Raw genomic sequence first — 57,671 nt, 5'->3', positions numbered from 1 at the left:
GCAAAAAGAATTTCTTTGTTCCATCTCATCGTAAATACCTCTTGATAACTTTTCAAAGGATCATTGTCTACCGATTTATACAAGCCATACCCTGCTGCTTCAGCTTGATCTATTGCTTCTTTGGCTGCCAAAGCGGCGATATTCCATTTATTTGCATCTGCTTGAGGGAATAATGACACACCATCTTGATCTTTAAAATTTACCAAATCAGGATTTCCATTCCACAATGGGCTAGCCGAATAGATGAGCATTCTAGACTTCAACGCTGCTGCTGAAGAGCGTGTCGGTCTACCTAGCTTGGTTAAGTCTTGCGTGGCACCAGCAATATAAGATGGGGGTAATAAGTTAATGGCACGATCGCAGTCCGCTACAATAAAATCTACCACTTCTTGATACGGCTTCCTTTTGATCTCGCCAAAATTGTCTGAAAGGACAATTGAACGATCCATAATAGGAATAGGACCATGTAACCGGACTTGAAAGAAATGAAAAAAAGCACGTAAAAAGTAAGCTTCCCCTTTCCAAATATTTTTATCCGACTCACTCATCGGCGTCTTATCTATATTTTCAAGGAACAAATTTATTTTGCGCATTCCCTCCCAATCAAATCGCCAAATATTCTCTTCAATGTTTTGTGGGCTCCATGCACCCGAAGTCATTACATGTGCAAATGGATATGTCCATGTGATTTCCATTTCATCAGATGCGCCTACAAACGGATTTCTTCCCCACCAATCATTAAATGAAATTTCCTCATGTAATGTAAAGTATGCAGATGTCAAAAATCGTTCGGCATATTGTCTTTGCGCAAAAACATCTTCTAGTGTCAAATCTTCATCAGGAACTTTATCTAAATAATCCTTACAGCTAAAAACAGATCCTAGTAAAAAGGCAAAACAGATATATTGAATAAAACGTATCATAACTTTTCTATTTAAAATTTACTTGCAAACCAAAATTTAATGTCCTTTGTAGTGGATAGAAGTTGGTACCACTATCTGATTCTGGATCCATTATCTTCACTTTATCCCAAGTATGAAGATTCACTGCATTGGCAAAAAGCCGTAAACTGTTCATACCGATACGGCTTAATTTTCCTTGTTCAAACGTATAAGCAAATTCCGCATTTTTTAATCGCAAATATGAGCCATCAACCTGCCACAATGTTGAAGCACGATTGTTGTTCGGATTGGCTACCGTAATTGCAGCTGGATATTTTCCATTAAGATTTTCGGTAGTCCATCTATTGTCATAGTACTCGGTTTGTACATTGAATGTCCCTACCCCATCTTGGAATGGGTACATCGTCGCTCCATACAAATAAATACTAGTTTGAGCAGCTCCCGTAAAGAATAAACTTAAATCAAACCCTTTGTAGGCGACAGTACCACCAAATCCATACACCACGCGTGGTGTACGCGGTAGACCTATTGCCATTCGATCATTATCATCGATGATATTATCATCATTAAGATCACGATATTTAATATCTCCAGGTTGTACAGGTCTTCCTAGTCTTTGCTCTGGACTATTATTTATTTCTTCTTGATCCTTAAAGATTCCTTCTGCTACCCACCCAAAAGGTTGATCAATTGGTTGTCCTTTCGCAGACAGCCAAGGGTATCTCTGGTTTGGTTCATCATTTTCTATGATGATGTTTTTAGCATAGGTCATGTTTACACGTCCTGAGTAATAGAAACCAGATGCTGTTCTGTTTTTAACTTCCAACATACCATCTATTCCCTTATTATTAACTTTTCCTAAGTTAGCATAAGGTATAACCCATGGATAGATACCTGTGACGAAAGGAATTTGTTGACGTTGCAAAAGAATCTCATTACGATCTTCCCAAAATGCATCTACCTGCATCACGACTTTACTATTGAACATCTCTAGATCCAGACCTAAGTTGCTCTTTTGAGATACTTCCCAACTTACATCAGGATTACCTGTCTGAGCCTCATCAATACCAGCCATCAATTGCATATTATCACCAAATCGATAAGACTGTGCATTTTGTGCATTCATATAGGTAAGATACAAGAAACGCCTTCCACCAATTTCATCGTTACCGACCTTACCATATGAACCTCTTAATTTCAAATGATTAATAGCATTATCGGTTCCCCAAAACTTTTCATTAGACAACACCCACCCTGCAGAGACAGAAGGGAAAAAACCAAATCTTTTTCCTTTCGGAAAATTCTCTGAGCCATTATATCCCGCATTGAACTCTAGTAAATATCTATTCAGGTAAGCATATGTTAAACGTGAAGCAATACCTTGTCTTCTGAAAGGTAAATTGTTGATAGATGTCCCTGCTGTGAGATCAGTATAATCACGTTGATTATACATCATCATACCTGAGACATCATGAGAACCAAAACTTCTGCTATAATTTAAAATAAATTCACTGTAATACGCTCTATTGGCACCATTTCCACTTGTATAGCCTAGTGGTGTAGCTTCTCTTAAGATTGCACTGTACATATCTTCGTTGGTAACCGGATCTTTACCAAGGTATTGTTTTACCTCAAAGTTCTTTTGGCGTCTTACATCTGATGAATAATTGTGATCATACGCAAATCGACCGTTTAAGCTTAATCCTTGCAACACTACCTCAGAAAGATCCCATTTAGTTGCAAAAGTACCTTGGACACTGTTGCGAGCTTGCACTAAATACCCTGATTGAGTAACCATACCCCAAGGATTAGAACCTAAAAACTGTGTCACACCGGCAGGTGTTCCATCTGGATTGGTTACAGGAAAAGCAATAGGCGGTGTTTTTCGTAATGCATCAAAGATGTCCACAGCTGATCTTGCTGGGTAATTACCTTGCTGGATGACACCGCCCAATCCAAATTCAAACAATAAATTTTTAGTAACATTCACATCAATATTAGAACGCAAATTGTAACGTTTCATGTTAATGTTTGTATTATATGGGTTTTCTGAGTCAGATTTCCACAAACCACTTTGCTCCGTGTATCCCACGTTCGCATAATAGCGGATAATATCCGTACCGCCGTTCATGCTCAGATTGTTGATTGTTTGATATGTATCTTTCTTCATGATAGTGGACGTCCAATCAACATTTGGATATAAGTAAGGGTCGCCTGTCTTGTACTTTTCAATCTCTTCTTGACCAAAAAACTCATCTTGCCCCATATTTCTATATGCCTCATCCCATAAGTTTAGATAATCTATTCCATCAATATATTCGGGGACACGCAAAGCTGACAACATCGCAGTTTCGGACCGAAGCATAACTTTTGGCTTTCCTTGCGTACCTTTTTTAGTGGTTATTAAAATAACCCCATTTGCTCCTCTTACACCATAAACTGCCGTTGCTGAAGCATCCTTTAACACTGAAAAACTTTCAATTTCTTGTGCATTGATATTATTCATATTCCGCTCCACACCGTCAACCAACACCAGTGGTGCTCGACTTCCCCAAGTCCCTAAACCTCTGATAAACACTTGTGCTTGATCATAGCCTGGCTCACCGCTTGTTTGCCTAGTAATAATACCAGGCATGCGTCCTGCTAGTGCATTAGACAACGATGGTGCAGATGATTGCTCTAGCGCTTTTACGGAAACAGAAGTCATTGATCCGGTGACAGTCACTTTCTTTTGTGTTCCGAAACCGACCACTACAACTTCATCTAGTTTCGAAGCGGCTTCATCGAACTCAAGCTGAAAAACCCTATCTCTTTCTTGGCCAACCTCGATTTCAAGAGTATGATAGCCTTGATGAGATATAAAAATAATGGCTTTCGAATTGGATACTTCAAGCAAGAATTTACCATTCAAATCAGTTGTAGTTCCTCCTGATGAACCTTTAATTTGAATACTTGCGCTTGGTAAAGGCAGGTTATTTAGTCCTAAGACTTGTCCTCTTAACACATGTTGTGCTACTACTTCTAATGGTAACATGGCTAATAACACCATGAGTGACGATAAGACTAAAATTCTCTTTATCATACTACATTCTGATAGAAAAAGAAGTTTTTGATAATCGTAAAAAACTGTTTTCATATGCATAATTCAAAGTTTGTCTGTAAATAGGTTTTTTAATTAATAAAATCGATTGTAACACCTGTTAATTAAATGCTATTGAAACTTAAAAAATTTGGTAGACCTGGTTTATAATGATTAATCCAAAAATCATTATTTCTTTTCACAAAGAATTTCCATATTGTTTCATAAAATCATTAATTTGTTTCATTATCTAACCTATGTAAACCAATGATATTAAAATGGATAACCTTGATAACGGTGTATTTCGGCACGTCGATGGCTATTTTAGCTCAGCCATATTACTTCAATCATTATAAAGTAGAAGATGGGCTCTCCAATAATGCAATAACTTGCAGTGCACAAGATAAAGATGGTTTCTTATGGTTCGGAACGAAAGATGGGTTAAATAGGTTTGATGGATATAGATTTAAGCATTACTCCTTAGTATCGAATAGCACGAACAGCATGGTAAGCAATTTTGTTCATTGTCTGATGATCCGATCAAATAAAGAAGTGTGGATTGGGACAGATCAAGGTATTTATATATATAATACATACGAAGAAAAATTCACCGCGCTTGAAAATTTTGAAAAAGGAGAAATTCTGAATATAAAAGAAGATAAAAATGGGAATGTGTGGTTTGTATCAAACAATAGGTTATATCAATACGAAGTACAAAGCAAAAAAATTATCAACAAGACGCCACATATTTTAGTTCACTCTTTTTGTATTGACAAATTGAATTCAATTTGGGTAGGTACAGCCAATCAAATAATTAATTTAATGAATTCTATAGAATATAATCTGCCAAACAACAACATACCTAATAGAATTGAAAGATTATATGCAGATTTTGATAATAATATATGGATAGGAACATCAAAAAGCGGTTTATTTAGATGGGATAGAAATTTGAAATCCATTGAAAATTTAATATATAGTGTTAAGATTAATGTTCCACTCTATGTTAGAGATATCATACAGATAAAATCTGCTGAATTCTGGATTGCCACAGAAAATGGTTTGATTATTTATGACTACCACACAAAGACTCACCAACTTATGCAACATGAAATAGATAATCCGTGGAGCATATCAGACAATGCTTTATACACAATATCTAAAGATCACCAAGGTGGAATATGGGTTGGTTCATTTTTTGGTGGCGTAAATTATTATCATCCCAACAACAATAATTTTGAAAAATTTTTTCCAAAATTCTCAAAAAATTCATTGCAGGGTCATGCAGTACGTGAAATAGTTGAAGACAATTATAAAAATTTATGGATTGGAACCGAAGATAATGGTTTATCATACTGGAATCCCACTAACAACAAGTTTATTCATTTTGACTTGAAGTCAAAATTATCACACACGAATATTCACGGCCTCTCGATTATTGGAGACAGCTTATTAGTAGGAACATTCGACCATGGCATGGATATCATTGATGTCAAAACTAAAAAAGTTATAAAGCACTTTGATTCTCAAAACACAAATAAAACCTTAACAGACAATTTTATATTCTACATTTACAAAACTTCGAAAAAAAGAATTTTACTTGCCACTTCCAGGGGGTTATTTGAGTTTTTTCCAGGTAAAGACAGTTTTAAACTCGTGATGGATGCGCCTTCTCATATCTTCTACACCTCAATATTCGAAGATAGAGATCAAAACATTTGGTTGTCAACTTGGAGAGATGGATTACTCAAGCTATCAGATAACAATCTTACTACATATAGGCATAACTCCAATGACCCTTCATCCATTAGTAGCAATCGTGTCAACAGAGTTTTTCAAGATTCAAATAATAGTATTTGGATAGCTACTGAAAATGGACTTTCCAAATGGATAAAAGAAACAAACTCTTTCCAATCTATTACAAGAATGCATGGTTTACCGAGTAATCTTATCCTGGCCATTCAAGAAGATGATAAAAAAAATCTATGGATTTCGTCTACGAATGGACTTATTCGCTTGAATACACAAAATCTTAAAATTAAAATCTACAATCAAGACCTAGGTATTCTTACCCCACAATTTAATTACAACTCAACTCTAAAAGACTCCAACGGACTTTTGTATTTTGGTTCATCCCGAGGATTTATACGATTCAATCCGGACAATATAAAAGATGAATCTTTATCTAATAATAAATCACCTATATATATTACCGGCATTCAAACGCATCAAAAAGAGCTATTAATTAGCGATGGACAAAACTCTTTAGATAAATCTATAATTTATACAGATCACATTGAACTAGATTATGACGAATCTACCGTATCCCTTGACTTTGCTGCATTAAATTATATCTCCGCAAAATCAACTTCTTATCAATATAGGCTACTTGGATTAGACACTACATGGACATTTTTACGAAATTTCAGCAAAGCTACTTTCACAAAAATCCCATCAGGAAAATATACTTTTCAAGTAAAAGCTGTTGACGCTAATGGAGAAGCAATTTCAGAAACCAAGTCTCTTCAAATAACAATAAGGCATCCATTTTGGGCTAGTGTTCCAGCAAAGATTTTCTATTTACTATCTACCCTTTCGATTATTGCTTACATTGTGATTGCTTATGACGCTAGAGTGAAGGAAAAAAACAGAAAAAGAATAGATATAATAAAAGCTCATAAAGAACAAGAGATTTATAAGGCCAAAATGGATTTTTTCATGAGCATAACCCATGAAATCAAGACTCCGTTAACTTTAATTAGAGCACCTATAGAACGTTTATTAAACACTGAAATTGAAATTGAGAAGCGTAAAAACTTAATTGGTATAATATATCAGAATACAGAGAAGTTGTTGAAGCTAACAGATAAACTGTTAGACTTCAGAAAAACAGAAAGCAGTCAATTTAGTCTACAACTGGAGAAAAAATCTATCCATAAATTACTAACATTGTGTTTAGCGGAATTCCAACCGCTAATAGAAGAAAAAAACTTAGTATTATCATTTCACTCATCACATAATAATATAGAGGCAAGTATAGATGTCGAAGCTGTATATAAAATTTTTGAAAATCTACTTTCTAATGCGATTAAATATTCAGATAAAGAAATTAAAATTGAATTGCGTAAACTACACCTCACTACTCCATCTTTGGAATTAGAAATTAAAAATGACGGAATTTTACTTTCAGAAAATGAGGTAAAGAATATATTTAAGCCATTTCACCGCTCAAGTGAACACTATCAGATAGAAGGTTCAGGACTTGGATTAGCGTTGGCACATTCTTTTGCCTCGCTACATGGAGGCTCTTTGTTTTTTAAAGAAAATTCAGAAAAAATGAATATATTCGTTTTACAATTACCTTTATGATAGCCAATTTTATGTCTTTATTCTCGCACCAAAAATCTACGGTATTACTTGCGGACGATAACCAAGATATATTAGATTTTATTGCAGATGATTTAGCTCATATTTTTAATATAATTAAAACTACAAATGGTTTGCAAGCTTTAGAGTATGTCAAAAATAATGAGGTAGACGTCGTAGTTAGTGATATCATGATGCCTGTAATGAATGGTTATGAACTATGTACTACACTGAAAGAGAATAGTATTTTCTCACATATACCGTTTATTATGTTGACTGCTAAAAATAGTATTCAATCAAAAATTGAAGGATTAGAATATGGTGCGGATGCGTATATCGAAAAACCATTTTCACCAACTTTTTTACAGGCTCAGATAACCAGTCTAATTCGTAACAGACAAAATGTTAAAAAACATTACGTTAATATTAATGAAACTCCGTTTGTTAAATCGCAACTAAATAAGTCCGACCAGAACTTCTTAGATCGTATTTATCGTTTCATATTAGAAAATATATCTGATCCTCAACTATGTGTAGATATGATTGCTGAAAAAATGAGTATGAGTCGACCAACATTATACAGAAAAATAAAATCAATTTCTGATCTACCCCCAAATGAGTTAATAAATATAGTACGACTAAATAAATCTAAACAACTGCTGAGTGAAGGTGAATTTAAAATTTACGAGATTTCAAATATGATTGGATATAGCAATCCCTCACATTTCACACGCAATTTTCATAAACATTATAATATGTCCCCAAAAGATTATTCTGATTGGAATAAAAATGATCATCGTACTCGTTAATCTTTTATATGGTAACAATGGTACTTATAGCCCTTAAGCATTAAAAAAAACATAATTAAATAAAATGAGGATTCTGATTTTTATCGGAATCCTCATTTTATTTAAAAAGTATAAAGTATTAAAAGCGGTTATGGCAACACCGCTCATAACCCCTATATGTATTATCTTGAAATCTCTAAAACTTCAAACTCAATTTCTCCTGCTGGTACTTTTACTACTGCTACATCACCTACAGACTTACCTAGCAAGCCTTGTGCAATTGGTGATTTTACAGAAATTTTCCCTGCCTTTAGATCTGCTTCTGTTTCGGATACCAATTGGTAAGTCATTTCTGCGCCATTCTTCTTGTTCTTGATACGAACGATAGATAACGCTAATACCTTACTCAGATCTAATTTTGATTCATCAATAAGACGAGCACTCGCCAATACATCTTCTAACTTCGCTATTTTAGCTTCATGCAACCCTTGAGCTTCCTTTGCAGCATCATACTCTGCATTTTCTGACAAATCACCTTTGTCACGTGCTTCTGCTATCGCATTAGCAATTTTCGCTCTACCTTCAGTTTTTAAGTAATGCAATTCTTCTTTGAGATTCGCTAACCCCTCTGCTGTGTAATAAGTTATTTCTGCCATAATATATATTTAAACTTAATTATTAACTACTAAAAATTTAACAAAAAAATAAACAAGACCATTCGCTCACGGAGAGAATGGTCTTGTTCATCGGTATACACGAAGATATACCAAATATATTATACTTCCAAATTAATAAAAATCTATTCCTCGTCTACAAATTTATAGCCCAAACCACGAACTGTCTGTAAATAAGTAGGTTTATCAGGATTACTTTCAATTTTCTTACGCAAACGTACCACGTGCATATCTAGTGTACGCGTATTAACATTAGAACTGTATCCCCATACAACTTCCATCAATTCTTCACGTGTGATTTCCTTACCCATATTCTGCAAAAAATGAAGTAGAATACGATTTTCTAAAATCGTTAATTCAATCTTTTTACCTTCGCGAATTAAAGAGTGTATCTGCGGATGATGTTCTGTATTGCCAAAAAAGTAAACATCTTTATTTGCATTTTTGGGCACAAAGAAACGCACTTTATTATCTATCATGGCCACCAATACATCCATATTGAATGGCTTAGTGATATAATCTGTGATGCCATGGCTATATGCATCGATCTTATCCACATCTTGCGACTTTGCAGTCATCATGATAATAATACTCTCGAAGCCCTGCTTACGAACCGATTGGCAAACATCTATACCCTCCTTACCAGGCAACATCCAGTCCAAAAGAACGATATCAGGTTGTACAGATAAGATCAATTCTTCTGCTTCTACCCCATTTCCAGCTTGAACTACTTTATAACGTTCTGTCTGCAAACGATGACTAATCAAGAAACGTAAATTTTCGTCATCTTCAATGACAGCAATTGTTATATCTCTATCCATATATTTTATACATTTTTCACTTCTACAGGAAATATCAATGTAAATGATGTACCTATATTAAGTTCGCTTTCTATTTTAATCTCACCACCCATGAATTCGGTGATTTCCTTACAAAACGCCAGGCCTAATCCTATACTACCTTGTTGGTTAAATTGATTCTTGACTCGATAGAATTTCTTAAAAATACTATTAAATTCTTTCTTATCTATACCTATCCCACGATCTTTGAATAAAATAACAAAATTTTTCTTAGTTTGTTCCACTTTTATTTCCAAAAATCGATTCGTCGGGTTTGAGTACTTGTATGCATTGTCAATCAAATTTTGAAAAACTGAATTTAACAATACTGGATCCGCATATATTTCATCCTTTACCTCCACACTATCCAAAAGTTGTAAGTCTGGATACTTGATACGCGTAGACTCAAATACATGTTGACAAAACTCGTTTAAATCTATAAACTCTCCGTTGAATTTAATAGATTTATTTTCAATTTGTGCAAATGAAAGCAACTTATTCATTAAGCTGTTAAGCTTATCCGCTTCTTGATCCAAAATACGCCCATACATCGCGCGCTCGGCATCACTAATCTGCTCTGCACTCTTAATATTATTACCCGCAATTTTAATTACACTCACTGGAGTTTTGAATTCATGAGTCAGGTTATTGATGAAATCATACTGCAACTGAAACATCCTGTTATTAATCAACACATTGCGATAAATCAAATAACCAATCAACAGTAAAATCAAGTAAATCAATACTAAAATACCCACTACAGGAAAAAACCACTTGTTAATTTCTTTGGTGATATGATTTTGCGAAGTTTCAAATTGCAATTTATAATCAGATAGAGCACCGGGTAGAGCGATTTCTGTTTTCAAATAAGCTTCTTCACTTAGAGAATATTGATCCACTACGGGCATTATGCTAATATTTTCGTATAGATTTCGGTACTTATTTTTGACTTGAATTTTCGTAGGTGAGATATAAAACACATAAAAATCCTGTTCGTAGTTGGATTCTTGGAATTTCTCATCCACCATCATATTGCGGAACGACAAAATATCAGTCATTCTCGGAATATTCATATAGGAAATCTTACCAGGTTGAATATTGTAAAAAAGTTTGTAAACTTCGGTATTGGAGATTCGTGCGCTATCAATTTTATCTCGACCTAGATAGGTACATAATTTTAAGAAAATACTGTAAAGCTCCTCGTTAGAGGATAAATCACTGCTAGAAACATGTTTTCTACTTTGTAATTTGTAATCCGAAGTAAGTTGGTATTGATAACTCGATTTGGCAGAAGCACCAAGATTGCCAATACGCATTTGGCGTTCGATCGTATCGCTATTGGTAAAGACAATATCCGAGAAATCTATTTTATGTACGAATGGATATCTACGTAATATTGAATTCGAAAAATCCTTTGCTTGCACAGAATCCATGAAACCCTGGTAATAAGCCACTTCAGGAATTTTCTCCTGAAAAAACTCATTAAAATCACTTATGGTTTCATCAAAAACCTCAGTTTTACGGTTATTAAAATCTGTTTGGACAAAATTAGTTGTAATTGTACGCGCAAAAAACACAGAAATTACAAACAATAAAGTAACAAATAAAAGAAAGACTATTAATAAGCCAAAGTTCTTTCTATATCTCGAATCTATTTTAGCCATTATTTCATCTGCTCTTTCAGAAATGTTTCTATTATTTGATAATATTCAATAATATTTTCTTCCTTTTTGAACTTTCTATTTTCGTCTTCTTTCCATACGTATTGTAAATCCACATTGTTACTTTTCAACTTCTGCACAAATTGATTAACATCTGTCATTGTATTATAACGATCTTTTCCCCCTTGAAACATCAAAATCGGCATTCTGATTTTTTCGGCGTGAAATAGAGGTGAGATAGCCTTAAATAGCTCGTACTCCTTCTGTGGATCTCCAATTATTTTATAATACAATTGTTTGTATGAATTGTAATAGGGCGGCAATTCTTTAAAATAAGTAAACAAATTAATATAACCCGAAGAAGAAATAGCACATTTGTACATCGTTGGGTTAAAGCAAGCTGCGTATAGTGAAGAATAACCGCCAAATCCAGTACCCATGATAGCAATACGCTCCTTATCCGCAATACCTGTATGAATCAACCATGCCACACCATCATTAATATCGTTCTGAATTTCTCCACCCCACTGCTTGAATCCCGAAACGTAGAAGTCTTTTCCTAGACCTATAGAGCCACGGTAGTTGACCTGAAAAACAGCATATCCTCTATTGGCCAAAAATTGAACTTCCGAATTAAACCCCCAAACATCGCGTCTATTTGGTCCATCGTGCACCAATACAACGACTGGGTATTTATCTCGTTTTTTTAACGGATAAGTTATATATCCCTTTATGCTTTTGCCATCCCGTGAGTCAAAAGTTACTTCCTCCATAGGAGAAAGCTGCTTGTCACGCAACGAAGGGTTCAACGGCGTTAGTTCCTTAATTTTTCCTTTGTAATAATAATAAATACCACCTGGATGTGTATCTGTATAGGTTTTAAACAGTACTGTATTGAACGCACTATCTACATCAATTATATCTACACTATTACCTTCGAATTGAGCAGAAATTTTTGAATAAATATTTTTTAACTCAGTATTATAAATAATTGTTTCTTTCTTTTTGGAAAAAGCTGTAGAAAACAATACTTCTTGGCGCGTGAAAGAATAGCCTTCTGCATTCAAATCAACTTCATCATTGCTCGCCAAAATCGTTTCCTCTCCATTCTCCAAATTTAAGTTAACGACAGCTATCTTATCGCGTCCTCTGTTGGATAAAGCATATATAGTATGCTTAGAATTGTTAACAGGACCCAATGGATATATCATCGAAGAAAAGTCTGTCTCTAATACATTTTGATAAGGTAGCCCTTCCTCTTCCCTGTACCAAAGTTTGTCTTCAACACTATCGCTAGATATAGCCAACCGCACCTTACCGTCAGATGACACAAACCATTCATTGAAATTATGTACATTCTTATCAACCAAAATAGGTTCATCGCCATTCAGCGGAATGCGGTATAAATCAATGACAGTAGAGTCTCTCCTATTCATTTGAGCTAACAAATGACCATCAAAGGCTGTGGATGGAGAGAGCCACTTTATGCTGTGTTTAGCTGGTTTTAATAATGTATTAATCTTTTCAGAATGAATATCAACGGTATAAAGACGCAAGCTATCCTGATAAGATTGTGCATTTGAAAAGACGATGGTATTATCGGTTGCCCAAAAATAATACTGCACATTCATGCTATTTTGGTAGGTAAGCTGTTTTGAAGAATCAGGATGCTCTAGATTTAAGATAAAAATATTTTTGCAGTGGTCTTCTAAACCTAAATAAGCTACCCACTTTCCATTTGGAGATATCTTAAAACTAGTATGATCAGGTTTGTCAAAAAAATCTTCAATTGGAATGTGTCGATCGTGAACATTGCCACCACAACTCATTACCAATAATGATATTGATAAAATCACACGCCTGAATAACACCTTTATGTTCATAAAACCTCGACTTCTATTCAAATAAAGTAATTTTCTAACATATTTTAACAATTGCAACCTTAATTTTACAGCTTATTAGTCTTCAATTCCTAACTTTGCAGCATGTATCTATACAACATATCTATTATCGTCGACAATGATCGACACGAGATTTTGATTCAATGGGTGAAAGACAATTGGTTAAATACACTTCCAGCGCAAGCTAAGTTTTTAAAATTATTAGATTCCCCACATGAAGGGCATACATATTGTGTGCAATTGGTCTTTGAAAACCCTTCAGAAATACCAACGTTCCAACAAGAAAAATTAGTAATTCTTCAATCGCATATTACAACGAATCATTTGGAAAAAGCATTTCTTTTTGATAGTACAATGAAATACATCTAGCATTTTAGTGCTACCAAATAACAACAAAGTCTCCTAAAATATAGGAGACTTTGTTTCTTTATGACGAAATTTCTTGTACCATAGAATTGCTACGCCTCCGCCAATTAGAAAAGGTGCGGCAAGTAAAAAAAGTATTCCGTTGTTTAACCCTTTACCTTGCGTATTGCCATTTTGTGTACTATTTTCTGCATTTAAAGAACACATAGCGCATTGGGCATCTACCTTGTTCGGAATTGCAGTTAAACCTACTGAAAGTTTAAAACAAATAAGAAGAATTCGGAATAATTTCATACCTCAAAGGTAACTAATTAAATATCAAAATTGTGTAAGAAAACTACTTCAATAACACGTTAAATTTCTCCCAAAAGCCATCTACTGGCAAAGGAGCTTCAATCAACATTTGTCCTTCCTTCACTGGATGAGAGAATGCTAAAGAACGCGAATGAAGACAGATTGTACGACGAAGTGAACCACGTGGATAGCCATATTTATTGTCACCAACAATTGGACATCCCATGTAAGCCAATTGACAACGAATCTGATGTGTGCGTCCAGTCAACGGGGTTACTTTTAACAAATAATACCCATCTAAATGACCTACAATTTCGTAATCCAATTCTGCATAGCTACCGTTCTTAACTTCCCTATCGTAAGCTTTTGTCACCATTTTCTTGCGGTCACGTAATAACCAATTGGTCAATTTCCCTGCTTTATGAGGCGGACGTTCGCGTACTATAGCAAGATAAGTTTTTTGAACTTTGCGGTCGTGAAAAGCCTTATTCATACGATCCAACGATTTACTGGTTTTCGCCAGCAAAATCATACCGCTCACGGGGCGATCTAGTCGATGAATAACACCTACAAAAGCGCCATTCGGCTTATTATACTTTTTAGTCAAAAATTCATTGACCATTATTTCAAGTGACTTATCTCCCGAATCATCCACTTGAACGATGTCACCACCGCGTTTGTTTATTGCTATTAAATGATTGTCTTCGAATATGACATCATTTTCTGTAATTACAGACATTATAATTTTTAAAAGAATTACCTACTTAACTACTTCCTTTTGCTCTTCTTTTTCTTTCTTTTTGAAGAATCCTCTGAATAAAAAGTTGCTTTGTAAAGCTTCCATGTTTTGGTCAAGCTTCTCCGTACTTGTATTCAAATTTCTTAATATTTGTTTGATTTCTTGCGCTGCTGCAGGGTCATTCGTCAATACACCAATTGCGTTATCTTTATCGTTCAGACGAGAAGAAGTTTGATTTAAGTTCTCCACCAAAGCATTTGCTGTTTGTGTCACACCTTGTAACTGTGCTGCTGCGTCACGCAACGATGCAAACACTTTTGTGTCTGTCGTCAAATCATGGATAAGACCTTGATCGTTGTTCAATTTTTGAGTCAACGCAACTAAATTATTCACCGCAACACTTGCGTCAGTCATTACCTTATTCATGGATTGTACAGAAGTTTTCAAATTGGTTGCAATCGCATCATCTGTCATTAAAGCACCTACTGTACCTTTTCCATCAACCATTTGTTGAGAAAGTTTGGCAAAGTTTTGTGTTATAACAGATAGATTAGCTCCATTTTCTTGCAGCATACCCATCATTTGTTCCATCCCTACACTTGAACCAGATTTCAAGACATCACCCTCTTGGATTTGTGGAGTTTGCGCATTACCACCTACCAAACTAATGATCGAGTTACCAATCAAACCATCAGAGCCCAAAGTCGCCAACACATCCTTACGAATAAATTGACTATTTTTCTCTTCAATGTTCATTGTTACACGCACATTTTCAACTCCCTCGAAACCTATCTCTTTAACAATACCGACTTTCACACCTGAAAACCACACATTGTTACCAACTTTTAGTCCTTTAACATCCTTAAAATATGAAGTTACTTTTAGGTTTTTACTAAATTTGTTTTGCTGTGTACCCATTACAAGTATACCCGCAACCAAAATTATTAATCCAATAAAAACAAAAAGCCCTACTATTAACGATCTTTTATTTTCTGAAGCACTCATTATTAATATATTACACTATAAAATTATAATCATAAAACGGTTTGACACGTTCATCATCTGTATCAAATATTTCGGAGAAAGCTCCTTGCCTTTCAAATCTGCCATCCAATAACATCACCATGCGATCACCTACCATTTTAGCACAAGCCAAATCGTGGGTAATGATAATCGAAGAAGTTTTATACCTTTGCTGCACCTCGTTGATCAATGTATTGATTTCCAAACATGTGATCGGATCCAAACCCGCTGTAGGTTCGTCATACAACATGATATCAGGTCTTAAAATCAATGTACGTGCAATACCTATCCTTTTTTTCTGACCACCAGAAAGTTCAGACGGCATCTGGTTAATAGCTTGCGATAATCCTACTCCTTCCAATACATCTTCCACCTCACGGTTAATCTCTGCTCGAGAAAGATTACGTTTGTTACGAACAAGTGGAAATTCTAAATTTTCACGCACTGTCATACTATCGTACAGCGCACTATTCTGAAATGAAAAGCCAATTTTCAGACGCAATTGCATTAATTCGCGTTCTTTAAGATGATTCACAACTTCGCCCAATACATTAATCGTGCCCGAATCTGGCTTCAATAAACCAGAAATCAATTTTATAAGCACAGATTTACCTGTTCCAGAACGACCTAAAACCACTAAATTTTCGCCTTCAAACAATTTCAAATCCACATTTCGTAGAATCTGTCTATCGCCGAAAGATTTACTTACATCATCAACATGAATTACAGCGTTGTCATAATTTATATGCGATTTTGCTTTTTCCATTATTGTGTGATTAGAGGTGTAATAATACCCAAAAGTTGTACAATCAATAATTCTTCAATGAAGACGATAAACATAGAAGCAACCACGGCTGAGTTGGCTGCTTTACCGACACCCTCTGTACCTTTTGAGGAATAATATCCAACGTAACAACTTGCAAATCCAATTGTAAATCCAAATACCACAGCGCGTAAAACCATCGCGAATAAGTCAATCATTTGGATAGAATCGAATACTTGCGAGAAGAAACTCAACAAACTCAAATCATCCACTGCGCTAATGCTCAAATATCCACCGAAGAGTCCAATTCCCGCAACATAAAAACACAATACAGGAATCATTATCGTCGTGGCAATAATGCGGCTGACAATCAAAAATTTGAAAGGATTTGTACCGGAAACTTCCATCGCGTCGATTTGCTCCGTTACATTCATCGAACTTAATTCAGCGCCAATTTGTGAGCCCACTTTACCTGACGCAATTAATGCTGTAACCAAGGGAGCTAGTGCACGAACAATTGCAATTGAAATCAAAGCTGGCAACCAAGATGTTGCCCCAAATTCTTCTAGAGACGGTCTCGATTGTTTTGTAAAAACAAAACCCACGATAAAACCTGTCAATGAAATCAATGGAAAAGACTTCCACCCAACTTCATAACATTGTCTAATAATTTCCTTAAACTCAAATGGTGGACTTACAACTTCGCGAAAAAAACGCATCAAAAAGCGATGCATTCTAGCAAATTCGAGGAGTAAATTATTGATTTTCCTTCCCATTTATATTTCTTATACGAATTAGATAAATTAAAAAGTACTATACATAAAGTATAGCGCAAATGTACAAATTTTTAAGCGACCGCTCTTATGTATAGCTAAATTTAGAAATACTAATAATCGATAAATTGTTTTAAATGACATCGAATAAACATTAATATCCCTATTGCGTAAAAATATTTAACGAATATTTACAACTTGTTGATACAAATGCACAATTATATTTCATCGAATTAAACCATCTTCCTCTTCGCATTGTCATACCAACAAAATTGATTACAAAAAGAGAATATTTACATTTAAAATTATACAATATGAAAAACTGGAAGTTTACCCACTACATGTCCGCGATAGTAATCGCACTTTCCAGCATCTTGTTCCTAAGCAATGCTAAAGCACAAGTATATGGACAAGTTTCATTAGATATATTTTATGACGAACTATCACCTTACGGTGATTGGGATATGGATCCTACTTATGGGGATATTTGGTATCCAAACGAAGGTAGAAATTTCAGACCATACAGCACAAATGGCTATTGGACAATGACAGAATATGGCAACACATGGGTATCTAATTACGCATGGGGCTGGGCTCCCTTTCATTATGGTCGCTGGGTACACAATTCATATCGTGGATGGGGATGGATTCCTGGCTACGAATGGGGACCAGCATGGGTAGACTGGCGTTCGGGTAATGGCTATTATGGCTGGGCACCAATGATGCCACGTTCAGGAGTTAGCATTTCTATTCATATTCCGGTGTCAGCATGGTGTTTTGCGCCTGTAAGACATATCTACTCGCGCAATTTTCATAGACATGCGTATTACGGACGTACTAACATTTACAATAGAACAACTATAATCAACAATACATATGTAGTGAATAACAATCATTATTATGGTGGTCCATCACGTAGAGATGTAGAACGCGCTATTGGCAGAAGAGTGGAAGTTCGAAGCGTAAGACAATCAGACCGCCCAGGAGCTTCTCGTGTTGACAATAGAAGTGTATCTATTTACAGACCTGATCGCGATAATAACAAAACAACAAGCCGCTCAGTATCTCCAGAAAGAAGATCTGCAACAAACTCTAGAGAAGTGAATAGAAATGATAACCGTGTTGACAACAGCAGAAGTGCAGCTAGAAGCGCGCAACGTGAATTGCATATCGGCAACGATGGAAACACTACTATTCGTGATAGAAATAACAGAACAGAAGAGCGTGCCGTAACTAATAGAAATACGAATGAAACCACGCCAAGAAATACGTCCAGCAGAAATACGGATAATGTAAATCGTAATACGGACAGAAGTGCTAGAACTGTGGAGCGCAGTCCGGTAACAAACAACAATACAGATAATAACCGTGTGAATCGTGAACGCAGTAATGTACAAAACAGAGAATCTGTAAATTCAAGAAACACAGCTCCACAACAACAACGGGTAGAGAGATCTCAGCCACAACGCGTGGAAAGAACAGAAGCACCACGAGTGGAGAGAACACAACCGCAACGTCGGGAACGTGCGCAACCACAAAGAGAGCAAAGAACACAAGAGCGTAGTGTGAGAAACAGCACTCCAGTGCAACAAGCATCAAATACGCGTAGTTCTCATTCTTCGAGTACGACTGTTGCGCGAGAATCTTCTCCACGTGTAGAACGTTCTGCTCCTGCATCGAGCAGTAGATCAGCAGGAACTTCACAACGCGGAGGAAACGGAAACAGCTCTGAACGTAGCAGAAGATAATATAAGAATAAAATCATAATTCATCTATTTAGCGGGCTAGGACATCTTAGCTCGCTTTTTTTATGTATTTTCGATTAAATTTTGGTCGAACAATTTCATCTTATTTGGGATTTCAACTTTATAATTACTTCTTATGGCAAAACTCGAATCCATATTAGATAATGATTTCTATAAGTTCACCATGCAGTATGCAGTGATCAAATTATTCCCAAGAGCAAAAGCTAAATATCAGTTTATCAATAGAGGAAAACATCAATACCCTGATGGTTTTGGAGAGAAGCTGAAAGAAGCTATTCAAGAATTAGGAAAATTGAAATTAACGAGAGAGGAGAAAAATTTCTTTGCAGAAACATGTCCTTATATTGATCCAACTTATTTCGATTTTCTTCAAGGTTATCGCTATGATCCAGATGAAGTAACGGTTACGCAAGAAGGACCCGAATTGACGGTAAAAATCGAAGGATATTGGTACCGCACAATTCTGTGGGAAGTGCCGATTATGTCGTTGATCTGCGAATTGTATTACGAAACCACTGGCCTACAGCGTGTATCTGACAAAGAAGTCGCTACAATTGTTGATGGCAAAATGCTGAAATACGATAAGCTGGATATTACAATAGCAGATTTCGGAACTCGAAGAAGACATTCTTTTGCTGTACATGATTTGGTTATAAAAACACTAAAAAAACACAATTCAAAAACCTTCATTGGAACGAGCAATGTGTACTTGGCAATGAAATACCAGACCAAACCCATAGGCACGCATGCACACGAATGGTTTATGTTTCATGCCGCAAAATTTGGGTACAAAATGGCAAACCTTTTAGGCTTGGAAAATTGGGCAGATGTGTATCGTGGAGATCTGGGGATTGCCTTATCGGACACGTATACGACAGAAGCTTTTTTCAAACAATTTGATAAAAAATTGACTAAATTATTTGATGGTGTGCGTCATGATTCGGGGGATGCAATTGAATTTGCGCAAAAAACAATCAACCATTATATCAGTAAAGGAATAGATCCAAATTCTAAAACCATCATTTTCTCCGATGGCTTGGACTATAATAAAGTTGAACGCATTGTGAACTTTTGCAAAGGTAAAATAGGAATATCCTTCGGTATCGGGACAGACTTCACAAATGATGTAGGTTTAGAACGCATGAATATTGTGTTGAAAATGACTGAAACACTACCAGAAGATGGCGAATGGACTCCTGTTATCAAACTTTCGGACGAAGCAATGAAACATACAGGAGATCCCCAAGAGATTGAATTAGCAAAAAGATATTTACAGATTGATGAGCATGCATAGAGACGTTTACGGCGAAGCACTTGCCGAATATTTTGAGAAGGAAGAATTAAGCTCACCTTTATTATTGCACAGCACTTATGGTGATATCGAAGAAATGCCGGTAGAAGTGTTTTTTCGAGATTCAGAAGATTTCCCAGAATTGGAATTTATCGCACTATCACTTTGTGATGGTAAAGTCTTGGATGTGGGCGCAGGTGTTGGTGCGCATGCATTGTATCTTCAAGAGAAGAAATTTGATGTCACAGCATTAGAAATTTCGCAAACGGCATGTAATATCATGCAACAACGTGGTGTGCAAAAAATTGTACAGCAAGATTTCTTTGATTTAGCAGATCAGCAATACGACACACTTTTATTTTTGATGAATGGAATTGGTTTAGCGGGATCGCTAGATGGATTTCGTGAATTATTAGCTCACAGTAAAAAATTATTATCCGAAAAAGGTCAATTGCTTTTTGACAGCTCTGACATCTCCTATTTGTATGACGAATACCGCATCCAAAGACCTGAATATTATTTTGGAGAAATTGGTTACCAATATGAATTTAATGGAGTCAAAGGGGAACCTTTCAAATGGCTTTACTTGGATCAAAAAACATTAATCAATGTAGGGCATGAGGAAGGTTGGGTCGTTCAGATTCTTTTCGAAGATGAGAATGATCAGTTTTTAGTAAGAATGGAACCAAGGAAATAATTTGTACCGTCATTCCAGTCCTCATTCGTTGGAATGACATATAATTTATTTTCAGCAATTTTCGGATTGTGTAGGCGAAAAAGAAGTAGGACATTTGAATATGGAGATGTCACAAGATATACTGAATTACAATAGAATAGCCAAAGCAATTGCTTTCATTCAAGCTAATTTCAAACAACAACCTAGTTTGGAAGAAATTGCTGAACATGTGCATTTGAGTCCTTTTCACTTCCAACGTTTATTTCAAGAATGGGCAGGTACTACGCCTAAGAAATTTTTGCAGTTTATAAGTTTGCAATACGCCAAGAAAATTCTTCAAGAATCAAAGTCTACAGAAGAGGCAACATATGAAACAGGATTAAGTAGTTCAAGTCGCTTGCACGAACTCTTTGTGAATATAGAAAGTATGACTCCCGCTGAATTTAAAAATGCTGGAGCTTCCTTAGTTATATATTACAGCACACAAACCACACCTTTTGGCGAAATTTGTATTGCTTCGACTCAAAAAGGAATTTGTCATATTTCCTTTATTGATGAGCAAGAAAATCCGATTCAAAGTTTGCTGCAAAATTTCGCCAATGCGCAAATCATTCATCAAGAAATGTCTATCCATCAAGAAGTAATTCATTTTTTCACCAATACTGCAACATTGACCTCTCCACTTCATTTGCATTTAAAAGGAACTCCCTTTCAACTAAAAGTCTGGGAAGCTTTATTAAAAATCCCACAAGGTCAGCTCCAAACTTATGGAGACATCGCGCAACGAATTGGCAATCCAAAATCTTCACGAGCTGTAGGCACTGCAATTGGCAGCAATCCAATAGCTTTTTTGATACCTTGTCACCGTGTCATTCAAACTTCTGGATTGTTCGGTGGTTATATGTGGGGACCGATTCGTAAGACAGCCATTATTGGTTGGGAATATGCGAAGATAAATGTAAGTAGCGATGAAACTTTTTAACACAGCCGATCCATTCAAAAATCATTTGCCTTATGATGGAACAGTTAATTACTATGGGAATGTTATTGCAAATCCAGACCACTTCTTTCAGAGCTTATTAAATGAAATAGACTGGCAACATGATCAAGCGATTATTTTTGGAAAGTTAGTAACCACCAAACGTAAGGTAGCTTGGTACGGCGATGAAGCATTCTCCTATAAATATTCTGGCATTGAAAAAGTAGCTTCCCCGTGGAACACTATACTTTTAGAACTGAAATGTCTAGTAGAGAAGATATGTGGAGAAACTTTTAATTCTTGTCTGCTGAACCTATATCACGATGGCAGCGAAGGTATGGCATGGCATAGTGATGGTGAAAAAGATTTAAAGAGAAACGGAGCTATTGCATCTTTGAGTTTTGGGGCAGAACGAAAATTTTCTTTTAAACATAAAACTACTACAGAAAAAATTGATCTAATTTTGGAAAATGGCTCTCTCTTAGTAATGAAAGATGAGACTCAAATGAATTGGCTGCATCGGCTACCACCGACCAAGAGAGTTAATTCGCCACGTATCAACCTTACTTTTCGAACTATCGTCGAAAAATAGAATGTAACAATTCTAATGACCTAGTTTTTGGACGATACAATTCCAGCATTCTTATTTATCTTTATTCAACACCACCAATTTTCTAAGTTGATGAAGAAAATATACCTTGTAATTCTATTTATTGCGCAAATCACTTTTTCCAAAGCGCAAATCACAACTCCAAAAGAACATTTTGGCTTTGCTATTGGAGATGATTATCATTTAGCTAACTTCACTCAAACGGAAGCTTATTTCAAAAAAATAGCTAAACAATCTGATCGAATTCGCTATAAAGTTATTGGTAAGACTGAAGAAGGCAGAGAGCAACCTATGCTCATTATCTCCGCACCAGAGAATCTCACCAAACTTGACCATTACCAATCCATAGCACAAAAATTAGCACGTGCTGAATTACCTGAAACTGAAGCAAAGAAATTAGCCAAAGTAGGAAAATCTGTGGTATGGATTGACGGTGGATTACATTCAACAGAAACTGTTGCGATGCACCAACTCATCCAAATCGCCTATCTTCTGGCAAGTCAAAACGATGATGAAACAAAAAATATACTTCAAAATTGCATCGTACTTCTGACCCATGCAAATCCAGATGGGCAAGAATTAGTTAGCAATTGGTATATGCGTGAATCTGTACCGGAAAAAAGATCATTAGCCAATTTGCCAAAACTCTATCAAAAGTATGCAGGACATGATAACAATCGGGATTTCTTTATGTTGAATTTGAAAGAATCACAGAATATCGCAAAGCAGTTATTCATTGAGTGGAATCCACAAATAATGTACAACCATCACCAAACAGCACCTGCTGGTGCGGTTGTAGCAGGCGCTCCTTATCGTGATCCGTTTAATTATGTATTTGATCCACTTGTGATTACAGGAATTGAATCATTGGGAGCAGCTATGGCTTCGCGATTATATGCCGAAAATAAACCTGGATATACCCAGCGTGGGGGTTCTGTTTTCTCGACTTGGTATAATGGCGGATTGCGGACCACGACGTATTTTCATAATACAATTGGCTTACTTACCGAAATTATTGGTGGACCTAATCCTTTTGAGATTCCATTAGTGCCTTCCAGATTAATTCCGAATAGCAACACTCATTATCCAGTCATTCCGCAAACATGGCATTTCAAACAATCTATTGATTATTCGACATCGTTGAATTATGCCGTATTGAATTATGCTGCAAAATTTAAAGAAGAATTGTTGTTTAATATCTATAGAATGGGTAGAAACTCCATTGAAAAAGGCAATCAAGATACTTGGTCCTTGTCACCTAGTAAAGTCACTGTCGTAGAAAAAGCTATTGAAAATCTAAAAGCACATGACGAAAAACTAAAAAATCAACGCGGCAATCCCAAACAAGCGATTGACTCATTACTAAAAAATCCAAAATACCGTGATCCACGTGTGTATATCATTTCTGCGCAGCAGGATAATCCAGCGACAACAGTGCGATTTTTAAATGCACTTTCTGCAAATGGAATTCGTATCGAAAAAGCTAATGAATCATTTAGTGTCAATGGCAAAAACTACCCAGCGCAAAGTTATATCATTAAGACAAATCAAGCATTCCGTCCGCATATCTTAGATATGTTTGAGGCACAGGATCACCCAAATGATTTTGAATATGCTGGAGGCCCTCCTATTCCACCATACGATGCTGCTGGATGGACATTGGCTTATTTGATGCACATCAATTTTGATCGTGTCTTTGAGGAAATAACTGAAAATTTCACGACTTTACCATTTGGCGAAGCTTTAAAAATTATTCAACAACCAATTGCAGATGGAAAATTCCTGACTCTTTCGAATCAAGATAACGAAAGCTTTCGCGTAATTAACGAACTGATTAAGAAGAAAATTAAAGTTTACCGTACGAACAAAGGTGAATTCGTTGTAGCGAATAATGCATTTTCGAAAGATTTGCTTATAAGCTCAGGTCTTGCAACCAAAGGAATCAATAAATTACCTTCTGATGTGAAAACAATTAAAGCGTTACGGATTGGCCTGTGGGATACTTACGGTGGAAGTATGCCTTCTGGCTGGACGCGTTATATATTTGAAAAATATGGTTTTGATTACAAAGTTATCTATGCACCAGAATTGGATAAAGAACATTTAAACAGAGAATTTGATGTAATTCTATTACCGAGTAATGCGCTTGTAAGAACTTCTTCTAATCCTATTCCTGACAATATACCAGAAGAATATGCTTCTCGGTGGGGAAATATGACTGTAGACAAAACAGTTCCCCAATTAGAAAAATTCATCAAAAACGGTGGTCATCTTATATCAATAGGAAATAGCTCAAGTATTGTAGAAGATTTAAAAATTGAGGTAACTAATCATTTGGTGAATAATGAAAACAAACCGCTGAAACGAGAAGTTTACTATACACCTGGCTCTGTATTAAAGGCTAATGTGGCTAATTCTAGCAAATCAGGTCTTGGTTATCCTGAAGAAATTGATTTTTATTTCGCAAATAATAATGTGTATCGCATTCAAGATTCTTCGATAAAACCTCTTTTATGGTTTTCTTCGGATAAAGTATTAAAAAGTGGATGGTCTTGGGGTGAAAAACACCTTAAAGATGGTATACTAGGCTTTGAAAAAAATATTGGGAAGGGTAAAATCACGGTTTTCACGCCTGACATTACTTTTCGAGCGCAAGCTCACGGAACATTTAAATTGTTGTTCAACAATTTGTATTAAAATAAGAAGAGTAAGCTCATAAGAACTTGCTCTTCTTGTTTTATGGCAATTTATTTTATTTCACCAAAGCAGCCTCAATCAATTCTGCGTAGAAATCAGATTCCTTCATGCCGAAAGCTCTTACTTGCTGTGGAATAAAACTTTGGGCTGTTTGTCCAGGGATGGTATTAATTTCAATAAAAAAGAATTTATCCGTTTCATTTTCCAAGAAGAAATCCACACGCACCATACCTTGGCAATTTAATCGAATGTAAATCTCTTTGATTATTCGTGCAGCACGTTCTTGTTGCTCTTGCGTCAAATCAGCGGGAGTAATTTCTTCCGTTAAGCCAGGAACATACTTGGCTTCGAAATCAAAAAACTCACGTGTAGTTTTTACTTCTGTAGCTGGAAGCACAATCAACTCACCTTTTGCGTTTCTAAAAATACCTTGTGAAAATTCTCTACCCGACACAAACTCTTCCACCAACACTTGAGCGCCTGTATTTTCAGCATCATAAGCTTTATCAATAGCTTCTTGTAATTCTTCAGCAACTTTTACTTTGCTCATTCCGATACTAGAACCTCCAGCATTTGGTTTTACAAAATAAGGCAACGCTAATTTTTCTTCCACCAATTTAACAGCTTCAATTCTATGATTTTCGAATAATAAAACTGATTTTGCGACATTTAATTCGGGAATATCAGCTATGATTGATTTCGTATACCCTTTATTCATCGTTAAGGAAGAAGTCAAAGCGTTACATGAAGTATATGGTAAACTAACCATATCAAAATATCCTTGTAAACGCCCATCTTCGCCAGGTGTACCATGCAAAATGATAAATGCGACATCAAAGTTGATTTTAACATTATTTAACAACAATGAAAAATCATCTTTGATAACTGTATGCTTGACTCCTTCAGCATCGGTATAAAACCAACCTTCGGGAGTGATATCGATTATATATATATCGTATTTATCTTTGTCTAATTGGCTGTAGACGAATTTTGAACTTTTGTAAGATACTTCAGCTTCACCTGTATATCCACCTGTGACTAATGCTACTTTTGTTTTCATGTTAAGGGATTCTGTTCGCAAATATAATTTGTGATACACGGAAAAACGAATATTTTTGCTGAATATTCGTTAGGTTAATCCCCTATAGATAACTTAACTTTACATCATCAAAATAAAAACACGAAGGGATGTCCAAAATATTACTATATCTTAAAACTGATGTATTCAGAAAAAATCTAATTTATGCAATGATTGTAATTGCAGTTTTTTTCCTAGCTGTATATATTGGACTTAGAATTTATACCAAACATGGTGACGCACAAGAAGTGCCTTTATTAAAAGGACTATCCATCAGCGAGGCTAAAGAAGCATTAGACAAAGCAGGTTTGGAATATAAGGTAGACTCTGTATACCAAATGGATGCGAAACCGGGATTAGTAATCGAACAGAATCCTTCAGCGACTGCATTAGTTAAAAGTGGACGAACAATTTACTTAACAATCATTACCGAAGTTGCACCAGATGTTGAATTCCCTAATATTATCGAAAAGAATTTTATTGAAGCCCAAGCAATTATTAATAATGCGTCGTTAAAAATTGGTGATACCATTTATATCAATGATATTGCTAGAGATGTTGTATTGGACGCTAAATTTGCTGGTCAGACCATCAAAACAGGTCGTCTTATAGCAAAAGGCTCTAAAATCACGCTTGTTCTTGGTAATGGACGTGGCGCTAACGAAGTGGAAATACCAACTTTAACTAATTATACTTTAGTAGAAGCAAAGTTTGCATTAGCTGGGCTAGGACTAACATTAGGGAAGATCACCGGAAACATTATAGATACTGCATCAGCCCGCGTAATTAGCCAATCTCCTGACTCTACTTCAAGATTCATTAGTATTGGATCACCAATTAATTTAGAATTAGGCAACGATATTACACCAATTCAAAATAATCCAAATTAATAAAATGGCTACAACGAAAAAATTCCCTAAATGGTTAGGAATAACTATTGCAATAATTTTTGCTATCGGATTAATTGTTGGGTATAAAGTGTATCAGATATTTTTAGGTGCTTCGGTTACAGACGCCCAAAAATATCTTTACGTACATACTAATGATACTTACGAAAATGTCCTTAGAAGAATTCGCACAGAAAATATAGTAAAAGATGCTGACGAATTCGATTATGTAGCGAAAGTGATGAAATATCCTACCACAGTAAAAGCGGGTCGTTACAAACTTGAGAAAGGAATGAGCAACCGTAGATTAGTAGGTAATTTACGTGGTGGTTATCAAGAAGCAGTTTCGCTTCGTTTTTCTAATATTAGATTAAAAGAGGATTTTGCAGGTTTCCTAGGACGCAATTTCGAACCAGATTCATTGCAATTTATATCTCTACTTACCAACGAGTTAGAAGCCGAAAAATACGGTTTCACGAAAGACAATTTTTACACAATGTTTATTCCAAATACATACCAAATCTATTGGAATACATCAGCGGACAAAATTTTAGAAAGATTTAGTGAAGAATATAAAAAGTTTTGGACAGCAGAACGTTTAGAAAAAGCAAAACAACAAAATTTAACACCTGCTGAAGTCTCAATTCTTGCATCTATCGTACGTGGTGAAGCGTTGCACAACGATGAAATGCCAATGATTGCCGGTCTGTATTTGAATAGATTGAAAAAAGGTATGCTATTACAAGCGGATCCTACAGTCATATTTGCGAATAATGATTTTACAATAAGACGTGTGCTGAATCGACATTTGACTATTGACAATCCCTATAATACATATCGATTTAAAGGATTGCCTCCAGGACCAATTAATATGCCACCTATTGTAGCAATCGATGCGGTATTGAACCCAGCAGACCACAATTATATTTATATGTGTGCAAAAGAAGATTTTTCGGGTTACCATGCTTTCGCTGTGACTGTAGCAGAACATTTGGTGAATGCCCGTAAATTCCAAAAAGCATTAGACGAGAGAAATATTAAGAAATAAAACAAATCCATGTTTGTACACGAAGAAAAGATTAGAGTGAGGTATGCAGAGACAGACCAAATGGGATACGTATACTATGGAAATTATGCCGCATACTACGAGGTAGCACGTACAGAGATGTTGCGTAAAACAGGATTTTCGTACAAAGAATTAGAAGAGATGGGCGTCATGATGCCTGTTTTGGAAATGAACATCAAATATAGCCAGCCTGCAAAATACGATGAATTACTTACCATAAAAGTTATCATCAAAGAAAAACCATCTGTGCGTATCAAGTTCGAATACGAAGTATATAGCGAAGCTGGTATCCTGCTAAATACTGGAAATACACAATTGGTATTTGTAGATATGGTTCGAAATAGGCCATGCAAAGCCCCTAATGTTTTTATGCAAAAGATGGAGCCATATTTTGATTAACATGAAATGAAAAAGCTCCATAACCGATTATTAGTGTTTAAACCCTACGACAACTTAGTCGAATGGAGCAAAATCACCACTCTTCCTGGCTTTGGAAAGTTACCAATATATTCCGTAGCGAGTTTCTTTTTCCAAGAAATTACGCGTGAATCAATTCTCAACAAAGCTTCAAGTCTATCGTACAACTTTATGTTGGCAATTTTCCCAGGGATTATCTTCTTGTTCACGCTTATCCCTTATATTCCAGTTGACAATTTTCAAGAGAAATTACTCAGCTTTTTGGAAATTGTTATTCCAACAGATGCCTTTACAGCCATACAAACAACATTAGAAGATATCATTAAAAACCAAAATGGCGGATTATTGTCTTTTGGTTTCGTCCTAGCAACGTTCTTTGCTACCAATGGAATGACAAACCTAATGATGACTTTCAATAAAGCATCATTGACTCGTGAGAATAGAAAATGGCTTTTACGTCGGATCATCGCCTTAGCTCTCTCTTTTGCAATCGTTACTGCATTAGCTTTAGGTATCGGTGTTTTCACAATTGTTGGGATATTTATCAATTACCTCAAAGAAAACATAGAATACGATCTTTCTTGGTTTTGGACATTTTTATTGACCGTTTCAAAATGGTGTATATTATTCTTAATATATTTTTTCACAGTTGGATTAGTATATAAATATGGACCATCAAGTTCAAGACATTGGAAAATTTTTAGCCCAGGAGCAATATTAGCCACAATTTTAGCCATTCTCACTTTCTCGGGGTTTGCTTTTTACATCAATAATTTTAACGCTTACAATAAAATATACGGGTCTATCGGTACAATTATTGTTATAATGATTTGGATGTATTTAAATTCCTTAATAATTTTGATAGGATTTGAACTCAATACTAGCTTAGTTTTATCCAAACGAAGTATTAAAGTCGTAAGACATAAATCACACAACCAATTTAAAATATAAGTTAATTAATGATTGAAAAAGAAGTAAAGTAAAACAATAATATACGAATAGCTTTACTTGTTGTCACTATTTCGCTTTTCCTCGTTATAACTACAATTTTCTTTATTAGCATCAATTATTTTCAAGCCATTCATAAAAGAATCACAAAACTTATAGAATTAACGAATTACAAAGATTCAAAATATGAAGACGTAGTAAATTACTTCTTAGAAGCAGAAAATCATTTTAGAAAATATAGTATCGACTTAGATATAACCCATTATAAAAACTATGAAAAAATATAAACAATCTTAACAATAGAATATCTGATATAATTTCCCAACAAAAGGGAGATTCAACTGCAAAACAAGCAGAGGTTAATGATGCAATTCTATATTAAGAAATATACTTAATTACAAAATGACATAAAGAAATTAATGGCGCTCTCTGTACGGATAGATTCAATACAATCTCTCCCACTCGGCACAAATCATTTACCAATTCCTACTGCGAAAAATTTAAATCTTGATATTGATAAAGCCCCAAAAACGCTACAAAGACCAAATAAATTACCATTACCTAAGGCAATCAAATATACACCGCAATTAATTATCGACGAAGAGACCATAAGAGTTCATAATAAGCAACTGGAGAATTTTTCTAAAACAACCAGTAATTATTTTAACCCGTTGTGCATTTTAAATAATACTAATTTTTAAATTGTTGATATTCCTGTTGAATATATTTTTGTTGATGTATTGAACAATCGTAATGGCTGTAATTTTCGTCAGTATTCTGGTCTTGAAACCATCAAAGGACTTGGCATAATTGCGTCTTACCATAAACTGGTCGCACATTTGCGAAAACAAGGTTTCAATTCGTTTTCTGGATTTTCTGAACAAGCTGAATTGAGGTTTGCATCCCTTTTGGTTATTTCTTTTTGGCGTATCCAGCCTGATATTGGCGTGTTCAAAAAGGCTTAGCTGTACCGCTGCGGACAGATATCCCTTATCGCCCAGCAGCGTGCAATCCGAGAGCTGATCGCTGACATCATTCAGATAATGAATATCATGGACATTTGCCGGAGTAAGGTCAATAGCCTGAAATACACCTTTTAACGAACAAACCGCATGAAGTTTATAACCATAATAGTACATCTTTTGCGAGGCACAGTACCCTTTGGCCGGCATGCTGTAAAGTTCCTCTCTGCATATTTTTGAGCGGGAACTGCGAGCAATTTTACAGACTTCCAAAGGCATACTATCCACAATAAATACGTCTTCGCATTCATTAAACGATTCTGCAAGTTCCAGACGGATAGCATTCTGGTAAAGCATCAATCTCCGCTTTCTTCTATTGTATACAGTGCGCTCTATTTTACCCTGCAAACAGGAAGGAAGCTTTCGGAAAAGGTCGTTCTCACTGTCGATCCCCATATATTCAGCTGTTAAACTCAGGCTGATGACCTCAAGGTCGCTCATAGCTGGACGTCTGCGTTGCATGGGTAATTGCCGCTCTGTTGATATTTTTCTTAAAACTTCCAATATTCTTTCGTAATTTGCTCTTAAGTTGTTCATTCTAAATCGTTTTGTAGTTAAAACAATTTACTGATTATCAGCGTAATGAGCAACTTATTTCTCCTTTTTTATCCCTAAATCATAATGCACAACGGGTTATTTTAATGAATTTAGATCTTCATACGAATCATTAAGAAAGTCTGAACGTAAACTTCTTTCTAATCATTTCACTTTACTTTACGGTATTTTATCAATCTATACAAGGAATATACGACTATCAGATAGGCAATCATAAGAAATTACTCCGAAGTGAGCATGATGAATTATTGATTCAATCCAGTAAACTGACTTGGCAGACTATTATTTGTTTAGTATTTATCTTTATTCTCATTTTTATAATGATTTATTATCAATTTAGAAATAGATATTATGAAAAGCAATTGATACAAGAGCAACATTATGCAGCCAAACTTGCTTCAGAAAAGTCTGATATTCTTGCAGAAATAAGTCATGAAATACGAAATCCCCTTAATTCTCTGATAGGAATAATTGATTTGTTGCGTAAAAGAGGAAATATTTATTCTGAAAAAGAACAGCTTTTCTTAGATTCTGCCTATTCTAATATAACGAATACATCTCGCAGTATAAATGATATTCTTAATTTGAGTAAGATAGATTATACTTCCAATTTGGATTTACATGACTTTGATATCAATGATTTAGCAAATGATATTTACCACATACATAAAAGCCAAGCTGAAATAAAGAACATTGATTTTGAAGTCACAGTCGATGAGAGAGCTCCAACTATTATATACAGTGATGAACTAAAAATTAGACAAGTATTAACTAATCTAATTTCCAATGGGATTAAATATACAATCAAGGGTAAAGTCAGTTGTTACATTAAGATCAATGAGATAAATAACCTGCAGATAAAAATTTCTGATTCAGGCTTAGTAATTCCAGAAGGAATGCAACCACATATTTTCAAAAAATATTTTACACGAAGTGATGAAAACAAACTCAGCAATGGTATAGGCCTCGGATTATACATCACAAAAAAATTAGTAAGTAAATTGCAAGGAACAATCTCATTCGTAAGTAGAGAAAACATAGGAACAACATTTACCATTGAGATTCCAATTCCTAAAGCTAAAATGAAAGTTAAATCGTCATCTAATTTGAAATCATTAGCTGATTTCCCAGATGATCTTTCATGGCTATTAGTTGATGATAATATTTTAAATATTCTATACTTAAAACAATTCTTTCAAACATTTAAACATGTGAAAACTGCTTCGAATGGTCTAGAAGCTTTGGAAATATTGAAAGACTACACGCCGAATATTATAATAACAGATATTAATATGCCGATTATGAGAGGAGATGAATTATTAGTCTACATTAGGCAATTACCCAAATTAAAACTTACAAAAATAATAGCAACGTCATCTTATTACGAACAAATAAAAGAATTAGAAAAAAAACGTAACGAATTCTTTGACAATGTGATTATGAAACCTTTCAGTGAAAAAGATTTAGTAAAAATTATCAATTATACACTAGCACAGGAAAACACAAAGCTTTGATATTTTCTAAAAACTTTTTTCACATAAATAATTGTAAATAAAAGTTTTTCGTATCTTTGCACTTCCTACAATGTAGGGAAAAGGAGAAAATTAATTAATGGCAAAAAAACAAGAAGCAGAAAAAGAGTTAGCGGCGAAAAACGCAGAGCTACAAGGTGCTGACACTAAAGTAGTGAAAGACACTGAGACAATTGAGTCTGAAGCAGATTCAACTTTGATCGACCAAATCAAATCAACTACTTGGTCTACACCAGAAGGTGATTTCGATTGGGACGCTGACGAGAAAGCTTTCGGTAACTACAGTGACACTGAGCGTGCTCAATTAGAAGAGCAATACGCTGGTACTTTCAACCAAATCAATCAAGGTGAAATTATCGAAGGTGTTGTTGTATCTATCAACAACAAAGACGTTGTATTAAACGTAGGTTTCAAATCAGACGGTCTTGTAGCAAAAACTGAGTTTCGTGATCTTCCTGAATTAAAAATCGGGGATACTGTTGATGTATTTGTTGAATCTCAAGAGGATGCAAATGGTCAATTAGTATTATCACGTAAGCGTGCAAAAACTCAAAAATCATGGGAAGCTATCAATGATGCATTAGAAAATGATGCAATCATCGACGGTTTCGTTAAATCTCGTACTAAAGGTGGTTTAATCGTAGACATCAAAGGTGTAGAAGCTTTCTTACCTGGATCTCAAATCGATATCAAACCTATCCGTGATTACGATGTGTACGTAGGTAAAACTATGGAATTCAAAGTTGTAAAAATCAACCACGAGTTCAAAAACGTAGTAGTATCTCACAAAGTATTAATTGAAGACGATTTAGAAAACCAAAAATCAGAAATCGTTGCTAAATTAGAAAAAGGTCAAGTATTAGAAGGTACTGTTAAAAATATCACTGACTTCGGTGTGTTCATCGACTTAGGTGGTGTTGACGGTTTACTTCACATTACTGACATCTCATGGGGTCGTATCGAGCATCCAAAAGAAGTATTAGCACTTGATCAAACGATCAACGTCGTAGTATTAGACTTTGATGATGAGAAAAAACGTATCGCATTAGGTTTAAAACAATTATCAGCTCACCCTTGGGAATCTTTAGACACAGCGTTAGCTATCGGTTCTAAAGTTAAAGGAAAAATCGTAACAGTTGCTGATTACGGTGCTTTCTTAGAAATCATCCCAGGTGTTGAAGGTTTAATTCACGTGTCTGAAATGTCATGGTCACAAAACTTACGTTCTCCTCAAGAGTTCTTAAAAGTAGGTGACGAAATCGAAGCTCAAATCTTAACATTAGATCGCGATGAGCGTAAAATGAGCTTAGGTATCAAACAATTGACTCCAGATCCTTGGAAAAACATCACTGAGCGTTACCCTGTAGGTTCTAAACAAAAAGCTGTTGTTAAAAACATGACTAACTTCGGTGTATTTGTTGAATTAGAAGACGGTATCGACGGTTTGATCCACATCTCTGACTTATCATGGTCTAAAAAAATCAACCACCCTAACGAATTCACTAAAGTAGGTGAAGCTCTAGAAGTAGTTGTATTAGAATTAGACGAAGAAAACCGCAAGTTATCTTTAGGTCACAAACAATTAGAAGAAAATCCTTGGGATACTTTCGAAACTATCTTCACTGAAGGTTCGATCCACGAAGGAACTGTAATCAAAGTTGGTGACAAAGGTGATATCGTAGCTTTACAATACGGTGTTGAAGGTTTCTGTCCTTCTAAGCACTCTGTAAAAGAAGACGGTACTTCATTGAAAGTTGATGATACACAAGAATTCAAAATCATTGAATTTAACAAAGAGAACAAACGTTTAGTTATTTCTCACTCACGTATCTGGGAAGAAGCTAAAGAAGAAGCTCGCAAAGAAGAATCTAACTCACGCAAAAAAGATGCTAAATCAGCTTCTAACGCAGTGAAAAAAGTAAAAGATTCAGTTGAGAAATCTACTTTAGGTGATTTAGATGTATTAGCTCAATTAAAAGAGCAAATGGAAGGTGGCGACAAAAAATAATTTTTTTTAGTCACTAACTAAATATATGAAAGCTCCAATCGAAAGATTGGAGCTTTTTGCTTTTGTAAGAAAGCATTTGTAATTTTAACCATGGTATTTAACTCTTCTCTTATCACGACTCAGGAACTTGCGATTGCATTAAATGACAAGTCCATTGTTTTGCTAAATTGTACAATTGATAAAGTCGGCCAATCACTTCGAGATGAGCCATTGGAGCTTATTCCGAATTCATTATTCTTTGCTATTGAAGGAAAATTATCGGACAAAAATTCTAAATTACCGCATACGCTGGTGTCCGCAGAAATATTTGAGAAAGAAATGCAAGCCCTTGGCATCAATCAAGATAGTACGGTAGTGTTGTATGATCGCTGGGGAATTTACTCGAGTCCACGCGCCTGGTGGATGTTCAAAGTAATGGGATTTGATAATGTACATGTATTAAATGGTGGCTTGCCCGCTTGGAAAGAGAAAGAGTTTCCTTTGACAGAGCGTTATAGAGAGCCGATAGAAAAAGGAAATTTCAAAGCCAATTTCAACGTATCCTGGTACGCAGATAAAGAATATATTCTTGAAAATTACCAAAAGGATTTTATCCAAATATTTGACGCTAGAAGCAAAGCGAGATTTACAGGTGTAGCTCCAGAGCCAAGACAAGGTTTAAAAAGTGGACATATCCCCCACTCCAATAATATTCCCTTTGAGGAATTATTGGATGGAAAATTTTACGGAGATAAGGAAAAAATCGCTCGTTTCTTTAAACATATAGGACCAGAGGTTGAAGAATATATTTTCAGTTGTGGGTCAGGAATAACCGCATCCATCTTGGCCTTTGCAAGCCATTTGATTGGATATGAAAAAATAAGAGTTTATGATGGTTCTTGGTCCGAATGGGGCAGCGAAGAATTAAACCTCCCAACGGCAAAATAAATTCTGAAAATAAAACTTATTCGAAGATTATATGTTCCTTAGTTTTGTTTGGATAAATTATGTTATTTTTATCTTAAACTGTCTCCAAATATTTGTCAGTAGCAATAAACAAAAGTTAGCGTCGTAAAGCATGAAAAACAAACTCCGAATACTTTTATTCGTACTTACCCTTTTATTTTTTGCAACAGCCGTCACCGTCAAAAACGCTATTACAGACAAAGACATTTTAGATCTAGAAAGTAAAAAATTTGCTTCGAATTTACATCAGAAAGAAAAACTCATTGAAGGTATTTTTTCCGATTCGATTCTCAACAAGACCTTTGTAAATAGCGAACGTTATCCTTTACAAGTTCGAGAAATTGCCAATGAATACGAGCAACAACAGATTTATTTATTCATTTATAAAAAATCCAAACCGATTTTTTGGGCATCAAATATCTATGTTCCCGATACAGAAGCTGGTCTTAAAGATGGTACATCCTATATTTACGCAGACAACTTTTCTTTTCTCGTAAAAAAGAAAAAATTAGCAAATGAGCTAAATATTCTTGCACTCATCCCCATAGAAAGGCAGTACAATACAAATTACAAAGCGAAAAACGATCAACATTATATAGGTGCAACTGCTAAAACCCAGCTTCAAGTAGCAAAATTTGGTGACAGCGATGATATTCAAAATATTTACTCTATCGACAATGACTATCTTTTTTCCGTCAAGCTTAAAAGTAATAAATACAATAATATATATTTAAATATTCAACTGATATGCTGGGTATTAGGAACTATTTGTTGTGTAATATTAATTAGTAGCATTTGTGTTGGATTAGCACGAAAAGGCAAACCCTTATTGTCAATAATTTTATTGACATTTACATTCGTTGTAATACGGATTATTGATTTGGAGACAAATTGGTTGTCGCAAATATCAGACTACAAATTATTTTCTCCACGCACTTATGCCTACAGCTACCTAGCGCCCAACCTTTGGTCGTTCTTGGTAAATTCAATTGTACTCTTGTGGTTAGTATGTTATTGCATATTTATCAAACAACACATCGTTTTACCTGAGATATTACTTAAGCGAAATATCCGAAACTGGGTTTATCTACTCATACTACTTGGTGTTTATTTCTTGTACAATCAATTGTTTAGTCAACTTGCAACGCTGATTACACACTCTTCTTTTTCTACAGAAGATCTAATAACGCTTTTTTTCACTTACGACTTCACATTCTATCACATACTTATTTATTCTATAATTGTTTTCGCAGTTATTTTGATTGCTGACATTGTGGTTTTTGTGGGTAAAATTCTAACGCCAAAAGCAACAACGAATCTTAATATTCAACTTATTGCGTTAGTAACAGCTTTAATTGTAAGTGGTTTTTATCAAGATTTTTCATTAATCAATGTGCTCATTGGTATTTTGATAATGATGCAATCTTTTGATAAGTCGATGTTGAAATACAACAATATTTATACGCAAATAATCACCGTACTTACATTAGCTTGTATTACAACTATTAAATATGCCGAGGCAATCAATGAAAATAACCGTGAACATATGAAGTTAATGCTTCTAAATTTAGAAGCTGATGATGATGTTGAAGCTATTTCTCACTTTGCAGAAATAGAAAATAGAATTCAGAATGATGAGCAACTTAAAAAATTAATAGAGCTTGCTAGTGTAAATCCTAATTCACAATTAATTGATGATTATATTCAGAAGAACTATTTGGTAGGATATCTCACAAACTACAATTATTCGATGTATTATTATTTCAACGGGAAGCCGCTAATTAATTATTTTTCTAATCCTTTAGCAGATTTTAGAGAAAAAGTAATATCAAATGCTACAAAAGTAAATTATACCACATCGTTTTATAAGTCTAAAACAGAAATCGGTTATTACGATTACTTCACATTACTTAATTCACAAGATATTCGAGGGAATAATTATTCTATTATTATTAATCTCAAAAAAAACCTAAACAGTATTACCACTTTTATTCCATTTTTAACGGATAATAATGCGGAAACTTTTGAACATTCAAGAACAAAAGATTACAATTTTGCAATCTATAAAAACGGTATTCTAATCAGTCAGAACGGAAAATACACTTACTCCAACAGAGATCCATATTATAATCAAAAGACAGAGGAATTTATCGTTATCGATGACAATGATGATTATCAACATATTATTTTTCGTCCAGATCAACATACGACACTTCTAATCAGTAAGCCAATTCAATCCTATTGGCAATTTATTACAGTCGTGTCCATCACATTTTTATTCTTATACATAATCATCAATTTTGTTAGATTCCTTGCGAAAATAATACCTATATATTTACAACAAGATGTATCAATCATCAATTTATATTTACGATTACGATACACACTTGCACAAATCAGATACAGCTCCCGCATTCAGACGCTAGTAATAAGTTCTGTTTTGATCGCAATTATTATTTCTGGGATCATAAGCTTTTATAGTATACGAATACAAACCGCACAAAGCAGAAAAGACCAAAAATTAGCTTATATCGCACAGGTAGTTCAGAATTTGGAAAGTATATCATCTAAAGATACATCATATACCCACATTTCCTCACTTCATAAAGTTATGACTACTTTGACTGATGTTGTCGTGACAGATTTCAACTTGTATGACAAAAATGGGAAGTTATTCTTTACTACAAAACCTAATATTTACAACCATAACTTAGTCTCATCATATATCAATCCTCATGCATATTTGGAGATGAATGTATTGAAGAAAAATGAAACACTGCTCGAAGAGCAAATCATAGATTTTAATTATGAAAGCGCGTACGCAACTATAAAAGATTCTAATTATAAAACGATAGCATATCTTGGAATACCATATTTCAATTATCAAGAAGTGGAAAATGAGAGTACCAATATTTTGTTGAAGACAATCTTGAATATCTTCACTATAATCCTAATCATTTTTGCTTTCTTATCCTTGTACATTTCCAACAAAATTACCGAACCACTCCAAATGATTCGACGTAAACTTTCCCAAACAAACATTTCTGATAAGCCTAATGAATCCTTGTTTTGGGAAAAGGATGACGAGATAGGTCTGCTGGTCAAAGAATATAATTATATGTTGGTAAAATTGGAAGAGCATGCTAAGCAACTCCGACATGCTGAGCGCGAGAGTGTGTGGCGTGAAATGGCGCAGCAAGTGGCGCATGAGATTAAGAATCCATTGACACCAATGAAATTGGGGATTCAGCAACTCAATAAATCTTTCAAAGATAATGATAGCAGATTTCCAGAAAGATTTGAAAAGATTTCAAATTCATTCATCGAACAAATTGAAACTTTAGCACGAATTGCTTCTGAATTTTCAGCATTCGCCAAATTACCTGAAGCTAAATACACTATTCTGAACTTAATCGAAAAAATCAATAAATCGATTCACGTATATGACAATCTTCCAAATGTCAAAATTGATTTAATTAATGAGACGAATTTCGGCAATAGAATAGAAATTTTCGGAGATAGAGACCAAGTAATTCGGACATTCAATAATCTGATTAAAAACGCTATTGAAGCCACATTAGGACGTCGTAAACCCAAAATACAGATCGTCATCAAGCCATATGATAGCAAACATGTTTTAGTGGAAATAATTGATAATGGATTTGGAATACCAGATGAAGTAATACCAAAAATATTTAAACCTAACTTTACGACAAAGACCTCAGGCACGGGGTTAGGACTCGCCTTCGTAAAACAGACTATAACAGGGTTGGGCGGTAGTATTGGCTATGAAACCAAATTAAACTCAGGCACTAAATTTTTTATTATTTTCCCTTTGCATATAAATGAACAATAATTGCGATAGTATTTTTACAAAAAAAAGTTAGCAAAACACTTATATTCGTATCGAAATAACTAATAATTATAATTTATGAACTGGAGAAAATCCTTTTATATAGCCGCATTATTGTTGGCTACTTCGTCACAAACTTTTGCTCAAGATAACCTCATTAATGCGTTAAAAAATAACGTCAGTGACAAAAGTAAAGATGGATTTGTATTTACTGAAGTAATAAATTTGGCTAATACTTCCATAAAAGATCAAGGTTCTTCTGGTACATGTTGGTCGTACTCAGGAAATTCATTTTTAGAATCTGAAATGATTCGCATGGGTAAACAGCCTGTTGAAATTTCACAAATTTTTACCGCATATTACACGTATTTAGAAAAAGCAAAAACATTTGTCCAGCTGCATGGTAATCAAGCTCAAGGTGAAGGTGGACAATTGCATGATGTATTGACAATCTATCGCAAGTATGGTGCAGTTCCGCAAAATGTTTACACTGGTTTGCGTGAAGGACAGACAAGAAATAATTTCTCTGAAATGAGTAGCATTCTTCATGGCATGACGGCAAATATTGTAAAGAATAAAAAACTAACTCCGAATTGGCAGAAAGCGGTTACCGGCGTAATGGATGCTTATTTGGGCACACCTCCAAAATCTTTCCAATACAATGGCAAGACTTACACACCGCGCACTTGGGCAGATCAAGTTATTGGTATCAAACCTGAAGATTACATTGGCATAAGTTCGTTTAAATCCCAAGAATACTACAAACCATTCGTGTTATTGATCCCTGATAACTGGTCGTTTGAAAGTCTTTACAATGTCCCAATGAATGACATCACCGAAATCATTGATAATGCTTTGGTGAACGGCTATACTGTTGCATGGGCAACCGATGTGTCAGAAAAATTCTTTAGCTGGAAAAACGGAGTGGCTTTTGTTCCTGAAAAAGAAATGGATAAGATGACTCCGCAAGAAGTCGCTGAATTATTTAATGGTCCCAAACCAGAGGCTAAGGTAACAGAAGATATGCGTCAAGCTGCTTATGACGATTACTCGACTACGGATGATCACGGCATGCACATCGTTGGATTAGTCAAAGATCAAAACGGAAAAGAATATTATATTGTTAAAAATTCTTGGGGTGAATCAAATGATTACAAAGGTTACATGTACGCAACTAAAGAATTTGTAAAATATAAAACTATTTCGATTTTATTACACAAAAATGGTATCCAAAAAGGAATAAAATCCAAATTAGGAATTTAAAATTTAATAAAGCAGGTAAAATTTCAGCTAAGAGCTGAGATTTTTTTCTATAGTCTATTTTAAGGTCATATTAAATTTATTGTTATACTTGTAATAAAAGCATACTTTTATCCTATGAAATCAAATATTTTACTTTTTTCAGCAACATTTATATTGTTTTCAAGTTGTAATATATTGAACAACACGAATAATATAGGGTTACAAAAAGCTAGTGATTTGAATGCTAAATGGCAAATAATATCTATTGAAAATAAAACTATTGACAAGAAAATTAATGGTAAAGAGCCTGTCTTTATATTTGATTTAGTTAAGAAAGAATATTCTGCTATTACAGGTTGTAATAATCTTATGGGTGGTTTTGAATTAAAATCGTCAGATAAAATTAAATTTTCAACTGGAATCTCAACCATGATGGCCTGTGATAATATGACGGTTGAGCAAGGTTTATCTCGCATATTACCACAAATTAACCAATATAAAGTTAGCAATGACACCCTATCTTTTTTGGATGCTAAGAAGATGGTAAAAGCACGATTTAAACTAAAAAAAGAGGATAAAGCTGCTTTATTAAAAGGTAAGTGGGAATTAGACTATACAGGTTTGACAAATAAACCTCTTGAAGACCTTTACAAATCTAGAAAACCTACACTTGAATTTAATACGAAAGAAGAAACTTTAATAGGTAATGGTGGTTGCAACAATTATTCAGGTACATATAAAGCAGACGGGTATAAATTAAAATTTGGTGCCATAGCGTCTACAAAGATGGCATGTCCATCTTTAGAAGGTGAAGCGTTGTATTTCAGGAATCTGGAGCGCATTACTTCTTTTAGTGTTGACGCTAATCAGTTGACTTTAATTACGGATGATATCGCTATCATGCGGTTCAAGAGAATAAAATAAAAAAAACGAGGATTTAAAATCCTCGTTTTTTGTTTATACTTAGCCGAATAAATCCGAACTTAAATATCGATCTCCACGATCACAAGCAATAAACACAATTACACCTTCTTCAATTTCATTAGCTACTTTTAATGCTGCATGAAATGCTCCACCTGTGCTCATTCCTGCGAAAACACCTTCTTTCTTCGCCAACAAACGAGATTTTTCAACAGCATCTTGCTGTGCTACATCTATAACACGATCTACTTTTGAGGCATCAAATATTTTAGGTAAATATTCTTTTGGCCAACGGCGTATACCTGGAATTGAAGATTCTTCTGTAGGCTGACAGCCTACAATCTGAATATTCGGGTTCTTATCTTTTAAATAAATGGAATTTCCCATTATTGTTCCTGTAGTACCCATAGCACTTACAAAATGTGTTATCTTTCCTTGGGTATCACGCCAAATTTCAGGTCCCGTGGTTTTTACATGCGCTTCGTAGTTGTCCGGATTTGCAAACTGATTTAGAATGAATACTCCTTCTTTTTCAGCCTTTTCTTCTGCATAATCACGACAAACTTCCATATTTTCTAATAATGTAACTTGCGCTCCGAAAGCTTCCATCGTTAAGGTACGTTCACGTGTAGAACTAGACGGCATAACTAATTCCAACTCTAATTCATACATACTTGCAATCATTGCCAAAGCAATCCCCGTATTTCCACTAGTTGCCTCAATTAATTTATCACCCTTTTTGATTTCTCCACGCTCTATTGCCGAGCGAATCATATTCAATGCTGGTCTATCTTTTACAGAACCCGCTGGATTATTTCCCTCAAGTTTAGCGTATATTTTGACCTTTGGACTTGCATGAAAACTAGTGATTTCCACCAAAGGAGTATTTCCAATAGTATCTATTATATTTCCCATTATAAAGCGGGTTTAGTATCTATAAATTTTGAATTCGATTGATGATAAACAGTGGTGTAAGGGTCTATACTCGATGTCAACCAAACATTACCTCCTATTACAGAATGATGCCCTATACGTGTTTCACCTCCCAAAATAGTCGCTCCTGCATAAATAACGACATGATCCTCAATAATCGGATGACGTTGCTTACCCGCCAGATTTTTCTCCACACTCAATGCACCTAATGTCACACCTTGATAAAGCTTCACGTGCTCACCAATAATACAAGTCTCCCCTATTACTAATCCCGTCCCATGATCTATATGCAAATATTTACCTATTGTTGCGCCTGGATGAATATCAATTCCTGTACGTTCGTGTGTCCATTCAGTCAAAATTCGAGGAATCAACGGAACTTCCAAAAGCCACAATTTATTTGCCATACGGTAAATACAGGTAGCCAAGAAACCTGGATAGGTGCGAATAACCTCGCGCAAATCTTGAGCAGCGGGATCACCATCCAAAATAGCCTGTGCATCCGTCAACATCACATCATATAATTCTGGCAAGGATTCATAAAATTCTTGTACAACGATATCGTTATCACAATGATTGCACATACGACTCTTGCGCAGAATGCTTAAAAGTTCGACTTCAGAACGATTAAATATCTCTTTTACATCTTCAACAGAAGACAATTGTTGCGGATTCCTTTCGGGAAATAAAGCTCTAAACAAATCACGCGCCCAAGTCCATATGCGCGTATTGCTCGGCATATCCTGTGCTTCTAATTGTTTTTGATAAAGATGGTTATAAAAATCTTCCATGAATGCAAATCTACATTTTTGAAATATAAAAATCTACTTTTAAGATAGATATTATAGAACTAATTTATTCATTAATTCTTTATGGGTGTCTTCTGCCGAAATACAAAGTCCAGTATGTGACGGTGAAGATTGAATAATTGTGCTTCTATTGGCAGTCAGCCAACGAAACCGCTCTGCTTGTTCCAAATTCGCAATCTTACCAAAATTGGTATCTCCAGCACATATTTTTTGAAACGATGCCAAATGTTTCTTAATTTTTTCAATATCTACATCAGCATACATCGCTTTTAGCTTAGATTCATCAACATGAAATAAAAATTCCGCATAACGTAATTTTTTGCAGTAAAGTGCAACTCCCACATTCACAAATTCCTCACGCTCCACTCGTGGAACCACACGCACCACAGCATACTCATATAATGTTCTTACGCTCATTTTCTATCTGTTTTAAAAACATTGCTGAATTTGCTAATCTCCTCACCAAAAACTGGAAATATACTTCTCTCACTTCGTTCGGACTCAATTCTCTTCCCTCTTCCATCAACCATTCGTCTGGAATAACATCCAAAATACCCCGTATTGTTTCCTCCGTAAATAACGAAGTATATTTATCGTTTATTTCCTGCACCAAAGATGCTAGCTTTAATAGTACATGATCTTTGATCTGTAAAAAAGGTTTACTGATATAGTCTTCCCAATTATCCCAAGAATGATGAAAATATAAGGAAGCTCCATGATCAATCAACCACAATTCTTTTTTCCAAATCAACATATTGGTATTTCGCGCTGTACGATCTACATTCATCAGCCAAGCATCCAACCACACGATTTTAGAAGCTTCTTCTGCGCCGACGACATCCACATTCGCATCAAATGTGATAGCTCCATTCAAAAAGTGAACACCTAGATTTTTACCAATAGAAAATTTAAGTAAATCTTGAATCTCCTCATCCGCTTCCAAGCGCCAAAAAGATTCGTCTAAATTAGCAAATACCAACTCGGGCATGCGCAAACCCAAAACACGAGCAAGCTCGCCACCGATCAATTCCGCTACTAGTGCTTTCTTACCCTGACCAGCACCTCTAAATTTGATTACGTAACTAAAGTCATCATCCGCATCCACCAACCCTGGTAAAGATCCTCCCTCCCGAAAAGGTTGCACATATCGAATGATTTCGACTTCCCGAATTTCTGGTTTCTGTATTCCCATCTGTTATTTCTAAGTATATTCGAAGTTACTCGAAAATATATTAGAATTTGTCATAAAAACCTAAAATCAGACAGCAATGTGACTATAGGCTAAAAACTTTTCTGACTATATTTGTAACACAACATAGCTAAATAAAAAGAATGAATACTACGGAAGAATATAATGCGGTCATTGATTTTTGTAAAAATCTTTTTGTGAACAAAACCAAGGATTATGGTACCTCGTGGCGTATCATGCGCTTGAGTTCCATTACTGACCAATTATATATCAAAGCCAAACGTATTCGTACGCTCGAGGTAAAGCAAGTTTCTAAAGTTGGTGAAGATATCGCTGGCGAATTTGTAGCTATTGTGAATTACTGTGTGATCGCCTTGATGCAACTCGAAATGGGCGAAGAAGGCGAAGAAAATTTAGATGCTGCCTTTGTTGAGCAAAAGTACAGCGAAAAAGTAAACGAAACTCGTGATTTAATGTTCGCTAAGAACCATGATTATGGTGAGGCTTGGCGTGATATGCGTATTTCATCCATGACGGATATGATTTTGATGAAATTGCACCGTGTAAAACAGATGGAAAATAACGATGGTAAAACTATCGTTTCCGAGGGCTTCGCAGCCAATTACCAAGATATGTTGAATTATGCCGTTTTTGCGTTAATCAAAATGGGATTTGCAGTTAAAAAATAAAATTATGTCGAATACTTCCTTTTATAGTCCATTACAAAATAGTTCTGCGAAACCAGATATTCTACTTTGGATATCTCGCCTATTTGTGGGACTTCTATTTATATTTTCTGGATTAATCAAAGCCAATGATCCGATGGGTTTTGGTTTCAAGCTTCAAGAATATTTTCATGTATTCAATCTTAATTTTTTGAATGATTACAGTACTTGGATTGCGATACTAATTTGTGCTTTGGAAATTATTTTAGGCATACTTTTACTATTGGGATTGGCTAAACATACTGTAGCTTGGGGACTTTTAATCCTAATCGTCTTCTTTACATTTTTGACATTCTACTCTGCATTTTTCGATGTAGTGACATCGTGCGGATGCTTTGGCGATGCAATACCACTCACACCTTGGGAATCCTTTATCAAGGATCTGATTTTACTGGTTTTTATTGGAATTATATTCATCAAAAGACATAAAATCACACCTCTATTTAACAATTCAGGCATCAACAAATTACTTGCTTTTTTAGCTGTAATTTTTTCTTTTGGAATTGGAGTTTATACGTATAAGAATTTGCCATTCTTAGATTTCTTACCTTATAAAGTTGGTAATAATATTCCATCGTTGATGAAAATTCCTGATGGCGCAGCACAAGATGAGTTTGAACATATTTATAACCTAAAAAATAAACAGTCTGGAGAAACAAAACAAGTTACAGATAAAGAATATATGGATCAAAAGATTTGGGAAAATGAGAACTGGGAAATCGTAGGTGAGCCTGTGACTAAGCTTATCAAAAAAGGTTACCAAGTTGCAATACCAGATTTGATTATTTCGGATAATGAGGGGCAAGATTTAACGCAGGAAGTTATCGAAAACCCACATTACAATTTTATCGTAACAAGTGTTGACGTCACAAAATTTACGCCTGCAGATTTCTTAGCATTGGACAAAATCAATCAAACAATTAGATCGTTGAGCGAAGAATACAATCTTCGCGCTGTACTATTGACCGCTAGCGCGAGTTCGGATATAGATTATTTGAATGATCAATTGGATTTGGTTTTAGAAACTTTCTATGCAGATGCTGTTCCGTTAAAAAGTATGGTGCGTTCAAATCCAGGTGTCATGTTGATGCAAAATGGTGTTGTCATTCAAAAATGGTCTAAAGATACTTTTCCATCCATAGAAGAGTTAGTAGCTAATTATCTAAAATAACGAAATGGACAAACCAATTTTCTTAGTAGGATTTATGGGGAGTGGCAAAACCACTTGGGGCAAAAAAATTGCAAACGCATTAGACTTGCCATTTATGGATTTAGATCATGAAATTGTGGAAAATATCGGCATGACTATTCCAGAATATTTCAAACTGCATGGCGAAGAAAATTTTAGAAAATTAGAAAACGAATTTCTAAAGAAACAAGCAGGAAGAATTGCAATTATTTCTACTGGCGGAGGCACACCATGTTATTTCGATAATATGGATTGGATAAATCAAAATGGACTTTCATTGTATTTATACCATACAAGTAAATCGCTTTGGGCAAGATTGAGTCAATCTGATGTGAATAAAAGACCTGTATTGAAGGGATTATCTGGTGATGAATTATTTGAATTTATCGACACGAAATTAAAGGAAAGAGAAGAGTTTTACGATAAGGCAGACATTAAATTCGAGCAAATCCACACACCGTTAGAAGAAATAATTGAACTGATCAAAAATCACGATGTAAAATAGATGAAAAATTCTACGCACATTTATAGCCTTTTTATTTTCGCATTTCTACTAGCAGCTTGCTTTAGAAATGCTCCTTCGGACAATAAAAAAGAAAATAGAGAATCAAGCGCAATCCAAACGTCGGATTTTTCATCAGACAATTTTAATATCACTACACTTGAGGAACTTTATCAATTCCTCACGTACTATGAGAATCGATATCCATTAGTGAGCGCACATCGTGGTGGTGATTCAGACGGTTTACCCGAAAATGCTATCGAAACGTTCCAGCATTGGGCAAAGCAATTTCCTTTGATTATCGAATGTGATGTCCGAATGTCCAAAGATTCAGTTTTGATTTTAATGCACGATGAGACATTAGATCGGACGTCAAACGGATCTGGAAGAATTGGAAAACATACCTTAGCCGAATTAAAAGAATTACATCTAAAAGACAAAAATGGCGAATTGACAGTCTACCAAATTCCTACTTTGGAAGAAGCGCTGACGTGGGGAAAAGGAAATGTTGTATTTACGCTGGATGTAAAACAAGATGTCCCCTATTCAATGCTATCGGAGATCATTCAAAAAACAAATGCACAAGCATCGGTGGTGGTAATTACATATAATGCAAATCAAGCACGAGCTATAAATCGTATCAATCCTGATTTGATGATTTCAGCTAGTGTAAAATCACAAAAAGATCTTGATAAGCTTGCTGAGGCTGGTATTCCTGACAATCGAATAGTAGCATTTGTTGGCACGTCGCAACCAAAAAAAGATTTGGTCGAAAAACTGCATGCTCATGGTATCAAAACTATCCTCGGAACTATCGGCAACTTGGATAAACAAGCCGATAATAAAGGCTATCAGGTATACGCTGAATACATAGAAAATGGAGCTGATATATTAAGCACAGACCGTCCTGGAGAGGCACAGAAAGCTTTGGATTTCTACATTCAGAAAAGAAATATTAAATCACCTTTTATTAATCGATAAAAGATGTCTATTCGTATTCAGAAACTCTCAAAACTGTATGGGAAACAAAAAGCTTTGGATAATATCACTTTCCAAACGCAGAGCAATCGTATTATTGGATTTTTAGGTCCTAATGGCGCAGGTAAGTCGACAACCATGAAAACTTTAACAGGAATAATTCCTATTGAATCGGGGACTTGTTGGGTTAATGACTTGAATATCCAAGAAAAACCTATTGAAGCAAAGCAGATAATCGGTTATTTACCTGAGAATAATCCACTGTATTTGGACATGTATGTCCAAGAAATGCTAGAGTTTCAAGCTTCGCTTTACCAAATTGAAAATATTCCAGCTCGCATTCGTGAAGTTATTGGAAAGACCGGATTGGGAAACGAACAACACAAGAAAATAAAAGAATTATCTAAAGGCTATAAACAGCGTGTTGGATTAGCGTGCGCTATCGTACACGATCCAAAAGTTTTAATTCTGGATGAACCAACTACTGGACTTGACCCCAACCAAATCATTGAAATTCGTCAATTAATTCGTGATCTAGCCCAAGATAAAACGGTGTTGTTATCTACCCATTTGATGCAAGAGGTAGAAGCGATTGGTGATGAAATCATAATAATTCATCAAGGTAAAATTAAAGATCAATTTCTATTACAGGATAAAACTGAACGTTATCCAAACCTGTCGATGGAAGAAATTTTCGTGTTGCTAACTAAATAATTACTACATCAATCCAAGAGGTATATTTTGCTTTATGCAGCAATATTTCCTATTTTCGAGCCTAAAACCTTAAGAAATTGCTTAGTATTTATAAAAAAGAAATCGTATCCTATTTCAATGCTTTTATTGGTTATCTAGCCATTGGGTTATTTCTTTTAGTCACAGGTTTACTTATTTGGGTGTTTCCTGAGACATCTATTTTGGATAACGGATACGCTAATCTTGATTCATTCTTCAATCTTAGTCCCTATTTACTTCTCTTGTTAATTCCTGCCGTTACGATGCAAACAATCGCAGGCGAAAAAGCGAATGGTACTTTTGATTTATTATTGAGCAAGCCTATCACATTTACGGACATTGTTATTGGAAAATATTTAGGAAGCTTATCCATTTCTCTGCTCGCGATTATACCTACTTTAATTTATCCGGTTTGTCTATATTTTTTAGCTGCACCTTCGGGAAATATTGATGTTGGTGGAATAATTGGCTCCTACATAGGGTTATTTTTCTTGACAGCTGCATTCACAGCACTTTCAATTTTCAGTTCTACGTTAACTTCCAATCCCATCATAGCCTTTTTGCTTGCAGTTGTATTATGCTTTTTTGGATATTATGGATTTGATGCTGTAAGTAAATTTTCTTTTTTTTATGGTTTTGAAGATGGTTATGCTGCGATAGGAATACAACACCATTACGAAGCATTAAGCCGAGGTGTCATGCTAGCGTCGGATTTAATATATTTTATAAGTTTCATTGTATTATTTCTTGTTTTGTCCATAGGTCATATGGGGAGGAAATTTAGAAAAAGTAAGAAAACATTTACTGCTTATGTTATAGTTTTACTATTAATCCTTCTTATCAATCAATCATTTATTACGAACTTACTTGGCAGAATTGATTTTACTGAAGACAAAAGATATACACTTTCTGACACGACAAAATCCATTCTGAAGGACACAGAAAATGTGATGTATATTACCATTTTCTTGGATGGTGATTTGCCCAGTGGGTTTCAACGTTTACGTCAATCCACTATCGATATAGCACGCGACATGTGTCGTATTTCTAATGGGAATATCAAAGTCAATATTATCAATCCAAAAGATGGCTCTGCGCAAGAGCAACAAGAACTAGCAGCTGCACTCATCGATAGAGGCTTGCAACCAACTAATCTAAGTATCAAAAATAGCAGTGGGATTTCTCAAAATCTAATTTTTCCTTACGCAATTGTCAACAAGGGAGAAGAAGAAATTAATGTGCATTTGTTGCAAAACAAAATTGGATTAAGCCCAGAACAAGTGCTTAATAATTCCATCCAAAACTTGGAATATGGTTTTATTTCAGCGATCAAAAAACTGTCTATTACATCAAAACCTTTTATCGGATTTACAGAAGGACATGGCGAACCTACTGACTTGGAATTGTATGATGCGATGCAAACATTCGAGCAAACAAATCAAGTTGGAAGATTGAATTTAGATTCCATTCAATTGGAAGATCTACAGAAATTCTCGACTATCGTCATTGCAAAACCACAAAGAAAATTTTCAGAGAGCGACAAATATAAATTAGATTATTTCGTTAGAAATGGTGGTTCTGTAATTTGGGCGATTGATCAAGTTCACGCAACTATAGAAAATTTACGCACATCGGGATCTCAAGTTTTGATTGGTAAAGAATTAAATCTCGATGACCAACTTTTCTTGTATGGTGCGCGCCTCAATTACGATATCATTGCGGATATGAATTGTACGCAAATTCCATTGTCAATCGGAAATATAAATGTCCAACCACAAATCGAATTAACCCCTTGGCTCTTCTACCCTATTCTAATGCCAACACGCACACATCCGATTATCAAAAATCTGGATGGTATCCGTACGGAATTTATTGGTAGCATAGACACCATTGCGAATCCAACTATCAAAAAGGAAATTATTTTGGAATCTTCACCATTCCATAAAGTATATAACACTGGAGCAAGCATTTCATTGCGTATGGTCGAAGAGCAACCCGATCCCAATACATTTCAAAATGCACAAAAACCTGTGGCTGCTCTTTTGTCGGGGAAATTCCCCTATATTTTCGAAAATCGTCCTGCACCTCAAGGTATACAATCGCCAGTTGACCTTTCGAATATTTCCAAACCCGCAAAAATGTTTGTGATAGCTGACGGTGATTGGTTAATTAATCAGGTAAATACAAAAGATAATTCTCCATATCCATTGGGTTGGGACAGATATACCGAACAGCAATTTGCGAATAAGACGCTTTTGCAAAATGTCGTTGACTATCTGACTAATGATGAGCAGCTGATTAAGCTTCGTAATAGAGAAGTAAAACTGCGACTATTAAATCAAAGTGTGGTAAAGCAAGATAAGCTCAAATGGCAATTAATAAATGTTGCTTCGCCAATCGTACTATTGCTATTCATTGGCTTTATCCAACAATCCCTTCGCAAGAGAAAATACAAAAAAAAAGCCGCAGTATAAACTGCGACTTTAATTGAATAAAAATCAAGAAAGTAAAATTAATTCTTCTTCATGCTTCCAGTTTCTGCTAAGCGCAGATGCCAGCTGAAAGCTTCTTCTAATAAGTGTGGCGTATGTCCTCCACGCGCGCAAGCTCTATCGAAATAAGATTGTAATTCTTCGCGGTAATCAGGGTGTACACAGTTATCAATAATTTTTTGAGCGCGCTCACGAGGTGCTAGACCACGCAAATCTGCCAAACCAATATCTGTAACCAATATATCTACATCATGCTCCGTATGATCGACGTGCGAAACCATAGGCAATACGTGTGAGATTTTGTTTTCCTTAGAAGCTGCTTGTGCAACGAAAATACTTAAGTAAGCATTACGTGCAAAGTCACCCGACCCACCTATACCATTCATAATTTTGGTACCTGAAATATGTGTAGAATTCACATTACCATAAATATCAAACTCAATAGCAGTGTTAATAGCAATTACCCCTAGACGACGAATCAATCCTGGTGTATTGGAAATGTTTTGCGGTCTCAATACAAATTTATCTCTGTATTTTGACAAATTATCAAATACACGATCATAACATTCTTGCGAAACTGTAACAGATGATGCAGAAGCAAAACTCAATTTACCTGAGTCAATCAGATCAAATGTACTGTCTTGCAAGACTTCCGAAAACATCGTCAAATCGTAAAAATTACTGTCTTTGAAACCCATCAATACGGCATTCGCTACTTTTCCAATACCTGCTTGAATAGGAAGCAAACGCTCTGTCAAGTGACCCAATTCTACTTCTTTTTCGAAAAAGCGTAAAATATGCTTCGCGATACTTGATGTTTTCTCATCAGGAGGTGCGATATCAGCTGGACTATCTTTTTTGTCTGTAAAAACAATACCCACTACTTTATTTGGATCCAAAGGAATAGTCTTACGACCTATTTTGTTCCAAGGCGCTACAATAGGAATAACATTACGGTGCGGATAATTCTCTGCTTGATAAATATCGTGAATACCGTAAAACTCTTCTGGAATAGCTGTATTCACTTCTAAAATCACTTGTTTCGCCAGATTAGCAAAAGTCAATGAATTACCTACAGAAGTAGTTGGGACAATACTTCCATCTCTATCGATATACGCTACCTCTAATACAGCAATATCCACTGGAGGAAGATTTTTATTATGCAATAGTTCTGCTGCTTCACTCAAATGCTGGTCAATGAAAAGCACTTCTCCTGCATTGATTTTATTACGTAAGGTACGATCAACTTGGAAAGGCATACGCTTGCTCAATGCACCTGCTTCAGCCAATTTACCATCGGTATCATGTCCCAAAGAAGCGCCTGTCATTAATGTAATTTTTACATTCTCATTCTTTGCACGTTCTGCTAATGCTGGAAGTACAACCTTACTATCTCCCGCTTTGGTAAAGCCACTTGAACCTACCACCATACCATCCTGTATAAGTTGCGCTGCTTCTTCAGCAGTCATCACTTTATTATGCAAAGATTCTAAACGTATTCTATTTAAATTCATATTCAAAAGTATATTACTAATCGATATCTACCTTATAATCATATAACTTTACAATATTAATGATTAAAAAAGTGTCATTTTTATTCTTTTCAGTCAGTAAGTTATTTATTCAAATAGCTAAAACAACAATTAGCTCATTATCATCACTTTAGACTATAAATACGTTAGAAAATAATTTTAATTCTCTTTCAAATCACTCATATACATATATTTAGACACTATAATGCCCAATTGTATAGCATGAAATTGCAGCTAAAACAGTATAATCAAAGTGATCAAACACTTACTTTTTGGTTGTTTAACTTAAAAATTAGAAATTTGTTTCAAATTATAGTATATGGAAAAGGAATATGTAAATAAATATTACATGACCGAAGTTGATGCATTCGAGGATAGTATATATTGTCATCACGCATTGATGGGAGATAGTTACATTAGTGAGCACGTACATAAGAAAGGACAATTTTTATACACAGAGGGCGGTGTAGTTTTTTTGAAAACGGCGACAAAATCCTACTTTCTTCCAGCAAGACATTATATTTGGATTCCTGCTGGTATTAAACACAGCATTCATCCAAGTTCTTCTAACGTCGTAATGCGTAACTTGTATTTTCCTAAATATGAAATAGATACAGATTTTTACGATAAAATAAATATATACCTCGTAAATGATTTATTAATCGAATTAATCATGTTTACCAACCGTTGGAATGGTAACATTTTCCCTGTAGAAGAGCCCAAATATTCAATTGCCAAGGCATTCAAATTAATCTTACCAGAGCTCTCCCAATCGGAATTACCATTGGCATTGCCTTACCCGCAGAATCAAAAATTAAAAGACATTATTAAGTATTTAGAATCCAACATTTCGGAAAATGTAAGCTTCAAAGTACTTGCACAAAATTTTGATATAAGTGAGCGGACACTTGCTCGATTATTTCAAAAAGAATTAAACATGTCTTTTATTCAATATTACACAATTTTGCGTATGTTAACGGCGCTTAAGCTTTTATTAGACGAAAAGTTAAGTGTAAACGAAGTTGCTTTGAAAGTAGGATACAGCAGTCTTCCAACATTTAGTAATACATTCAACAAAGTTATTGGTGTGCGTCCAAGTGATTACGTAAAGCATCAAAATACTTTATTATAAATACTTCAACTAAACTTAAATTTATGAACTTAAAAACGATCGTATGGTCAGCATTAGCGACTGTATCAATTTTATCTTGCTCGACTCAAAAAGGTGCTGTAGATTCGGATGAACCAAAAGCTATTCAACTCTTTAATGGCAAAGACATTAAAAATTGGACTCCGAAAATTAGAAATTATGAAACTGGCGTTAATTTCGGAAACACATTTCGTGTAGAAGATGGCATGATGAAAGTAAGATATGATCAATACGATGATTTTAACTTTAGATATGGTCATATTGCATACAATACGCCATACTCCTATTATGTATTACGCGTAGAATATCGTTTTGTAGGCGAGCAACCAAAAGGTGGAGAAGGATGGGCTTGGAGAAACAGCGGTGCCATGCTACATGGCCAAGATCCAAAGACTATGTGGAAAGATCAGAATTTCCCAATTTCCATCGAAGCGCAATTCTTAGGCGGTGATAACGACCCAAATTCTGTACGTACTACATCGAATCTATGTACTCCAGGCACGCACGTCGTGATGAATGATAAATTGTTCACACCACACTGTATTAATGCCAAATCAAAAACTTATCATGGCGATCAATGGGTTACTGCGGATTTTGTTGTATTAGGAGATTCTGTAATCCGTCACGTGCTTGAAGGTGAAACTGTAATTGAATATTCGAAACCGACAATTGGCGGAGATATGGTAGAAGGACACAATCCGGCAGTTAAACAAGATGGTAAAGCTATAACAGGTGGTTATATCTATTTACAATCAGAAAGTCATCCGATTGATTTCAGAAAAGTAGAATTATACGATTTAGAAAAGTATAAAAAACAACCACAAAAGTTGGATGGAATAATCCAAAAGATATTACAAAAAAAAGGTTCGAATTAATCGAACCTTTTTTTTCTATTAAATCAAAATATAATTCAAAATAAAAAAGGACACATCACTGTGTCCTAATATATCTTAGTATCCAAGGATTAACCTAATTTATTAACCAATTTAGTTAATTTAGATTTGTTGTTAGATGCTTTTTTCTTGTGGATAACGTTTTTCTTAGCCAAACGGTCAAGCATAGAAACAACACGTGGTAATAACGCTTGTGCTTCAGCAGCATCAGTTGTAGTACGTAATTTTTTGATTGCGTTACGCGTAGTTTTTGCTTGGTAACGGTTTCTTAAACGCTTCGCAGCGTTAGCTCTAATTCTTTTAATCGCTGATTTATGATTTGCCATTTCTATTAGCTATATATTTTATAATACTTTTTATACTAAATTCGGACTGCAAAAATAACGAGTATTATTTAATATTCAAAATCTATTTTCAAGTTTCTATCCGAATCCTTTATTAACCCTGCAAAGATAAGTAAAATAAAGTAGTATTTCATTCAAGATGACTATTAAAGGTGAAAAATAAGTATTTTTGTTGGATGCAAAAGTTGTCTATGGATCAGCTCAATCGAGTTGATATCGAATCATTCAAAGAATTAGAAAAAACACCTATTACTATTGTACTGGATAATGTACGTAGCATGCACAATGTCGGTTCTGCCTTCCGTACAGCTGATGGTTTTGCGATCGAACAAATCTTATTATGCGGTATTACGGCTAGGCCCCCTCATCGTGAAATTGAAAAAACAGCTCTTGGTGCAACACAATCAGTAGACTGGACGCATTATAAAGAAACAACAGAAGCTTTGCAGCATTTAAAAGAACAAGGCTATAAAATTTTCGCTATCGAACAAGCAGAGAATTCTACTTCGTTAGAGCAATTTGAAATATCGACGAACGATAAATATGCTTTTGTATTTGGCAATGAAGTACACGGTGTTGATGAGGAAGTCATGCAAATCGTCGATGGCTGTATTGAGATTCCACAATTTGGCACAAAACATTCTTTTAATGTCTCTGTTACAATTGGAATAGTTCTTTGGGATATCCTGAAGAAAATAAAGTTTTAATAAAAAAAAGACCGAATAGAGTAAGCAATATTTCCAGAAGTCGTTACAAAATGGTAGATTTGCTCTGCTAAAAATTAGAACAATGAGTGTATTAGTAAATAAAGATTCAAAAGTTATCGTTCAAGGTTTCACTGGAACAGAAGGTACTTATCACGCGTCTCAAATGATTGAGTATGGAACGCAAGTCGTAGGTGGTGTTACACCTGGTAAAGGTGGTCAAACTCACTTAGACCGTCCAGTATTCAATACAGTTCAAGATGCTGTTGATGCTACAGGTGCTAATGTTTCTATTATTTTTGTTCCACCAGCATTTGCTGCAGATGCTATCATGGAAGCAGCTGCTGCTGGTATTGCATTAATCGTCTGTATTACAGAGGGTATCCCTACTAAAGATATGATTCAAGTAAAATCTTACTTGAGTGACAAAGATTCTCGTTTAATCGGTCCTAACTGTCCAGGTATCATCACTGCTGAAGAAGCTAAGATTGGTATCATGCCAGGATTTATCTTCAAAACAGGTAAAGTAGGTGTTGTTTCTAAATCAGGTACATTAACTTACGAAGCAGTTGATCAAACTGTTAAAGCAGGTTTAGGTATTTCTACAGCTATCGGTATCGGTGGTGACCCTATTATCGGAACTACAACGAAAGAAGCTGTTGAATTATTAATGAACGATCCAGAAACTGAAGGTATCATCATGATTGGTGAGATCGGTGGTGGCATGGAAGCTGAAGCTGCTCGTTGGATTAAAGAAAACGGTACTAAACCAGTTGTTGGATTCATCGCTGGTCAAACTGCCCCTCCGGGACGTCGTATGGGACATGCTGGTGCTATCGTCGGTGGTGCTGATGATACTGCTGCCGCAAAAATGGCTATCATGCGTGAGTGCGGTATTCGCGTTGTAGAATCTCCTGCTGAGATCGGTAAAGCTATTGCTGAAGAATTATCTAAATAATATATAAAAATATTTGTAATAGAAAAGGAGACTTCAAAAGAGTCTCCTTTTCTATTATATTCAGGTATTGCCATTTAATAAAATTCATTGGCAGAAAAAGCCCATATCGATAAACATCTATTAAAAAGTGTTATCGATTTATTTTTCATCAGCTGAAGGACCATAAAGCCCAGGCAAAGGAATATCCAACATACGCATGTATACCGTTAGTTGTCCCCTATGATGCACCAAATGATTTTGAATAATAAATCTATAAGCTGCTGATTTAGGAACTTCGGCAATGACATAATCACCAGCTTTTAGCTTCCAAATCGATTTCCAGTCTTCTTCAGTAATGTTTGATATAGTCTCTACATTCGCTGCATAACCATTATTTAGTACATCTAATAATTCTTGCACAGACTGTGCTTCAAAAGGCTTATACATACTTGGAAAATCAAAATACGCTCCTGACAATGCTTCCTTTATCCAGTTGTGTAGTTCGACTATATGACTTGCTAATTGTATTAACGACATAGATTTTTCGTGAGGTTTATAGGAAAAATGTTCTTCCTTTAATCTCGACAAAAGTTGTCTTGTGTTTTCAGTTTCTCTTTCGATTTCAATTAATTGTGCTTTATTCATTTCTTCCTCCTTTTATATATTATTTAAATCTAACTAATATTCCCAATATTTATGATTTACTAAACCTCTATTCAATCTTCAAAACTCTATATACGCAAAACAGCCTTAGTACATAATGTACTAAGGCTGTTGTATAAAAAAAGGCACCGACCTACTCTCCCACCTGTTACGGCAATACCATCGGCTCGGGCGGGCTTAACTTCTCTGTTCGGAATGGGAAGAGGTGAACACCGCCGATATAGGCACCCAAAGATCT

The 57,671-nt window shown here is 35.2% G+C and carries 49 protein-coding genes and 1 rRNA gene (1 of these 50 running past the window's edge); 29 read left to right on the top strand and 21 right to left on the bottom strand.

The features are described from left to right. Positions 1-923, bottom strand: the 5' portion of a protein-coding gene (locus FLS47_RS17200; protein WP_149915556.1) for a RagB/SusD family nutrient uptake outer membrane protein. The gene continues 877 nt to the left of window position 1, outside the view; only the first 923 of its 1,800 coding nucleotides appear in the window; the start codon lies at positions 921-923; the stop codon falls past the left edge of the window. A 7-nt stretch (positions 924-930) separates the two neighbouring features. Further along, entirely contained in the window at positions 931-4,038 is a 3,108-nt protein-coding gene (locus tag FLS47_RS17195; protein WP_223225404.1) for a SusC/RagA family TonB-linked outer membrane protein, read from the bottom strand. Positions 4,039-4,248: 210 nt separating this feature from the next. Between FLS47_RS17195 and FLS47_RS17190 the strand changes: the two genes are divergently transcribed. Then, positions 4,249-7,350: a ligand-binding sensor domain-containing protein gene (locus FLS47_RS17190; protein ID WP_149915555.1), complete on the top strand. Its 3,102-nt coding sequence runs from the start codon at positions 4,249-4,251 to the stop codon at positions 7,348-7,350. Next, positions 7,347-8,156, top strand: coding sequence for a response regulator transcription factor (locus FLS47_RS17185; RefSeq protein WP_149915554.1), 810 nt, complete (start codon positions 7,347-7,349; stop codon positions 8,154-8,156). The genes FLS47_RS17190 and FLS47_RS17185 overlap by 4 nt, the downstream gene beginning before the upstream one ends. Before the next feature lie 161 nt (positions 8,157-8,317). Here the strand turns inward: FLS47_RS17185 and greA are convergent, their stop codons facing one another. From greA to FLS47_RS17165, 4 genes are all read right to left on the bottom strand, one after another. Next, positions 8,318-8,791, bottom strand: a complete 474-nt coding sequence (gene greA, locus FLS47_RS17180; RefSeq protein WP_149915553.1) for a transcription elongation factor GreA — start codon at positions 8,789-8,791, stop codon at positions 8,318-8,320. Positions 8,792-8,934: 143 nt separating this feature from the next. Next, complete coding sequence (locus FLS47_RS17175; RefSeq protein ID WP_149915552.1) at positions 8,935-9,630, bottom strand: response regulator transcription factor; 696 nt, start codon at positions 9,628-9,630, stop codon at positions 8,935-8,937. Positions 9,631-9,635: 5 nt separating this feature from the next. After that, entirely contained in the window at positions 9,636-11,312 is a 1,677-nt protein-coding gene (locus FLS47_RS17170; protein ID WP_149915551.1) for a sensor histidine kinase, read from the bottom strand. Beyond that, a complete protein-coding gene (locus tag FLS47_RS17165; protein WP_188347477.1) occupies positions 11,312-13,213 on the bottom strand; it encodes a S9 family peptidase in 1,902 nt (633 codons plus the stop codon). The genes FLS47_RS17170 and FLS47_RS17165 overlap by 1 nt, the downstream gene beginning before the upstream one ends. 81 nt (positions 13,214-13,294) lie before the next feature. Between FLS47_RS17165 and FLS47_RS17160 the strand changes: the two genes are divergently transcribed. Continuing rightward, complete coding sequence (locus tag FLS47_RS17160) at positions 13,295-13,579, top strand: DUF4286 family protein (protein WP_149915549.1); 285 nt, start codon at positions 13,295-13,297, stop codon at positions 13,577-13,579. Between the two features lie 33 nt (positions 13,580-13,612). Here FLS47_RS17160 and FLS47_RS17155 read toward each other — a convergent pair whose 3' ends face one another. Genes FLS47_RS17155 through FLS47_RS17135 form a run of 5 tightly spaced genes read right to left on the bottom strand, consistent with a single transcriptional unit; the run spans position 13,613 to position 17,171 of the window. Beyond that, entirely contained in the window at positions 13,613-13,870 is a 258-nt protein-coding gene (locus FLS47_RS17155) for a hypothetical protein (RefSeq protein WP_149915548.1), read from the bottom strand. Positions 13,871-13,913: 43 nt separating this feature from the next. Then, on the bottom strand, positions 13,914-14,609 hold the full coding sequence (locus FLS47_RS17150) for an RluA family pseudouridine synthase (protein ID WP_149915547.1): 696 nt from the start codon (positions 14,607-14,609) through the stop codon (positions 13,914-13,916). A 21-nt stretch (positions 14,610-14,630) separates the two neighbouring features. Continuing rightward, the gene (locus FLS47_RS17145) at positions 14,631-15,614 is read right to left on the bottom strand and encodes an MlaD family protein (protein ID WP_149915546.1); all 984 of its coding nucleotides are present in this window, start codon (positions 15,612-15,614) and stop codon (positions 14,631-14,633) included. Positions 15,615-15,624: 10 nt separating this feature from the next. After that, complete coding sequence (locus FLS47_RS17140) at positions 15,625-16,398, bottom strand: ABC transporter ATP-binding protein (RefSeq protein ID WP_149915545.1); 774 nt, start codon at positions 16,396-16,398, stop codon at positions 15,625-15,627. After that, positions 16,398-17,171, bottom strand: coding sequence for an MlaE family ABC transporter permease (locus tag FLS47_RS17135; protein ID WP_149915544.1), 774 nt, complete (start codon positions 17,169-17,171; stop codon positions 16,398-16,400). Before FLS47_RS17135 ends, FLS47_RS17140 begins: the two co-directional genes overlap by 1 nt. A gap of 311 nt (positions 17,172-17,482) precedes the next feature. Between FLS47_RS17135 and FLS47_RS17130 the strand changes: the two genes are divergently transcribed. The 6 genes from FLS47_RS17130 to FLS47_RS17105 all read left to right on the top strand — a co-directional run bounded on the left by FLS47_RS17130 (position 17,483) and on the right by FLS47_RS17105 (position 25,187). Continuing rightward, positions 17,483-18,916 carry a DUF6600 domain-containing protein gene (locus FLS47_RS17130; RefSeq protein WP_149915543.1) on the top strand — a complete coding sequence of 478 codons (1,434 nt, stop codon included), beginning with the start codon at positions 17,483-17,485 and terminating at the stop codon, positions 18,914-18,916. Between the two features lie 133 nt (positions 18,917-19,049). Next, positions 19,050-20,228, top strand: a complete 1,179-nt coding sequence (gene pncB, locus FLS47_RS17125) for a nicotinate phosphoribosyltransferase (protein ID WP_149915542.1) — start codon at positions 19,050-19,052, stop codon at positions 20,226-20,228. Then, the gene (locus tag FLS47_RS17120; RefSeq protein ID WP_149915541.1) at positions 20,221-20,922 is read left to right on the top strand and encodes a class I SAM-dependent methyltransferase; all 702 of its coding nucleotides are present in this window, start codon (positions 20,221-20,223) and stop codon (positions 20,920-20,922) included. The genes pncB and FLS47_RS17120 overlap by 8 nt, the downstream gene beginning before the upstream one ends. Positions 20,923-21,022: 100 nt before the next feature. Continuing rightward, positions 21,023-21,883, top strand: a complete 861-nt coding sequence (locus FLS47_RS17115; RefSeq protein ID WP_149915540.1) for a bifunctional transcriptional activator/DNA repair enzyme AdaA — start codon at positions 21,023-21,025, stop codon at positions 21,881-21,883. Beyond that, the gene (locus tag FLS47_RS17110) at positions 21,870-22,472 is read left to right on the top strand and encodes an alpha-ketoglutarate-dependent dioxygenase AlkB family protein (RefSeq protein WP_149915539.1); all 603 of its coding nucleotides are present in this window, start codon (positions 21,870-21,872) and stop codon (positions 22,470-22,472) included. The genes FLS47_RS17115 and FLS47_RS17110 overlap by 14 nt, the downstream gene beginning before the upstream one ends. A gap of 90 nt (positions 22,473-22,562) precedes the next feature. Continuing rightward, on the top strand, positions 22,563-25,187 hold the full coding sequence (locus FLS47_RS17105) for a M14 family metallopeptidase (RefSeq protein ID WP_149915538.1): 2,625 nt from the start codon (positions 22,563-22,565) through the stop codon (positions 25,185-25,187). Between the two features lie 55 nt (positions 25,188-25,242). On the opposite strand, the gene FLS47_RS17100 is transcribed toward FLS47_RS17105, so the two are convergent. Beyond that, positions 25,243-26,247, bottom strand: coding sequence for a D-alanine--D-alanine ligase (locus tag FLS47_RS17100; protein ID WP_149915537.1), 1,005 nt, complete (start codon positions 26,245-26,247; stop codon positions 25,243-25,245). Positions 26,248-26,375: 128 nt separating this feature from the next. On the opposite strand from FLS47_RS17100, the gene FLS47_RS17095 reads away from it, so the two are divergent. Genes FLS47_RS17095 through FLS47_RS17080 form a run of 4 tightly spaced genes read left to right on the top strand, consistent with a single transcriptional unit; the run spans position 26,376 to position 29,586 of the window. Next, positions 26,376-27,155, top strand: a complete 780-nt coding sequence (locus tag FLS47_RS17095; protein WP_149915536.1) for a PASTA domain-containing protein — start codon at positions 26,376-26,378, stop codon at positions 27,153-27,155. A 4-nt stretch (positions 27,156-27,159) separates the two neighbouring features. Next, a complete protein-coding gene (mltG, locus tag FLS47_RS17090) occupies positions 27,160-28,200 on the top strand; it encodes an endolytic transglycosylase MltG (protein ID WP_149915535.1) in 1,041 nt (346 codons plus the stop codon). Between the two features lie 9 nt (positions 28,201-28,209). After that, a complete protein-coding gene (locus tag FLS47_RS17085; protein ID WP_149915534.1) occupies positions 28,210-28,617 on the top strand; it encodes an acyl-CoA thioesterase in 408 nt (135 codons plus the stop codon). 6 nt (positions 28,618-28,623) lie between these two features. Beyond that, positions 28,624-29,586: a YihY/virulence factor BrkB family protein gene (locus FLS47_RS17080; protein WP_149915533.1), complete on the top strand. Its 963-nt coding sequence runs from the start codon at positions 28,624-28,626 to the stop codon at positions 29,584-29,586. A 677-nt stretch (positions 29,587-30,263) separates the two neighbouring features. Here FLS47_RS17080 and FLS47_RS17075 read toward each other — a convergent pair. Then, a complete protein-coding gene (locus tag FLS47_RS17075) occupies positions 30,264-31,142 on the bottom strand; it encodes an IS982 family transposase (RefSeq protein ID WP_149915532.1) in 879 nt (292 codons plus the stop codon). 338 nt (positions 31,143-31,480) lie between these two features. Here FLS47_RS17075 and FLS47_RS17070 point away from each other — a divergent pair, with 338 nt between their 5' ends. From FLS47_RS17070 to FLS47_RS17045, 6 genes are all read left to right on the top strand, one after another. Continuing rightward, positions 31,481-32,674 carry a hybrid sensor histidine kinase/response regulator gene (locus tag FLS47_RS17070; protein ID WP_149915531.1) on the top strand — a complete coding sequence of 398 codons (1,194 nt, stop codon included), beginning with the start codon at positions 31,481-31,483 and terminating at the stop codon, positions 32,672-32,674. Positions 32,675-32,771: 97 nt separating this feature from the next. Further along, the gene (gene rpsA, locus FLS47_RS17065; protein ID WP_149915530.1) at positions 32,772-34,700 is read left to right on the top strand and encodes a 30S ribosomal protein S1; all 1,929 of its coding nucleotides are present in this window, start codon (positions 32,772-32,774) and stop codon (positions 34,698-34,700) included. A gap of 90 nt (positions 34,701-34,790) precedes the next feature. Further along, entirely contained in the window at positions 34,791-35,627 is an 837-nt protein-coding gene (locus FLS47_RS17060; RefSeq protein ID WP_149915529.1) for a sulfurtransferase, read from the top strand. 130 nt (positions 35,628-35,757) lie between these two features. After that, positions 35,758-39,501, top strand: a complete 3,744-nt coding sequence (locus FLS47_RS17055) for an ATP-binding protein (protein ID WP_149915528.1) — start codon at positions 35,758-35,760, stop codon at positions 39,499-39,501. Between the two features lie 75 nt (positions 39,502-39,576). After that, entirely contained in the window at positions 39,577-40,761 is a 1,185-nt protein-coding gene (locus FLS47_RS17050; protein ID WP_149915527.1) for a C1 family peptidase, read from the top strand. Between the two features lie 114 nt (positions 40,762-40,875). Next, positions 40,876-41,664 (top strand): META domain-containing protein, encoded by a 789-nt coding sequence (locus FLS47_RS17045; protein WP_149915526.1) that lies wholly within the window; start codon positions 40,876-40,878, stop codon positions 41,662-41,664. Between the two features lie 39 nt (positions 41,665-41,703). Here the strand turns inward: FLS47_RS17045 and cysM are convergent, their stop codons facing one another. Genes cysM through FLS47_RS17025 form a run of 4 tightly spaced genes read right to left on the bottom strand, consistent with a single transcriptional unit; the run spans position 41,704 to position 44,595 of the window. After that, positions 41,704-42,576, bottom strand: a complete 873-nt coding sequence (gene cysM / locus FLS47_RS17040) for a cysteine synthase CysM (RefSeq protein ID WP_149915525.1) — start codon at positions 42,574-42,576, stop codon at positions 41,704-41,706. Next, the gene (locus FLS47_RS17035; protein WP_149915524.1) at positions 42,576-43,385 is read right to left on the bottom strand and encodes a serine O-acetyltransferase; all 810 of its coding nucleotides are present in this window, start codon (positions 43,383-43,385) and stop codon (positions 42,576-42,578) included. The genes cysM and FLS47_RS17035 overlap by 1 nt, the downstream gene beginning before the upstream one ends. Positions 43,386-43,436: 51 nt before the next feature. Beyond that, positions 43,437-43,820 (bottom strand): DUF3037 domain-containing protein, encoded by a 384-nt coding sequence (locus FLS47_RS17030; protein WP_149915523.1) that lies wholly within the window; start codon positions 43,818-43,820, stop codon positions 43,437-43,439. Next, on the bottom strand, positions 43,798-44,595 hold the full coding sequence (locus FLS47_RS17025; RefSeq protein WP_149915522.1) for a HipA family kinase: 798 nt from the start codon (positions 44,593-44,595) through the stop codon (positions 43,798-43,800). Before FLS47_RS17025 ends, FLS47_RS17030 begins: the two co-directional genes overlap by 23 nt. Positions 44,596-44,735: 140 nt before the next feature. Here FLS47_RS17025 and FLS47_RS17020 point away from each other — a divergent pair, with 140 nt between their 5' ends. The 6 genes from FLS47_RS17020 (at position 44,736) to gldG (ending at position 51,192) form a co-directional block, all read left to right on the top strand. Then, positions 44,736-45,281, top strand: a complete 546-nt coding sequence (locus FLS47_RS17020) for a DUF1599 domain-containing protein (protein ID WP_149915521.1) — start codon at positions 44,736-44,738, stop codon at positions 45,279-45,281. 4 nt (positions 45,282-45,285) lie between these two features. Then, positions 45,286-46,488 carry a BT_3928 family protein gene (locus FLS47_RS17015; RefSeq protein WP_149915520.1) on the top strand — a complete coding sequence of 401 codons (1,203 nt, stop codon included), beginning with the start codon at positions 45,286-45,288 and terminating at the stop codon, positions 46,486-46,488. Positions 46,489-46,492: 4 nt separating this feature from the next. Next, positions 46,493-47,011: a shikimate kinase gene (locus FLS47_RS17010; RefSeq protein ID WP_149915519.1), complete on the top strand. Its 519-nt coding sequence runs from the start codon at positions 46,493-46,495 to the stop codon at positions 47,009-47,011. Continuing rightward, entirely contained in the window at positions 47,012-47,989 is a 978-nt protein-coding gene (locus FLS47_RS17005) for a glycerophosphodiester phosphodiesterase family protein (protein ID WP_149915518.1), read from the top strand. Positions 47,990-47,992: 3 nt separating this feature from the next. Further along, positions 47,993-48,700, top strand: a complete 708-nt coding sequence (locus tag FLS47_RS17000; protein ID WP_149915517.1) for an ATP-binding cassette domain-containing protein — start codon at positions 47,993-47,995, stop codon at positions 48,698-48,700. A 77-nt stretch (positions 48,701-48,777) separates the two neighbouring features. Next, positions 48,778-51,192, top strand: a complete 2,415-nt coding sequence (gene gldG, locus FLS47_RS16995) for a gliding motility-associated ABC transporter substrate-binding protein GldG (RefSeq protein WP_149915516.1) — start codon at positions 48,778-48,780, stop codon at positions 51,190-51,192. Between the two features lie 38 nt (positions 51,193-51,230). Here the strand turns inward: gldG and FLS47_RS16990 are convergent, their stop codons facing one another. After that, the gene (locus tag FLS47_RS16990) at positions 51,231-52,724 is read right to left on the bottom strand and encodes an acetyl-CoA hydrolase/transferase family protein (protein ID WP_149915515.1); all 1,494 of its coding nucleotides are present in this window, start codon (positions 52,722-52,724) and stop codon (positions 51,231-51,233) included. Positions 52,725-53,061: 337 nt separating this feature from the next. On the opposite strand from FLS47_RS16990, the gene FLS47_RS16985 reads away from it, so the two are divergent. Together FLS47_RS16985 and FLS47_RS16980 are read left to right on the top strand one after the other, a co-directional pair. Further along, positions 53,062-53,874 carry a helix-turn-helix transcriptional regulator gene (locus tag FLS47_RS16985; RefSeq protein WP_149915514.1) on the top strand — a complete coding sequence of 271 codons (813 nt, stop codon included), beginning with the start codon at positions 53,062-53,064 and terminating at the stop codon, positions 53,872-53,874. A 23-nt stretch (positions 53,875-53,897) separates the two neighbouring features. Beyond that, positions 53,898-54,767 (top strand): 3-keto-disaccharide hydrolase, encoded by an 870-nt coding sequence (locus tag FLS47_RS16980; protein ID WP_149915513.1) that lies wholly within the window; start codon positions 53,898-53,900, stop codon positions 54,765-54,767. 89 nt (positions 54,768-54,856) lie between these two features. On the opposite strand, the gene rpsT is transcribed toward FLS47_RS16980, so the two are convergent. Further along, positions 54,857-55,111 carry a 30S ribosomal protein S20 gene (gene rpsT, locus FLS47_RS16975; protein ID WP_149915512.1) on the bottom strand — a complete coding sequence of 85 codons (255 nt, stop codon included), beginning with the start codon at positions 55,109-55,111 and terminating at the stop codon, positions 54,857-54,859. Between the two features lie 194 nt (positions 55,112-55,305). Between rpsT and FLS47_RS16970 the strand changes: the two genes are divergently transcribed. Then, positions 55,306-55,836 (top strand): RNA methyltransferase, encoded by a 531-nt coding sequence (locus FLS47_RS16970; protein WP_149915511.1) that lies wholly within the window; start codon positions 55,306-55,308, stop codon positions 55,834-55,836. Between the two features lie 82 nt (positions 55,837-55,918). Beyond that, the gene (gene sucD / locus FLS47_RS16965) at positions 55,919-56,791 is read left to right on the top strand and encodes a succinate--CoA ligase subunit alpha (protein ID WP_149915510.1); all 873 of its coding nucleotides are present in this window, start codon (positions 55,919-55,921) and stop codon (positions 56,789-56,791) included. A gap of 138 nt (positions 56,792-56,929) precedes the next feature. Here sucD and FLS47_RS16960 read toward each other — a convergent pair whose 3' ends face one another. Next, the gene (locus FLS47_RS16960; RefSeq protein ID WP_149915509.1) at positions 56,930-57,415 is read right to left on the bottom strand and encodes a DinB family protein; all 486 of its coding nucleotides are present in this window, start codon (positions 57,413-57,415) and stop codon (positions 56,930-56,932) included. A 138-nt stretch (positions 57,416-57,553) separates the two neighbouring features. Further along, positions 57,554-57,665 (bottom strand): 5S ribosomal RNA (gene rrf, locus FLS47_RS16955). Positions 57,666-57,671: the final 6 nt, after the last annotated feature.

The organism is Sphingobacterium cavernae, from assembly GCF_008520265.1.
GTDB classification, from domain to species: domain Bacteria; phylum Bacteroidota; class Bacteroidia; order Sphingobacteriales; family Sphingobacteriaceae; genus Sphingobacterium; species Sphingobacterium cavernae.
Note: the sequence above shows the minus strand (reverse complement) of the source record. Positions and strands in the feature narration are given on the sequence as shown.

What these genes read in the sequence shown, in the direction of transcription:
- cysM (WP_149915525.1), bottom strand. Translation starts at nt 42,576, where the DNA reads ATGGGAAATATAATAGATACTATTGGAAATACTCCTTTGGTGGAAATC.
- FLS47_RS17190 (WP_149915555.1), top strand. Translation starts at nt 4,249, where the DNA reads ATGATATTAAAATGGATAACCTTGATAACGGTGTATTTCGGCACGTCG.
- FLS47_RS17115 (WP_149915540.1), top strand. Translation starts at nt 21,023, where the DNA reads ATGGAGATGTCACAAGATATACTGAATTACAATAGAATAGCCAAAGCA.
- FLS47_RS17010 (WP_149915519.1), top strand. Translation starts at nt 46,493, where the DNA reads ATGGACAAACCAATTTTCTTAGTAGGATTTATGGGGAGTGGCAAAACC.
- FLS47_RS16980 (WP_149915513.1), top strand. Translation starts at nt 53,898, where the DNA reads ATGAACTTAAAAACGATCGTATGGTCAGCATTAGCGACTGTATCAATT.
- rpsT (WP_149915512.1), bottom strand. Translation starts at nt 55,111, where the DNA reads ATGGCAAATCATAAATCAGCGATTAAAAGAATTAGAGCTAACGCTGCG.
- FLS47_RS17160 (WP_149915549.1), top strand. Translation starts at nt 13,295, where the DNA reads ATGTATCTATACAACATATCTATTATCGTCGACAATGATCGACACGAG.
- sucD (WP_149915510.1), top strand. Translation starts at nt 55,919, where the DNA reads ATGAGTGTATTAGTAAATAAAGATTCAAAAGTTATCGTTCAAGGTTTC.
- FLS47_RS17135 (WP_149915544.1), bottom strand. Translation starts at nt 17,171, where the DNA reads ATGGGAAGGAAAATCAATAATTTACTCCTCGAATTTGCTAGAATGCAT.
- FLS47_RS17080 (WP_149915533.1), top strand. Translation starts at nt 28,624, where the DNA reads ATGAAAAAGCTCCATAACCGATTATTAGTGTTTAAACCCTACGACAAC.
- pncB (WP_149915542.1), top strand. Translation starts at nt 19,050, where the DNA reads ATGGCAAAACTCGAATCCATATTAGATAATGATTTCTATAAGTTCACC.
- FLS47_RS17105 (WP_149915538.1), top strand. Translation starts at nt 22,563, where the DNA reads ATGAAGAAAATATACCTTGTAATTCTATTTATTGCGCAAATCACTTTT.
- FLS47_RS17095 (WP_149915536.1), top strand. Translation starts at nt 26,376, where the DNA reads ATGTCCAAAATATTACTATATCTTAAAACTGATGTATTCAGAAAAAAT.
- FLS47_RS16985 (WP_149915514.1), top strand. Translation starts at nt 53,062, where the DNA reads ATGGAAAAGGAATATGTAAATAAATATTACATGACCGAAGTTGATGCA.
- FLS47_RS17145 (WP_149915546.1), bottom strand. Translation starts at nt 15,614, where the DNA reads ATGAGTGCTTCAGAAAATAAAAGATCGTTAATAGTAGGGCTTTTTGTT.
- FLS47_RS17055 (WP_149915528.1), top strand. Translation starts at nt 35,758, where the DNA reads ATGAAAAACAAACTCCGAATACTTTTATTCGTACTTACCCTTTTATTT.
- FLS47_RS17150 (WP_149915547.1), bottom strand. Translation starts at nt 14,609, where the DNA reads ATGTCTGTAATTACAGAAAATGATGTCATATTCGAAGACAATCATTTA.
- FLS47_RS17005 (WP_149915518.1), top strand. Translation starts at nt 47,012, where the DNA reads ATGAAAAATTCTACGCACATTTATAGCCTTTTTATTTTCGCATTTCTA.
- FLS47_RS17130 (WP_149915543.1), top strand. Translation starts at nt 17,483, where the DNA reads ATGAAAAACTGGAAGTTTACCCACTACATGTCCGCGATAGTAATCGCA.
- mltG (WP_149915535.1), top strand. Translation starts at nt 27,160, where the DNA reads ATGGCTACAACGAAAAAATTCCCTAAATGGTTAGGAATAACTATTGCA.
- FLS47_RS17140 (WP_149915545.1), bottom strand. Translation starts at nt 16,398, where the DNA reads ATGGAAAAAGCAAAATCGCATATAAATTATGACAACGCTGTAATTCAT.
- FLS47_RS16960 (WP_149915509.1), bottom strand. Translation starts at nt 57,415, where the DNA reads ATGAATAAAGCACAATTAATTGAAATCGAAAGAGAAACTGAAAACACA.
- rpsA (WP_149915530.1), top strand. Translation starts at nt 32,772, where the DNA reads ATGGCAAAAAAACAAGAAGCAGAAAAAGAGTTAGCGGCGAAAAACGCA.
- FLS47_RS17060 (WP_149915529.1), top strand. Translation starts at nt 34,791, where the DNA reads ATGGTATTTAACTCTTCTCTTATCACGACTCAGGAACTTGCGATTGCA.
- FLS47_RS16990 (WP_149915515.1), bottom strand. Translation starts at nt 52,724, where the DNA reads ATGAATTTAAATAGAATACGTTTAGAATCTTTGCATAATAAAGTGATG.
- FLS47_RS17170 (WP_149915551.1), bottom strand. Translation starts at nt 11,312, where the DNA reads ATGGCTAAAATAGATTCGAGATATAGAAAGAACTTTGGCTTATTAATA.
- FLS47_RS17155 (WP_149915548.1), bottom strand. Translation starts at nt 13,870, where the DNA reads ATGAAATTATTCCGAATTCTTCTTATTTGTTTTAAACTTTCAGTAGGT.
- FLS47_RS17035 (WP_149915524.1), bottom strand. Translation starts at nt 43,385, where the DNA reads ATGGAAGATTTTTATAACCATCTTTATCAAAAACAATTAGAAGCACAG.
- FLS47_RS17015 (WP_149915520.1), top strand. Translation starts at nt 45,286, where the DNA reads ATGTCGAATACTTCCTTTTATAGTCCATTACAAAATAGTTCTGCGAAA.
- FLS47_RS17070 (WP_149915531.1), top strand. Translation starts at nt 31,481, where the DNA reads ATGATTTATTATCAATTTAGAAATAGATATTATGAAAAGCAATTGATA.
- FLS47_RS16970 (WP_149915511.1), top strand. Translation starts at nt 55,306, where the DNA reads ATGCAAAAGTTGTCTATGGATCAGCTCAATCGAGTTGATATCGAATCA.
- FLS47_RS17195 (WP_223225404.1), bottom strand. Translation starts at nt 4,038, where the DNA reads ATGAAAACAGTTTTTTACGATTATCAAAAACTTCTTTTTCTATCAGAA.
- FLS47_RS17175 (WP_149915552.1), bottom strand. Translation starts at nt 9,630, where the DNA reads ATGGATAGAGATATAACAATTGCTGTCATTGAAGATGACGAAAATTTA.
- FLS47_RS17100 (WP_149915537.1), bottom strand. Translation starts at nt 26,247, where the DNA reads ATGAAAACAAAAGTAGCATTAGTCACAGGTGGATATACAGGTGAAGCT.
- FLS47_RS17110 (WP_149915539.1), top strand. Translation starts at nt 21,870, where the DNA reads ATGAAACTTTTTAACACAGCCGATCCATTCAAAAATCATTTGCCTTAT.
- FLS47_RS17185 (WP_149915554.1), top strand. Translation starts at nt 7,347, where the DNA reads ATGATAGCCAATTTTATGTCTTTATTCTCGCACCAAAAATCTACGGTA.
- FLS47_RS17025 (WP_149915522.1), bottom strand. Translation starts at nt 44,595, where the DNA reads ATGGGAATACAGAAACCAGAAATTCGGGAAGTCGAAATCATTCGATAT.
- FLS47_RS17030 (WP_149915523.1), bottom strand. Translation starts at nt 43,820, where the DNA reads ATGAGCGTAAGAACATTATATGAGTATGCTGTGGTGCGTGTGGTTCCA.
- FLS47_RS17045 (WP_149915526.1), top strand. Translation starts at nt 40,876, where the DNA reads ATGAAATCAAATATTTTACTTTTTTCAGCAACATTTATATTGTTTTCA.
- greA (WP_149915553.1), bottom strand. Translation starts at nt 8,791, where the DNA reads ATGGCAGAAATAACTTATTACACAGCAGAGGGGTTAGCGAATCTCAAA.
- FLS47_RS17075 (WP_149915532.1), bottom strand. Translation starts at nt 31,142, where the DNA reads ATGAACAACTTAAGAGCAAATTACGAAAGAATATTGGAAGTTTTAAGA.
- FLS47_RS17020 (WP_149915521.1), top strand. Translation starts at nt 44,736, where the DNA reads ATGAATACTACGGAAGAATATAATGCGGTCATTGATTTTTGTAAAAAT.
- FLS47_RS17120 (WP_149915541.1), top strand. Translation starts at nt 20,221, where the DNA reads ATGCATAGAGACGTTTACGGCGAAGCACTTGCCGAATATTTTGAGAAG.
- FLS47_RS17000 (WP_149915517.1), top strand. Translation starts at nt 47,993, where the DNA reads ATGTCTATTCGTATTCAGAAACTCTCAAAACTGTATGGGAAACAAAAA.
- FLS47_RS17050 (WP_149915527.1), top strand. Translation starts at nt 39,577, where the DNA reads ATGAACTGGAGAAAATCCTTTTATATAGCCGCATTATTGTTGGCTACT.
- FLS47_RS17085 (WP_149915534.1), top strand. Translation starts at nt 28,210, where the DNA reads ATGTTTGTACACGAAGAAAAGATTAGAGTGAGGTATGCAGAGACAGAC.